The sequence below is a fragment of the Streptomyces sp. genome (assembly GCF_031181555.1).
Lineage (GTDB): Bacteria > Actinomycetota > Actinomycetes > Streptomycetales > Streptomycetaceae > Streptomyces > Streptomyces fimbriatus.
Map to the genome: position 1 here is coordinate 5,822 of NZ_JAPSKQ010000002.1, position 54,269 is coordinate 60,090.

The window sequence follows — 54,269 nt, forward strand, 5'->3', positions numbered from 1 at the left end:
CGTGAGCATCAGCGAGCATCCGCGCGAGTCGCAGCGCGGTGAGCCGCGGCTCGAACCCGTCCGTCCCGCGCTCGCCGACGCGCCGGTGCCGTCCGGGGCCGTCTCCGTCCCCTCCCCCGCGGACGTCTCCGTCCCCTCCCCCGCGGACGTCCCACCGGCCGGACCCGCCGGGGTGTCCGCCGAGTCGCCCGTGGGCCGGCTCGCGGCCACCGTGGACCGGCTCAGCCGCGAGGTGCGCGCCGCGCAGGCCGAGGCCGAGGGGCGCGCTCTGATCGAACTCGCCAAGGGCATCCTCGTCGAACGCCTGGGGTGCGGTCCCGCGCAGGCCGCCCGTCAGCTCGCCGAGCTGACCGAGCAGGCCGGGACGACCCCGCTGGAGTTCGCGGTCGAGGTCATCAACCAGGCCGCCCGGGACCGGATGTCCGAGGTGACGGACGCCTTCCTGGCCGCCACCCGGGCCGCCGACGACGCGCAGACCGAGGCGGCCGCCGTGCGGCTGCGCGCGGCCGAGAGCGGGGCGCTGGCGGCGGACGACACCCAGGCGGTCGCCGAGTCGCTGCTCGAGCAGGCGCTGCGCCCGCTCGGTGCGACGGCGGTGGCCATCTGGGCGGTGGGCACCGACGGGTCGCTCACGCTGGCGGGCAGCGCCGGGTTCTCCCCGGCCGAGGCGGCGCGCTGGTGCTACGTCCCGCCGGACGTGGCGACGGTCGCCCGCTGCGGGCTCATGGAGCGCGACGGCCTGTGGATCACGTCGCTGTCCGACACGGGACTGCCCAGCGTCGGCCGGCACCACCACCCGGACGGGGGCAGGGCCGCCCTGCCCGCGGGGACCGGGGGACGGGTGCACGGCGTGCTGGAGATCGTCTGGCCGTCGCCGCTGCCCGAGCAGCCGCCGCAGATCATCCGCCAGGTGGAGGCCCTGGCCGAGCTGTGCGCCCACACCCTGGAGACGTACACGCCGCCGAGCGGACCGCCGCACCAGCCGCGGATGCTGCCGGACGCCGCCGAGCTGATGGACCTGGCCGACGGGCTGCACGACCCGGCACTGGTCCTCCTGCCGCACCTGGACTCCTCCGGGAACCTGGTGGACTTCCGCATCCAGCACGTCAACGGCCGCTTCCTGGACCCGGCGGGCCGGCCGCGCGCCATGGTCAGCGGCGCCCTTCTCCTGGAGGCCTATCCGATGGCCGCCGGGCAGAGCGAGCTGTTCCAGCGGATCGAGCGGGTGTACGCCACGGGTGAGCCGTTCCGGGCCAAGCGCATGAACCTGACGGCGCTCGTCGGCCAGGTGCCGCTGTCGGCGGTCGCGGACATCAGCGTCAGCCGGCACGGCTCCGGCATCCTGTTCATCTGGCGCATCGAGGACGAGGCGGCCCGGCTGGCGAGCCTGCTCCAGCACGCCCAGCGGCTCGGCCGGATCGGCGGCTTCGAGGAGAACCTGCTCACCGGGGAGATCACCTGGAACGGGCAGCTGTTCGACCTGTACGGACGCCCGCAGTCGAGTCCGCCCGTGCCGCTGGAGGACCTGCCCGCGCACGCCCACCCGGACGACGCCGTCGCCATCGGCCGGTTCCTGCGCACGCTGCTGCACCACCGGCGCCCCGCCTCGGCGGCCTTCCGGCTGCAGCGGCCCGACGGGGTGACCCGGCACATCCGGGTCGTCGCCGAACCGGTCCTGGACACCGACGGCCGGCTGCTCACCGTCCGCGGCGCCTACCAGGACATCTCGGCCCAGCACTGGACGGAGGTGGCACTGGCGGCCACCCGCGACCAGCTGGCGCACACCGAGCAGCACGCCAGCGAACGCGACCGGCTGGCGCTCCAACTGCAGCGCGCCATCATGCCGCCCACCCAGGCGCCGCTGCAGGTGCCCGATCTCGACGTGGCCGTCCGCTACCGGCCCGCGGAGACCGAGCAGCTGGTGGGCGGCGACTGGTACGACGCCGTGGTGCTGCCGTCCCGGCTGGTGCTGCTGTGCGTCGGCGACGTCGCCGGTCACGGCATCGAGGCGGCGACCAGCATGGTCGTCCTGCGCAACGCGCTGCGCGGTCTCGCCGTCACCGGTGCGGGCCCCGGGCAACTGCTGTCGTGGCTGAACATCGTGGCGCACCATCTGACGGGCGCGGTCACCGCCACCGCGGTCTGCGGGCTGTACGACCCGGCCTCGCGCACGCTGAGGTGGGCCAGGGCCGGCCACCTGCCGCCCGTGCTGGTGCGGGGCGCCGAGGCCGCTCCGCTGCCGTTGGTCCGCGGGCTGCTGCTCGGTGCCGTGCCCGAGGCCTCGTACGAGGAGGCGGAGGTCCAACTGGCCCCGGAGGACAATCTGTTGATGTACACGGACGGTCTGATCGAGCGCCGGGACCGCTCCGTCGAGGAGTCCCTGGCCCATCTGCTCGCCACCGCCGCCACGGCCCCGGGGACGCTCGACCAGCGGCTGGACCGGCTGCTGACGTACAGCAGGTCGGACACCGACGACGACACCTGCATCGTGGGCATCCGGGTCGGATGAGACGGCAGGACGGGCACCGGCGGCGGCCGAGGCATGACATCGCGATTCGGGGGTACGCGCGGCTGCGCGGTGAGAGTCGACCGACAGGTGAGGGGGTGCCCGACAGGTGAGGGAGCGCGTGACCGGAATCGGTTGCGGGCTGCGCCGCCTCCCGTCACGGAGACGTCCTCGCAGGCCGGCACCCATGAGAGCGTGATCACCCCGCGCGCCCGGACCGGCGTGCGTCGACATCCCCGCAGGGGGAACCAGCCCTGGCCGTCATTTGTTGGAGGTACCCGTGCCCATTGCCCAGAACCCTCTGTCCGTCGAGGTCACTCTTCCCCGGGAGGACGTGGCCCTGCTCAGGGTGGAGGGGTACTTGGACGTCGACACCGCGACCGAGTTCCAGCACCACCTGGCGAACCAGCTCCATCACGGCCGGCGGCACTTCCTGCTCGACCTGTCCGCGGTCCCCTTCATGGACTCGTCCGGCATGAACATCATCCTCCGCGTCTACCAGGAGGCACGTGAGCTGCCGGGGAGCGTGCACATCATCTCCCCCACGCCCGCGGTGCGCCGCATCCTGGACCTGACCGGCGTGAGCATCACGGTCCCGGTCTCCGAGAGCGTCGACGAGGCCCTGGAGCGCGTCGACCGGCTGCCGCAGACCCCGGAGGAGCCCGAGAACTGAACGGCTTCCGCGAAAGATCACCACGTCCCCGCGTCGGGCCGGTGAGCAGCGCGGCCCCCGGCCGCCCGCCACCGGCCGTCGCGCTGTTCGCGCGGCCCCCGAGGAGGTCCGGTCGCGTGTGCGGGACGCGGTGTCGTACGAGGTCGGGGCGTCGTTAAAGTGGTCGCCCGGCAGGGTTCGATCGCCGGCTCGTCAACCCGAACGGGCTCGACACGCAACGATGATGAGGAGAACAGCAGGTGCCGGAGCACGAAGCGGGCGGAACGCTCGGAACGCCGACGCTCGAGGTCAGGGACTTCCTGCGCCGCCGACGTGAGCAGATCGCCCAGCGGTGGGCGGACGAGCCCCTGTTCCGTACGGTGTTCACCGTCTCCCGCGACGAGGCGGTGGAGGCGGGCAAGGTGGTCGTCGACGCGCTGGCCCAGGTCGCCGACTCGCAGCGGGTCGAGGATCCGGACGCCGCGGGCTTCACGGGTGTGCGCGAGCAGCTGGCGCGGATGGGAGCGGCCCGCTCCCGCGCCGGGCTGTCGGCCACGCAGATGTCGAGCGAGCTGGCCGCACTGTGGCCGCCGGTGGAGAACCTCCTGGTCGCCGATCTGGCCCAGGCGTCGCCCGAGGGGCTGCGGGAGTGCTCGACCACGCTCAGCGTGCTCATGGGCACGCTGCGGCTGGTGGCCATGCAGACGGCGCTCAGCGAGGGGCAGGCCCTCATCGACCGGCAGCGCCTGCAGCTGCTGGAGGTGGCCACGCCGGTGATCAAGCTCTGGGACGGCATCGTGGCGGTCCCGCTGATCGGGACGCTCGACAGCGCCCGCAGCCAGGTGGTGATGGAGACGCTGCTGAACGCGGTCGTCGACCAGCACGCCCGGTTCGCGATCCTCGACATCACCGGTGTGCCGACCGTCGACTCCCTGGTGGCGCAGCACCTGATGAAGACGGTCGCCGCGGCCCGGCTGATGGGTGCGGAGTGCGTCGTGTCCGGTATCCGTCCGGCGATCGCGCAGACCATCGTGCACCTGGGTCTGGACCTCGGCACGGTGAAGACCCGCGCGAGCCTCGCCGACGCGCTCGGATACTGCCTGCACGAGCTGGGGGCGAACATCGTGAACGCGACGCCCGACGATGCGGGCCGCCGGTGAGCGAGGAGTTCTCCCGCCCGGTCGCGGGACATGTGCCGGTCCTCAGGCTCGGCGACGTTCTGCTGGTCACCCTCCAGGGGGACCTGCACGACAGCACGGCGCAGCAGCTCCAGCAGGACCTGTCCGAGACCATCGCCCGCAGCAGGGTCACGGGTGTGGTCATCGACATCTCCGGGGTGGAGATCGTCGACTCCTTCCTCGGGCGTGTGCTGGCCGAGATCGCGGCCCAGACCGAACTGCTGGCCGCGCGGACCGTGGTGGCCGGCATGCGGCCCGCGGTCGCCATCACCCTGGTGGAGCTGGGTCTGACACTGCCGGGGCTGCGGACCGCGCTCACCACCGAGGCGGCGATGGAGCTCCTCGCGCAGCCCATCGTGCTGTCCCGCTCCGACGGCCTGCGCCAGGAGAGTCCGTGATGCACACTGCCGCGGGCGTCGAGGCCTGCCTGCCCATCCGGTCGGACATGGACCTGGTGTGGGTGCGCCAGCACGTGCGGCAGGCCGCCGCCCAGCTCGGCTTCGGCCTGGTGGACCAGACGAAGCTGCTGACCGCCGCCAGCGAGCTGGCGCGCAACACCCTGGTGCACGGCGGGGGCGGTCAGGTGGAGGTGGCGCACGTCACCGCCGACGGCGCCAGCGGGCTGCGGCTGACCTTCAGTGACTCGGGACCGGGCATTCCGGACCTGGAGCGCGCGCTCAGCGACGGCTACACCTCGGGCGACGGGCTGGGCATGGGGCTCGGCGGTGCGCGGCGCCTGGTGCACGACTTCGAGGTCGAGAGCGCTCCCGGGGAGGGGACCACGGTACGGGTGACGTCCTGGGTGGGCCGGCCACCGCGTCCGCGCGAGGAGGTGTGATGCCCCGCGTCTGGGACGTGCCGGTGCAGGACTCGACCCGGGTGCGCGACGTCCGGGTCGCGGCGGAGGGGGCGGCGGCCCTGGCCGGGCTCGACGAGCGGCGCACCGCCGTCGTGTCGCTGGTGGCGACCGAGCTGGCCACCAATCTCCTCAAGCACGCGCAGGCCGGTGAGGTCCTCGTCGACGTCGTGGACCCGCCCGCCCTGCGGGAGGGCCGGGCGGGACGGGCCGTGCAGATCACCGCGATCGACCACGGACCGGGGATCGCCGATGTGGCCGGTGCGCTGCGGGACGGGTTCACCACGACGCGCTCGCTCGGCGCGGGCCTCGGCACCTGCCGGCGTCTCGCCGACGACTTCCACCTGCACAGCGCGCCCGGCCGGGGCACGGTGGCGGTGGCCCGCGTGGGTGCCGACGCGCCGCACGGCGGCGATTCCCCGGAGGCACCCGGCGTGCGGGCCGGCGGCGTCAACATACCGTTCGCCGGCGCGGACTTCTCGGGGGACGCCTGGGCCTGGGTCCGGTCCGGCGACCGTCTGACGCTGATGCTGGCGGACGGCCTCGGCCACGGCGGCGAGGCCGCCCGGGCCTCGACCGCCGCGGCCGAGGCCCTGCGCGGCCGGCCCCACCTGCCGCCCGCCGAGGCGCTGGAGGCAATCCACGGAGCACTGGCCGGTACTCGGGGCGCGGCCGTCGCCGTGGCCCAGCTGGACACCTGGGCCGGCCGGCTGCGGTTCGCGGGGATCGGCAATGTGGGGGCCCGGCTGCGTGAGGGCGACCGATGGCGGTCGCTGCTGTCCCGGCCCGGCATCGTCGGCGTGCACCGGCCCCGTTCCCTGCGCGAGGACGACGTCGCCTGGACCGAGGAGAGCCTGCTGATCCTGCACACCGACGGCCTGCCCAGCCGCTGGATCCCGTCCCCGGACACCGGGGTGCCGCCGGCCGATCCGGCCGTGACGGCCGCCGTGACGATACGGGACGCCGGAAGTTCCGCGCGCCCGGTGCGGGACGACACCGCCGTGGCCGTGCTGGCCCCCACCCCGGCGGGCCGCCCATGACGCGAATGTGGCAGATCGGCACCGTCACCGACGCGGCACGCGCCCGTATCGCCGTCGCGCGGCTGGCCGCGGAGTGCGGGGTGCCCACCGTCGAGCGGGCCCGGCTGGCCGCGGCGCTCAGCGGCCGGCTGCGGCAGTGCCTCACCAAGGGCGGCACCTGGGTGCTCACCCTGGACACACCCGCCTCCCCGGCCGGGGAGGGGGCGCTGCACGCCGTGCTGACGCCCTCGCCCGGCGCGGGGGCCGCCGACCGCACGCCGTGGGCGGTGACCGTCCCCTGCCCCGAGCCGGGCCGGGCGTGCGACGGCGGCACGGTGACGGAGGATCCGGCCGACCTGGCCGAGGCGCTGCTGGGCGCCGACGAGGACACCGCCGCCGTGCTGGACAAGCTCGCCGAGCAGGAGGAGCTGGTCGCCTTCCACCGGGAGGAGCTGCACCAGACCAACCAGGGCGTGCTGGCGTTGCACGCCGAACTGGACGCGGCGGGACGCGCGCAGCGGGAGGCGTTCGCCGCCGAGCGGCGGGCGCGCAACGAGGCGGAGGACGCCCGCCGCAGGCTGACGTTCCTGGCGGACGCGAGCCCGGTGCTGAACGCCTCGCTGAACCACGGCGAGATCATGCGCCGGCTGCCGGAGCTGCTGGTGCCCCGGTACGCCCGCAGCGTCGACGTGTGGCTGTTCGACGACGAGGACGACCGGCACCGGCCCGTGCCCCGCCCGGCCGCGGCGGTGCGCGCGGCCCGCACCGGGCGGCCGCAGTACGCCGCCGACCACCCCGGCGGGCTGCCCGGTGTCGACGACCAGCCGCCGTCGGCCCTGGATCCCCACCGGCCCCTGCTCTGCATCCCGCTGCTGACACGCCGTGCGCCGCTGGGCGTGCTGACCCTGTCGCCGCCCGGTGAGCGCTGGGACCCGGACGACGCCGTGATGCTGATCGAGCTCGCCCGGCGGGCCGGCATCGCCATCGACAACGCCCGCCGCTTCGAGCACAACCAGGACATCGCCGAGACGCTGCAACGCGCCCTGCTCACGGACCTTCCGGACACGCCGGGACTGAGCCTGGCCGCGCGCTATCTGCCGGCCACGCACGGGCTGAACATCGGCGGCGACTGGTACGACGCGTTCCGTCAGCGGGACGGCAGCCTGATCACCGTGATCGGCGACGTGACCGGGCACGGGCTGCACGCGGCGGTGATGATGAGCCAGCTGCGCACCGCGCTGCGCGCCTACGCGGTCGACGGCGGCAGCCCCGGCCTGCTGCTGACCCGGCTGCACGGGTTCCTGCACCATCTGCAGCCCGATCTGTACGCCACCGCCGTCATCGCCCGGTTCCACCCGGACGAGCCCACGCTGACGTGGGCCGCCGCGGGTCATCCGCCGCCGGTGCTGCGGCTGCCCGACGGCCGGGTGCGCACGCTGGACGCCAAGCCGGGCGCGATGCTCGGCATACCGCTGAAGCAGGAGATCGCCGACCACACCGAGCGGCTGACGCCGGGGTCGACGCTCGCGCTCTACACGGACGGACTGGTCGAGCGGCGGGACCGGGGCATCGACCCGGGCATCGAGCGGCTCGCGGCGGCCCTCGGTTCGTTCGGCTCCGCGGAGCTGGACGCGGACCTGGAGGGCTCGGCGGACCGGATCCTCCACCCCCTGCTGAGCGACTCCGAGCGCGACGACGACGTCTGCCTGCTGCTGTGCCATCTGCACGGCTGAATCCAAAGCGTCGGCCCGGAGCACGGTGACGGCCGGGCGCCCGGCGAGCACGGCCGGTGGCGACGCCGCTCCCCCGCCCGCCCCGGCCCGTGCCGGGCGGACGCGGCCCCGTACACCGCCGGGCCGCCGCACACCCCCGCCCTCCGCTTCCCGGTGCGGTCCGCCGCGTGTGCGGGCATCGTGGTGCTGAAGAGGGGCACGCGAGAGGTGCGGGCGTTCGAGGCAGATCGTCTGGAGCCGCAGGAAGGGATGAACACCGTGACACGACCCAGGATCCTGGTGGTGGGCGCAGGCTTCGCCGGTGTGGAGTGCGTGCGCCGGCTGGAGCGCAGGCTCGCCCCCGACGAGGCCGACCTCACGCTGGTGACGCCGCTCTCCTACCAGCTCTACCTGCCGTTGCTCCCCCAGGTCGCCTCCGGGGTGCTGACCCCGCAGTCGGTCGCCCTCTCCCTGCGCCGCAGCGAGAAGTACCGCACCCGGATCATCCCGGGCGGGGCCATCGGTGTGGACCTGCGGTCCAAGGTCTGCGTCGTCCGCACCATCACCGACGAGATCGTCAACCAGCCCTACGACTACATCGTGCTGGCCCCCGGCAGCATCACCCGCACCTTCGACATCCCGGGGCTGACCGACCACGCGTTCGGGATGAAGACGCTGGCCGAGGCCGCCTACCTCCGCGACCACGTCATCTCCCAGCTCGACCTCGCCGACGCCAGCCACGATCCGGCCGAGCGGGCCTCGCGGCTGCAGTTCGTGGTGGTCGGCGGCGGCTACGCGGGCACCGAGACCGCGGCCTGCCTGCAGCGGCTGACGCACGCCGCCGTCAAGCGCTATCCGCGGCTGGACCCCGGTCTGATCAAGTGGCATCTGATCGACATCGCCCCGAAGCTCATGCCCGAACTGGGCGAGAAGCTCGGCCGCAGCGCACAGGAGGTCCTGACGCGCCGCGGCATCGAGATCTCCCTGGGCGTGTCCATCGCGAAGGCGGGCCCCGAGGAGGTCACCTTCACCGACGGCCGGGTGGTCCCCACCCGCACCCTGATCTGGACCGCCGGGGTCGTCGCCAGCCCGCTCATCGCCACGCTCGGCGCGGAGACCGTCAAGGGCCGGCTCGCGGTCAACGCGGACATGTGCCTGCCGGGCCACGACGGGGTGTTCGCGCTCGGCGACGCCGCGGCGGTGCCCGACGAGGCCAAGGGCGGCGGCGCCGTGTGCCCGCCGACCGCGCAGCACGCCCTGCGGCAGGGCAGGCAGGTGGCCGACAACGTCATCGCGGCGCTGCGCAACCAGCCGATGCGGCCCTACCGCCACAAGGACCTCGGGCTCGTGGTGGACCTCGGCGGCACCGACGCGGTCTCCAAGCCGCTCGGCCTGGAGCTGCGCGGCCTGCCCGCCCAGGCGGTGGCCCGCGGCTACCACTTCGCGGCGCTGCGCACCAACGTCGCCAAGGCCCGGGTGGCGACCAACTGGCTGCTGAACGCGGTCGCCGGCGACGACTTCGTCCGTACCGGCTTCCAGGCGCGCAGGCCGGCCAAACTGCACGACTTCGAGTACACGAACGCGTATCTGACACCGGAGCAGGTCCGGGCGCACGTCGAGGAGGCGGGCCGGGCGGTGCGGTGACGCGGCCCGTGAGCGGCCGCTCGCGCCCTGCGAGGCCGGTATCCACATCGACGTCCGCGACGGGGGAGAGTGCGGCGGCGTGAAAGCGGCGGGACGCTCGGTGCGGGCACGGCTGCGGGACCGCCTCGCGGCGTCCGACCCCGGGCTGCTGCGGCTGACCGCCGGGCTGCGCACGGTGGCCGCCATCGCGCTGGCCCTGGCCGTGCTCGCCTCGCTGGGCTTCGGGATCACCCGCCTGGTGGCGGGGGCCATGGCGGCGATGGTCGCCACCTTCTCCGTCCGGGAGAAGCAGCGCGCCGCCCAGGCCGTCACGCTCGCCCTCGGACTGCCGGTGGCGCTCGTGTCCGTGTCGCTGGGCGCGGTGCTCAGCGAGTGGGTCGTCGTCGGTGACGCCTTCTTCGTCCTCCTCATCTTCTGCGCGGCCTACGGCCGCCGGTTCGGCGACCGCGGGACCGCGCTCGGCCTGATCGGCTTCCAGTTCTACTTCGTCTCCCTGTTCGTCGGTGCCTCCGCCGCGGAACTGCCCGGGCTGTGGGCCGCCCTGGCCGTCGCGTTCGCGTGCAGTGCCGTGGTGCGGTTCGCCGTCGTCCCCGTGACGCCGACCGGTCTGCTCGCGCGGCTGCGCCAGGCCTTCCGGGCCCGGCTGGCCCAGCTCGTCTCCGCGCAGCTGGCGCTGCTCGACGCCGGTCCGGACGAGCCGAACAAGGTGGACAAGGCGCTGGAGGACGTACGCACGGGCACCGCCCGGCTGCACGAGACGGCTCTGATGATCCAGACGCGGCTGGAGGAGGGCACCCCGGACGAGTCGACGGCGCGGCTGGTGCAGCGCCGGATCGCGGACGCCGAGATCGCCGCCGAGCGGCTCGGCCTGCTGCTGCTGTCCGCCCGCAGCGCCGAACGGGCGGACACCCTCACCCTGCACCTGCCCGGCGCGCCCGCCCCGGAGGTCGGCCGGCTGCCCGGGCCGGAGGAGGCCACCGCCGTGCTGCGCCGGGACCTGCTCGCGCTGCGCGCGCTCGTTCTGCGCACCGGGGCGTCCGGGGCGGCCGTGGCCCAGATGCGCAACCGGCTGCTCGGCTACCGGGACGAGGAGAACCTGCCGGCCGCGACACCGGCCGTACGGGACGTGTTCCGGGCCGTCGGCGAGGCCGCCCGTGCCGTCATGGGGCTGCGCGTCGCCCTGGAGGGGCCGCAGGACGAGTCGGACGACACCCCGGCGACGGCCCGCTCCCGGGAGGAGCTGGACGCCGAGGACGCCGCCATCGACGCGGGTGAGAAGGACGAGCGGGCCGAGCAGCCGAAAGGGCTGCGACGGCCCACCACGCGCGCCGCCGTGCAGGTCACCGTGGGCTCGACGCTGGCCATCGTCGGCGGTGAGCTGCTGTCCGCGGACCGCTGGTACTGGGCGGTGCTGGCCTGCTGGATCGTGTTCATCAACACCGCCTCGACGGGCGAGATCCTGGTCAAGGGCTACCGGCGGCTGCTGGGCACGGTGTTCGGCGTCGCCGCCGGCATCGTGCTCGCCGGCCTGGTGGGCGGGCACACCGTGACGGCGTTCGCCCTGGTGCTGGTGCTGATCTTCGCGATGTTCTACACGGCACCGCTGTCCTACACGCTGATGTCGTTCTTCGTGACCGCGATGCTCGGACTGCTCTACACCCTGCTGCACACCTACAGCTGGGAGGTGCTGGTCCTGCGTCTGGAGGAGACGGCGCTGGGTGCGGCCTGCGGGGTGGTCGCGGCGGCACTGGTCCTGCCGGTGAACACCGACCGGCGGACGAACGAGCTGCTGGTCACCGTGCTGGAGCGGCTCGCCGGGGTCACCGAGGCCGCCGTCGGGCAGCTCAGCGGCGGAGCCGCGGACGACCTGCTGGACAAGGCGCGGGAGCTGGACCAGGCGCTGGGCGATCTGCGGGCCGCGACCCAGCCGCTGACCCACCCGGTCACCCCGCTGCGGGCCCGGCGCACCACCGCCCGGTACGTCGTGGCGCTGCTGGAGACCTGCGCGTACCACGCGCGTTCGCTGGCGGCGACGGCCGAGCTGCTGCCGGCCCACCCCTCGATCGCGGCGGATCCCCGGCTGCGGGGAGCGGCGGGGCGCACCGTGCGCAACATCGGGACGATCGCGGCCCGCGTCGCGGGCGAGGAGGCCGACGGTGCGGTCGAGACGGGGCCGAGCATCGCCTCGCTGCTGGGCGGTTCCGACGACGAGGGCGCCGCACGCTACGGCCGGATCACCGGCCGGGTGCTGCGGCACCTGGAGCGGCTGGACGAGGCCGTGGTGGGCCTCGCCCGGCCGCTGGGCGTGCCGGTGGCGGCGCCGGAGCGGTGACGGACGGCGGCCGCTGGCGGCCGCCGTCGGTCAGAAGTCGGTGGGCAGTCCGCTGACCTCTGCGATGCCGCGCAGTTCCTCGTTCTGCCGGTGCCGGTCCCTGATGTAGTCGGCGATCTCGCCGAGGCGGGACGGGTCGGCGGCGGTGGCCGCGTCGGTGACCACCCTGACCGGTCCGGTCTCGTCGACCTCCAGCTCGACCACCTCGTTGTCCAGGCGGCCGGTGACGGCGGTGGCGATGACGAGGGCGGCCTCGTCGCGGACCTCCTGGGGCAGTTCCTCGTCCCCGCCGTCCAGCGCGAGGTCCAGGCCGGACATGCGGTGTTCCTCGATCGCCTGGAGGACCGGCTCCACCACACGGAGCAGAAGCCGGTAGTCCTCGGTGTCCATCCGGACGCGCAGGAGGTCGAGGTAGACGTCCACGGGCCGGCCTTCCGGGGGGATCTCGGATTCGCTCATCCCCTGCGTGTTCCCCGCATACGGCCGGTCATACGGTGGTCCTGGGATGTCCGTCCGCCGGTCAGACCCGCCGCCAGCGGGCCAGGGCGAAGGAGAACACCCCGAACAGCACCAGTCCGACGGAGACGCAGACCAGCAGCCACGGGCCGAGCGGGGTGCCGGCGAAGCTGCGGAGGGTGTCGTCCAGGCCCTTGGCCCGGTCGGGCTCGTAGGCGATCGCGGCGCGGACGGCGAAGGCGCCGGCCGCGGCGAACACCAGGCCGCGGGCCACACCGCCGCCCACGCCGGTCACGTCGACCAGCCGTCGGGCGCCGGCGCTCAGCTCGCCGAGCTTCAGCTTGTCGCGGTAGGAGCGGCGGACCGCCTGTACGCCGATCCACACACCGATGCCGACGACGACGGCTCCGGCCAGGCCCACCAGCCACTGCCCGGCGGGTGCCTCCATGGCGCGGGCGGTGAGGTCCCGGGACTGCCGGTCGCTCGATCCGCTCCCCCGGTCACGGTTCGCGGCGAAGACCAGCACCGAGGAGGCGACGAACGCGTAGAAGACGCAGCGCGCGACCGCGAGCAGCCGCTTGCGCGCGCTGCGGCCGTCCCGGCCGGCCGAGCCGAAGAGCGCCTCGGTGAGCCGCCACAGGGCCATGCCGACGAGTCCGGTGCCCAGCGCCCACAGCAGGGCCGCGCCGAACGGCTTGTCGGCGAGCTCGGCCAGGGCGCCGCCGCGGTCCGCCTGCCGTTGTCCGTCGCCGAAGGCGATCCGCAGGGCCAGCACGCCGACCAGCAGATAGATCACACCCCGGGCGGTGAGTCCCGCCCTCGCGGCGCCCTCCCTGACCGAGCCGTTCGCCGCCCGTCGGACACCGGCCCGTCCCCTCCATGCCATCACACGCGTGTTCATTCGACCTCCCGGACTCCGCATGCCCCGGCTCCGTCCGCGCACACGCGGTGACGGGGCGGCCGGGACACGACTGCGCCGGCCTTCCTCATCCCTGCGGATGAGGAAGGCCGGCGCAGTCGTGCCGTCGTGCCTACGCGTGGGCCGGGGCGCCCGCCGCCGCGCCGGTGTCCCACCGGTGTCGCCCGGGCGTCGGCACGAGTGGGTCCGGCCCGGAATGCGGGGCGGGAACCGGTGCCGGGGCGGCCGCCGCCAGCCATCGGTGCGCGGTCCTCAGGGCGTCCTCCACGTCGCGGGTGCCGGTCGACACGCACAGGGTGTACGCCAGGTCGTCCAGGCGCGGGTCGCCGGTGCCCGGTCCGGACACGGCCGGGAGCAGGGCCTCGTACTCCTCGACGAGCCGGCGCAGCACGGTGGGGTGGGGCTTCAGCATGTGTCTCGCTCTCTGTCCGGGGCGGGCGCGGTCACGCCGTCGCCGAGTGTCCGCCGGTGCCGCAGCGGCCCGTGCGCTGTCCCATCACCTCGGCGCGCACCCGGGCGCAGCTGCGGCTGATGAGACGGGAGACGTGCATCTGGGAGATGCCCAGCCGGTCGGCGATGCGGCTCTGGGTCATGTCCTCGAAGAAACGCATGTAGAGAATGGCGCGCTCGCGTTCCGGCAGGCGGCGCAGGCCTTCCTTGGCGGACTCGCGGTCGACCACGACGTCGTAGGACGCGTCGGAGGCGCCGAGGGTGTCGGCGAGGCTGTAGCCGTCGTCGTCGGCCGACAGTTCGGCGTCCAGCGACAGGGTGCTGAAGCTCTCCAGCGCCTCCATCCCGGCGGCGACCTCCTCCTCGGTCAGTCCGGTGTGGGCCGCGATGTCCGCCACGGAGGGCTCCGGACTGCCCGGGTTCTGGGTGAGCTCGCGCCGGGCCACCCGCACCTTGTTGCGCAGTTCCTGCACGCGGCGCGGTACGCGCAGGGCCCACATCCGGTCCCGGAAGTGCCGCTTGACCTCTCCGGTGATGGTGGGGACGGCGTAGCTCTCGAAGGCTCCGCGGCCCGGGTCGAACCGGTCGATGGCCTTCACCAGTCCCAGGGCGGCCACCTGGCGCAGGTCCTCGATGGACTCGCCCCGGTCGCGGAAACGGCCGGCGATGCGGTGGGCCATGGGCAGCCACGCGGTGACGAGCTCGTCACGCACGGCGTCCCGCTCGGGGCCGTCCTCCAGGGACGCCAGCCGGGCGAAGAGAGCGGCGGTGTCGGGGGCGTCGTCGTGCCGCCGACGGGGCGCGGCGGTCGTCGTGCGGGGGGTGGGCGTGTCAATGAGCATACGGTTTCGCTCCCGAACGGTGGTTTCAGGGATCTACCGCGGGGACGGTGGCCGCCGGGACACCCGGAGGGTCCGCAGCAGCCACACCGCTCCCGCTGGCGCGCCTCCGGTCCGAAGCACGCACTCCGATTGCCCTGCCGCCGGTGGAACAAACTCCGCTTCTTCGCGCAATCCGCGAGGAGTCTCGGCGGGCGCTCGGGACGGCCTCGGGACATCAGCGCTCGGGCCGGTCCCGGAACAGCCGGTCTCAGAACAGGGGCACCACGGCGGTGATGCACTTTCCGCCCGCGGGGAGATCGGACACCCGGACGTCGCAGGACAGCCGGCAGACGATGGGCCAGCCGTGGCCGCCGGGCCGGCGGCGTCCCTGCGGGTCGGTCACCGGCGGGGAGACGGGCAGCTCGTCGCTGCGGTCGCTCACCGACAGACGCACTCCGGGGCCGCTGACGTCGACCTGGAAGTCGGTGACGCCGCCCCCGTGCAGGATCGCGTTGGTGGTGAGTTCGGAGGCGACGAGCAGGGCGTCCGCCAGCGCGTGGGTGTCGCAGGGGGTACGGGTGGCGCGACAGCGTTCGGACACGGCCCGCTCGACGGCCTCGCGCACCTCGGCGGGCCGGCGCGGGCAGGACGGTCCGGCCCGGCGCGCGCCGGGCGGCTCGACAACGGGTTCGGTCATGTGCTCCTCACACATCCTGCGGCTCCCTGGTCGGTGACGAAACTCGGTGAGGAAGGGGGCGGCCCCTGGCCGGCGGACGCGACGGCCGGATCGGAGGCCCGGCCTCTGGCGGGCGTGCGGGTGGTCCCGTGCCCCGTCCGCGGTCGCGGGGGCGGTCCCCGTCCTCGAACGCCGCGGGTCTCCTGTTTCGGCTCACCTGTCCCGGTACGGGCAAACCTCCCGGTTGTTTCCCGGATGTCTGCCATCCGAATGGCGCACGGGGGTACGCGGAGTACATGACCGATGTGGTGGACTCCGACGAACTGATGCGGCGCATCCAGCGGGCACGGGCCTACGCGGTGCGGGAGGAGCGGGCCTGGCGGGCCAGGGGTGACGAGGCCGGACCGACGGATCCGGGCACGGCGCGCGACGCCGACGTGCGCAGGACGGCCTACGAGGTCGTGCTGCGGGTGCTGGACGAGATCCTGACGCCGGGCAGGCACCCGGCACAGGACTGACCGGGCGGCCGCGCGGGGGGCGCCGGGGCCGGGCCGATTGGCGCGGGCGGCGCCGGGCACCCGGGACGCATGATTGTCGATCACAGCCGGGCGCCGGTTCTGGAAGCTCTGGAGGACTATCACCGCAAGGGGCGGCTGGGATTCTCGCCGCCGGGGCACAAGCAGGCCCGCGGCGCCGATCCCGCGGTGCGCGCGGTGCTCGGGGACGCCGTGTTCCTGGGGGACGTGCTGGCCTCGGGCGGTCTGGACGACCGGCTCACCCGGGGCCAGGTGCTGGAGCGGGCCCAGGAGCTGATGGCCGACGCGGTGCACGCGGACCACACCTTCTTCAGCACCTGCGGCAGTTCGCTGTCGGTCAAGGCGGCGATGCTCTCGGTCGCGGGTCCGCACGAGAAGCTGCTGATCGGGCGGGACGCCCACAAGTCGGTGGTGGCGGGGCTGATCCTGTCCGGGATCGAGCCCGTGTGGGTGGAACCGCGCTGGGACGCGGAGCGGCACCTCGCACATCCGCCGTCGGCCGAGGAGTTCGACCGGGCCTTCGACGCCCACCCGGAGGCGCGCGGCGCGCTGGTCACCAGTCCGACACCGTACGGTGCCTGCGCGGATCTGCGGGCGATCGCCGAGGTGTGCCACCGGCGGTCGCGTCCGCTGATCGTGGACGAGGCGTGGGGCGCGCACCTGCCCTTCCACCCCGATCTGCCGTCCTGGGCGATGGACGCGGGTGCCGACATCTGCGTGACCAGCATCCACAAGATGGGCAGCGGTCTGGAGCAGGGTTCCGTCTTCCACCTGCGGGGCGACCTGGTGACGCCGGCGCTGCTGGGGATGCGTGCGGACCTGCTGGACACCACCAGCCCGTCGGTGCTGATCCACGCGGGGCTGGACGGCTGGCGGCGGCAGATGGCGCTGCACGGCAAGGAACTGCTGGGCGCCACGCTCGATCTCGCGGCCGACGTCCGGGCCGCCGTCGAGGAGATCGACGGAATGCACGTCGACGACCGCGACGACTTCTGCGGCCCCGGCCTCGCGGACGACTTCGACCCGCTGCCCGGCGTCATCGAGCTCGACGGCCTCGGGATCACGGGGTACCAGGCGGCGGACTGGCTGCGCGAGCACCGGGGCGTCGACGCGCATCTCGTCGACCACCGCCGCATCGGGACGCAGATCACCCTCGGCGACGACCGGGAGACGACCGGCGAACTGCTCTCGGCGCTGCGGGACCTCGCGCGTGCCGCGCGGGATCTGCCCGAGGCGCCGCGGGTGGAGGTGCCGTCCCCCGACGGGCTGCGGATGGAGCAGGCCCTGCTGCCGCGGGACGCGTTCTTCGGTCCGGCCGAGGACGTGCCGGTGAGCGAGGCCGCCGGGCGGGTCGCGGCGGAGATGATCACACCGTACCCGCCCGGGATCCCGGCCGTCTGCCGGGCGAGCGGCTCACCGAACCGGTGCTGCGCTATCTGCGCACCGGGCTGGCCGGCGGGATGAACCTGCCGGACCCGACGGACCCCGGACTGGAGACGATCCGGGTCGTCGACGAGCGCGCGGAGTGACACCGGAAGGACGCCGGAGTGAAACGGCTCACCCGGGCCGGTCCCGGTTCCGTGGCACCCCCGGAGATGGTTTATCGTTCATCCATACGTGGTGACGGAGTCGACGTCCGGTCCTCCGTGCGCCACCGCTTACGGCCCTGGCTGGTTTCCCCCGTCCAGCCAGGGCTTTTTCATGCCCCGGCTCCGGTACGCGCGCGGGCCGGAGGCCTGCGGGACGGCCGGTCCGGGCCCGGCGGCGGAACTTTCGTCCGCCGAGGTGCCCCGTGCGGCGCCAGCGGCTGAAATGGGCGTAGGGAAAGCACCGGAACCGACGCCCGGCGAGGAGCCCCGCCCCATGACCAAAGCGATCAAACTCCTGACCGTCCTCCCTCCCCCGCAGCGGCAGCGCCTGATGACGCTCGCCCGGGAGGTGTCGTTCCCCGAGGACGCCCGGATCTTCGAGGCGGGAGGCACCGCCGACCGCTTCTGGGTCATCCGCTCCGGCGCGGTCTCCCTGGACCAGCAGGTGAACGTCCTGCACCGGATGACGGTGGCCGGCCTCGGCGCGGGCGACCTGCTGGGCTGGTCCTGGCTGTTCCCGCCCCACCAGTGGGACTTCGGCGCCGTGGCCTTCAGCCCGGTGCGCTCCTACGAGTTCGACGCGGCGGCCGTGCTCCGGCTGTGCGAGGAGGATCCGCGGCTCGGGCTGACGCTGGTGCGCGGGGTCGCCGAGATCCTCGCCCACCGGCTGGAGATGACCCGGGGTCAGCTGATGGAGCAGTACACGATGCACCGGCGGAGCGCGCTGTAGACCGGCCTCGCACCCGGTGGCGGCGCGGCACCGGCACCGCGGCGGCCGGGGCCGGCATCACGACGACGGCCAGGACCCCGCCGCCGGCCGCGGCCGTCCGGGATTCGGTGTCGCAGCGCCGGGTGTTCCCGGTTTCCCCGTCCCCGGGGTCCGGGCCGGCTCAGCTCCCGGCGACGAGGGTGACACCGAGGACGATCATGGTGGTGGCGACCAGGGCGTCCAGGACGCGCCAGGCGGCCGGCCGGGCCAGGAAGCGGCTCAGCAGGCGGGCGCCGAACCCGAGCGCGGCGAACCAGCAGACGCTGGCCAGCGCCGCGCCGAGGCCGAAGGTCCAGCGCAGCGGGCCGTGGTCGGCGGCGACCGAGCCCAGCAGGAACACCGTGTCGAGGTAGACGTGCGGATTGAGCCAGGTCAGCGCGAGGCAGGTGAGCACGGCCCGGCGGCGCGACCGCGCGGACTCGCCCTCCGTCTCCAGTCCGGTCCCGCCCGGCCGGACGGCCCGGCGGGCGGCCAGGGCGCCGTAGCCGAGCAGGAACGCGCCGCCGATCCAGCCGACCGCCGTCAGCGCACCGGGCCACGCCACGACCACCGCGCCGATCCCGCCGACGCCCAGGGCGATGAGCGCCGCGTCGGACAGCGCGCAGATGCCGACGACGGCGAGCACGGCGTCGCGGCGGATGCCCTGGCGCAGGACGAAGGCGTTCTGGGCTCCGATGGCGACGATGAGGGAGAGGCCGGTGCCGAAACCGGCGGCGGCGGTGGTCAGGGTGCTGGTCATGACGAGGACGCTACGGGCGGCACCACCGTGCAGTACAGCTAAGGATTCTTACGTACCCTTAGCCTTCGTGATGACGGATCTTCCCCTGGACCAGGTGCGGACCCTGCTCGCGGTGGTGGACGAGGGGACGTTCGACGCGGCGGCCGCCGCGCTCCACGTGACGCCCTCGGCGGTGAGTCAGCGGGTGAAGGCGCTGGAGCAGCGCACGGGACGGGTGCTGCTGCTGCGCACCAGACCGGTGCGGCCGACCGAGTCGGGCGAGGTGCTGGTGCGGCTGGCCCGCCAGGTGGCCCGGCTGGAGCGGGACGCGTACGCCGAGCTGGGGCTGAGCGGGGCCGGGGAGCCGACCCGGGTGTCGGTGGCGGTGAACGCGGACTCCCTGGCGACCTGGTTCCTCGGGGCCCTGACCCGCGTGCCGCCCGAGGCGCGGCTCTGCTTCGAACTGCGCCGGGAGGACGAGGCCCACACGGCGGCCCTGCTGCGGGAGGGGACGGTGATGGCCGCGGTGACCTCGTCGCCGGACGCGGTGCCGGGCTGCTCCGTGCGGCACCTGGGGCGGATGCGCTACCTCCCCGTGGCGAACCCGGAGTTCGCCGCACGGCATCTCGCCGGTCCGCTGCGGGACGTGCTGCCGCAGGCGCCCGTGGTGGTCTTCGACCGGCGGGACGACTTCCAGGACGGCTTCGTCCGCCGGCTCACCCGCCGACGCGCCGAGGCGAGCCCGCGGCGCCACTACGTCCCGACGTCGGAGGGCTTCGCCGAGTCCGTCGCCGCGGGCCTGGGCTGGGGCATGGTTCCCGAGGCCCAGGCCGGCCCGCTCCTGCGCGCCGGCCGCCTCACGGTCTTCGCCCCGGACCGCGAGGTCGACGTCCCCCTGTACTGGCAGCAGTGGAAGCTCGACTCCCCCGCCCTGGCGACGGTGGCCGACGCGGTCACGGCAGCGGCTGCCCGGGCCCTGCGGGGTTAGGCCCTCTCGTTCGGGTCAGGCCGGACCGGCCGGACCCTTCGGCGAGCCGGAGGTCTCCGGCCTCTTCGGGGCGTGCGCGAACGGTGACGCGTCGCACCCGTTCCGCTGTTTCACCGCGTATCGACAGGTGACCCGAAGAAGAGCAAGGCATCCAAAGGGTGCGTATCCACTCCGATCGCAGGTGACTTTCGATGGACAACTGGCGAAACCGTGCGGCCTGCAGGACCGAGGACCCGGACCTCTTCTTCCCGATCGGCACCTCCGGACCGGCCCTGCTGCAGACGGAGCAGGCCAAGGCGGTGTGCCGACGCTGCCCCGTCCGGGAGCAGTGCCTCCAGTGGGCGCTGGACACGGGGCAGTCCATCGGAGTGTGGGGCGGCACGAGCGAGACGGAACGGCACGCGCTCAAGCGGCGCACCGCCGCGCGGCGTGCTTCCGGCTGACCCCGCCTCCGGCTCTCCCGGCCCGTCGGGATCCTCCGTGGCCGGCCGCGGACGCTTTCCCTCAGCCGCCGGTCCGGCGCAGTGGCCCCCAGGGATTCTCCTGGCGGGCCACTTCCGTCTTCGCCTCGTCGATCACGGCGGGGTCGATCCAGCCCAGCGGGCGGACGTCCGCGACCAGGGGCTCGTTGTCGGGGCCGCGGCCGTTCTCCCGGCCCTTGAGCACCCAGGGGCGCACGCCGGGGCCCTTGTCCCGCGGCAGATGCGCGTAGTCGTGCAGCCTGCGGGCCACCCACAGTTCGACCGGCCGGTCCCGCCACCACCGCTCCACGTCGAGCGGGTTCGCGGACAGGCCCGGCATGGCCACGCCGGTGAGGTCGTCGGTGCTCGTCACGGCGGGCAGATCGGTCCGTGGACCGCGGGACCAGCGGACGTACAGCCCGCGGTCCCGCTCGACCAGGGCGGTGAGTTCGGCGAGGGTCCTGACGACCGGCAGATCGTCCGCTGTGCTCATGGTGATCTCCCTCCAGGGCCTCAGGCGGACGTAGTACCCGCCCGGCGGGAACGAAATCAGCCCTCCGGCCGTGGACGTCCGGCCGCGCACCGCCGGGTACGCCGCAGTACGCTCGCACGGCACCACCGGAAGGGGCCGATCATGAGCGTGCGCCTACGCCGTGTCCACGAACCGCCCGAGCCGGACGACGGGGTCCGCGTCCTGGTCGACCGGCTGTGGCCGCGCGGTCTGACGAAGGACGCGGCGCGGGTGGACGAGTGGCCCAAGGGACTGACCCCGTCGACCGGGCTGCGCCGCTGGTACCACGCGGGCGAGGGATCGTACGAGGAGTTCCGCGAGCGCTACGAGGCGGAGCTGGCCGCTCCCGAGGCCGCCGAACTGCTGGACCGGGTGCGCGAGCTCGCCGGGAAGGGCCCCGTGACGCTGCTGACCGCGTCCAGGACACCGGAGCGCAGCCACGCCGAGGTGCTGGCCCGCCTCCTGGACGGCTGAGCCCGAGTCGCCGGCCGGCCCGGTCGGCGGACGGCCGGCGGTCCCCGTCCACCCCGCCGGCCGTGCCGTGCGCCGCGGCGTCCGCCCTACGCCGTCTGCCCGGCCGCCGCCCGCCCCGCCGCGCGGCCCGAGAAGAGGCAGCCGCCGAGGAAGGTGCCCTCGAGTGCGTTGTAGCCGTGGACGCCGCCACCGCCGAAGCCCGCGGCCTCGCCGGCCGCGTACAGCCCCTCGACCGGCCGGCCGTCGGCACCGAGCGCGCGGGAGTCGAGGTCGGTCTGGATGCCGCCGAGGGTCTTGCGGGTGAGGATGTGCAGCTTGACCCCGATCAGCGGGCCGGCCGCCGGGTCGAGGAGGCGGTGCGGCGTGGCGACGCGGCCGAGGCGGTCGCCGAGGTAGCGGCGGGCGTTGCGGATGCCCTGCACCTGGGCGTCCTTGCTGTACGCGTTGCTCATCTGGAGGTCCCGGGCCTCGATCTGGCGCCGGACGGCGGCCGCGTCGAGCAGGGGCTCGTCGGTGAGCGCGTTCATCTTCTCGACCAGCTGTTCCAGGGTGGGGGCGGTCACGAAGTCCGCACCGTTGCGCAGGAACGCGTCCACCGGTCCGGGGGCGCCCTTGCCCAGGACCCGTTCGCGCAGGAACCCGGCCCGGTCCTTGGCGGTGATGTCGGGGTTCTGCTCGGAGCCCGACAGCGCGAACTCCTTCTCGATGATCCTCTGGGTGAGGATGAACCAGGAGTGGTCGTACCCGGCGATGTCCTCGGTGGTGCGCAGGTGCCTCAGCGTGCCGAGGGTGTCGTAGCCGGGCAGGCAGGGCTCGGGCAGGCGGCGGCCGAGGGCGTCGAACCACATCGAGGACGGTCCCGGCAGGATGCGGATGCCGTGCCCGGGCCAGATCGGGTCCCAGTTGCGCAGGCCCTCGGTGTAGTGCCACATGCGGTCCCGGTTGACCAGCCGCACACCCGCGCGGGCGCTGATGTCGAGCATCCGCCCGTCCACGTAGGCCGGGACGCCCGTGACCATCTCGCGGGGCGGGGTGCCGAGCCGCTCGGGCCAGTGGCGGCGGACGGTGTCGTGGTCGGCGCCGATGCCGCCGCTGGCGACGATCACGGCTTGGGCGGTGAGCTCGAACGCGCCGACCGCCTCGCGGCCGGAGGCGACGCCGCGCGGTGCGTCGTCCTCGGCCAGCACGGTGCCGCGCACCCCGCGGACGGCGCCGTCCTCGACGACCAGGTCGTCGACCCGGTGGCGGTGGTGGAAGGTGAGCAGTCCGTCGCGCGCGGCCTGCCGGGCGTACCGGACGAAGGGTTCGACGACGCCGGTTCCGGTGCCCCAGGCGATGTGGAAGCGGGGCACGGTGTTGCCGTGCCCGTCCGCGCGGAGATCGCCGCGCTCGGCCCAGCCGACCGTGGGCAGGAACCTGATGCCGTGCCCGTCCAGCCAGGACCGCTTCTCCCCCGCCGCCCACTCGACGTAGGCCCGCGCCCAGCGCACCCCCCAGCTGTCCTCGTCGTCCAGCCGGTCGAAGCCCGCGCTGCCGCGCCAGTCGCTCCAGGCCAGGTCGAAGGAGTCCTTGATGCCCAGGCGCCGCTGCTCCGGGGAGCCGACGAGGAACAGCCCGCCGAAGGACCAGAAGGCCTGGCCGCCGAGGTTGGCGGCGTTCTCCTGGTCGACCAGGGCGACCCTGCGGCCCCTGCTGGTCAGTTCGTGAGCCGCGACCAGGCCCGCGAGGCCCGCTCCGACGACGATGACGTCGGCATCCATGGTGAGAGGTCCCTTCCTCATCCGCGCCCGCGCGCGGCCGGCTCGGCACCGCCGTCGGTGAGCAGCGCGGTCAGCAGTTGTTTCAGCCAGGCGCGGGCGCGTACGACGTCCCGGTCCAGCAGCAGTTGGGTGGTGACACCGTCGTACGCGGCGACCACGGCGTGCGCGGCGCCGTCCACGTCGCCCAGGACGGCGGGCAGTTCGGTGTGGCCGCGGGCCCGGGCCAGCCGGTCCGCGATGGTCCGCCGCAGCCGCGCCCGGTGCTCCAGCAGCCCGCGTGCCACGTCCGGGTCACGGGCGGCGTGCACCAGGAAGTCCGTCTTGACCAGCAGCCAGTCACGGTCGAGCAGCAGCACCTCGGTGACCCGGTCCACGGCGGCGGGCACGTCGAGGTCGGGTCCGTCCAGGGCCAGGGCACCGGAGACCTGTTCCGCGATCAGCTCGGCACGCTCCGCGTACAGGGCGAAGAACAGCTCGTCCAGGCCGGCGAAGTTGGAGTAGAAGGCGCCCCGGGTGTAGCCGGCGGCCTCGCAGACCTCCTCGATCGAGACGTGCCCGAAGCCCTTGGCCGCGAACACGGAGAACGCCGCCCGGAGCAGGTTCGCGCGCGTGCGGGCACGGCGCCTGGTCACGCGTCCGGTCGTGCCGTCCACCGCCATGTCCGCCCCTTCGTTCGATACGGGAACGTATCCGATGCGCCGGTGCATCCAAAGACCTCGGAGCGACGGAACTCGTCACACCGTCCGCGCGGCGCGGACCGGTCTGCTGCCCGCCGCCCGCCGGCCCGGTCTCCCACCGTGCCGGAAGCCTGTCCTCCCCCGTCCCGCTCCCCCACACTGGGCCGCACCTTCGGGAGGGGAGGAACGATGAGCGCGGACACGCAGCGGCCGGCGGGTACCGGCCGGCGCGGGGAGCTGGACGCGTTGCGCGCCCTCGTCGTCCTCGGGCTGGTGTTCTTCCACTCCGCCCTGGTGTTCTCCCCCGACGACGACTTCTACGTCAAGAACCCGCGGACCACGGACGCGGTCACCGTTCTCGCCGGGTTCGGCGTGGTGTGGGCGATGCCCGTGCTCTTCCTGGTCGCCGGCCTGGGCGCCCGGCACTCGATCCGCCGCCGCGGGGCCCGGGGGTTCGCCCGGGGACGCCTGCCGCGCCTGGGCGTACCTGCTGTTCTTCCTCCACGGCTTCGCCCTCGCCGACGACGAGCGGATCCGGGAGGTGACGCGCCGCGCGGCCGTCCCGGTCGGCGTGCTCGGGCTGGTGCTGTTCGCCGGGACCGCGCCCGGATGCGTCGCGGGGGGCGACCCGTTCACGGCCCGGACCCCCTCGGCGCTGGGCACCCAGGCGCTGTTCGGGGCGGCCGGGTGGTGCTGGACGGTCGCGGTCCTCGGCCTGCTGGACCGGCCCGGGCGCGCGCGGGCGGAGCGGGGCGGCGGGGTCACGGCCCTGCGGTATCTGGCGCTCGCCGCACTGCCGTTGTACGTCCTGCACCAGCCGGTGGTGGTCGCCTTCGCGTACGGGGTGGTCGGATGGCCGGCGCCGATCGCCGTCAAGTACACGGTGATCGTGACCGCCTCGCTGGCGGTGATCCTCCTCGTGTACGAGTACGGGGTGCGCAGGAACCCGGTGACGCGCTTCCTGTCCGGAATGCGGCCCGGGCTCCGCTCCCGGCCCGCCCGGGAGCCGTCGAGGCCGGTCCCGCCGCTCCCGCCGTCCTCCTGACCTGCTTTCCTGGTGCCGGACGACCGGGACGACGAGAGCGCGGGACCACCATGCGGGCGGATGTGCGGCACGTGGCGGACGGCATCTATCTGGTGCACGGCACCCACACCAACTGGGTGATCCTCACGGAGGGGGACGCCGTCACGCTGGTCGACACCGGCTACCCCGGCGACCGCGAACGGCTTCTCGACTCGCTGACGCAGGTGGGAAGTTCACCGGAGGCGGTGGCCGCCGTGCTGATCACCCACGCCCACAACGACCACCTGGGCTCCGCCGAACACCTGCGGGCCGCGTACGGCACGCCCGTGTACGCCCACGAGGCCGAAGTCCCGCACGTCCGGCGGGACTTCCTCCACCAGGTGACCGTCGGACAGGTCCTGCTGGGCGCCTGGCGCCCGGGCGTGCTGCCCTGGGCGCTGCGCGCGCTGCGCTCCGGCGGGACGGCCGACGTGGCGGTCACCGCGCCCGAGCCGTTCCCGCGGCCGGGCCCGCTCGATCTGCCCGGCCGGCCCGTTCCCGTGCCCACGCCCGGCCACACCGACGGGCACTGCGCCTTCCACCTTCCCGGCCGCGGGGTGGTGGTGTCGGGCGACGCCCTGGTGAGCGGTCACCCCATCTCGCGGATCAGGGGGCCGCAGCTGCTGCCGGACATGTTCCACCACGAGCGCGCCGCCGCCGTGGCCTCGCTGGACGCCCTGGCGGCGCTGGACGGCGACCTGCTGCTGCCCGGGCACGGCCCGGCGCACGAGGGGTCCGTCCGGGACGCCGCCCGCCTGGCCCGCGAGCGGGCGCAATAGAGTGAGGTGACGATCACCCGGGAGACGAGGACACTCGAGGCATGGCCCTGCAGATCAACGCGACCAACCCGGAGCACCCCGCGCTCCTGTTGGCACTGCCGTGGCACCTGCCCCTGGAGGAGTGGCCGGAGGAGTACCTGGTGCCGCTGCCGCGCGGCATCTCCCGGCACGTGGTGCGCTACGCCCGCGCCGGCGACGAGGTGATCGCGGTCAAGGAGCTCGCCCAGCGGCCCGCGCTGCGCGAGTACGAGCTGCTGCGCGACCTGGACCGGATCGGCATCCCCGCGGTGGACCCGCTCGCCGTGGTCACCGGCCGCACCGACCGCACCGGGGAGCCGCTGGAGAGCGTCCTGGTCACCCGGCACCTCGGCGGTTCGATGCCGTACCGGTCGATGTTCGAGACGACGCTGCGGCCGGCGACCATGCACCGCCTGATGGACGCGCTCGCGGTGCTGCTGGTGCGGCTGCACCTCGCCGGGTTCGCCTGGGGCGACTGCTCGCTGTCCAACACGCTGTTCCGGCGCGACGCGGGTGCCTACGCCGCCTATCTCGTGGACGCCGAGACCGGCGATCTGCACCCGGAACTGAGCGTCGGCCAGCGCCAGTACGACCTCGAGCTGGCCCGCGTGAACATCAGCGGCGAGCTGCTGGACCTGGAGGCCTCCGGGGCGCTGCACCCGTCGGTCGACCCGATCGACTTCGGCGCCGAGATCTGCGCCCGCTACCAGGGCCTGTGGGAGGAACTGACCCGCACCTCGGTCTACCCGGCGGGCAAGTACCACTACATCGAGCGCCGCATCCGCCGCCTGAACGCCCTCGGTTTCGACGTGGCCGAGATGCAGATCGAGCACGCCTCCAACGGCGACACGGTGACCTTCGTGCCCAAGGTCGTCGACGCCGGGCACCACCAGCGGCAGCTGCTGCGCCTGACCGGGCTCGACGCCGAGGAGAACCAGGCCCGGCGGCTGCTGAACGACCTGGAGAGCTGGATGGCCACCCAGTCCGACTACGCCCCCGGCGATCCCCTCGGAGCGCGTCCGGAAGTCCTCGCCCACCGCTGGGTGCGGGAGGTGTTCCGCCCCACCGTGCGTGCCGTCCCGCCGGAGCTGCGCGGCGCGATGGACCCGGCGGAGATCTACCACGAGCTCCTGGAGCACCGCTGGTACCTCTCCGAGCGGGCCCAGCACGACATCGGTCTGGACACGGCGGTCGAGGACTACATCAGGAACGTCCTGCCGAGGGCCCGGGAGACGCTGCAGCCCGCGACCGACTGAGGCGGGGCCGGGTCAGGCCTGCGGCACCACGGCCACCGGGCAGTCCGCGTGGTGCAGCACCCCGTGGGCCACCGAGCCGATCCGGGCGCCGACGGCCGTGCGGCGGTCGCGGCGGCCGACGACCATCAGCTGGGCCGTGCCGGCCACCGACAGCAGCACCTGGCCGGCGCTGCCCATCTCCACGTGCTCGACCACGCGCACGTCCGGGTAGCGCTCCCGCCACGGCGCGAGCGCCGCCGCGAGGGCCTTCTGCTCGTACGGCTCCAGTCCCCCGGCCTCGTCGAGGAGCTTGAGCGAGGCGGGGCTGTAGGCGAACATCGGCGGCAGGGTCCAGGCGCGGACGGCCCGGACGGTGGCTCCGCGCCGGGCGGCGGTCTCGAAGGCGAAGCCGAGCGCGGCGGCGCTGTCCTCCGGGTCGCCGTGCTGGCCGACGACGATCTCGTGCCCGGCGACCTCGCTCGACGGCTGGTCCCCGGCCCGGACGAACACCACCGGCCGCCGGGTCTCGACGATCACCTGCTGGCCGACCGAGCCGACCAGGAAGCCCACGAGCCGCCCGTGCCCGCGCGAGCCGAGCACCAGCATCTCGGCGTCCGCCGCGACACCGACCAGGGTCTCGACGGGGTCGCCCTCGAGGGCGTCCGTCGTCACGGCCAGCTCCGGGTGCCGCTCGGCGACGGTGCGGGCCGCCTCGTCGACCGACTCGCGCACCCACCGCTCCTGCGTGGCGGCGTCCCCCGTGTCCACCGCGTCGTGCGCCTGGAACCGCCAGGCGTGCACCACCCGCAGCGGCAGCCCGCGGCGCACCGCCTCCCGCGCCGCCCAGGCCAGCGCGGCGAGGCTCTCCTCGGTTCCGTCGATCCCTGCGGTGATCGGGCGCGTCATGCGGTTCCTCCCGGTGTCGTGTCCCTTGCGCGCGGTCCAGTCTTCCCCACGCCGCCGCCATGACTCCCGCGTGGGAGCGGGTGGTGGTCGACGCGGCCGGCGCGGCCCCGTCGCCCTCGCCCGCGCCTCCGGCAGCGCCCGGGTGAGGGGCACCATGCTGCGCACACCGGACTCGGCGGGAACCACCGCACCCGGCTGATCGTTGTCCGGACACCCCCACCGGTCCGGTACGGCGACAACAGGGCGGTGCGATGAACGAGTTGGTCCCCGGCGGCAACCTGGCCCTGCCGGGCGGTGCCGTGACCGTCCGGGTGCCCGGGCCCTTCGACGTGTCCGCGCTGATCACCGACGACGGCGGCACGGTCGGGGGTGACGGCGACTTCGTGTTCTACAACCAGCCGTCAGCCCCGGGCGCCCGCCTCAGCGGCGACACGCTCACCGTGGACCCGCGGGCGCTGCGCCCCGGCGCCACCCGGGTCACGGTGGCCGTCAGCGCCGCCGAGCCCGGCACCGTGCTGAGCGACCTGCCCTCCCCCGCGCTCCGGGTCAGCGACTCCGGCGGGCGCCTGCTCGCCCGGTTCTCCCCGCCCCGTCCCGGGCAGGAGGCGGTCCTGCTCCTCGCGGAGATCTACCGGCGCGGCGAGGGCTGGAAACTGCGCGCCCTGGGCCAGGGGTACGCCGACGGACTGGCCGGTCTCGCCCGGGACTTCGGGGTGGACGTGGAGGACGGCGGGCCGGTCGCCGCGAGCCCGGCACCCACCGGTCCCCCGGCGCCGGGGAACGCTCACGGACCCGTCGCCCCGCCGCGCCCCGCGGCCCCACCGCCCCCGGCCGCCGTGCCGCCCGCTCCGTCCGGATTCCTCGATCTGGTGAACTCGGCCCGGGCCGCCGCCGGTTCGCCCCCGGTCACGCACGACGCACGGCTGGCCGACGCGGCGCGGGAACACGCCGACGTGATGTCGAGGGCCGGGCGCCTCGGCGTCGAGGGCGTGGACGGCGTCTCCGTCCACCAGCGGGTCGTCGCCGCCGGGTACGCGTATCTCGCCGTCGGCGAGCACCTGGTCTCCGGCCCCCGCGCCGTCGCCGGGTTCGTCGACCACTGCCTGCGCCACGACGCGGCCCGGCGCACCGTGTGCGACCCGGCCTTCACCCACGCCGCCCTGGGATCTGCCTGCGACGGCGGGTCCGGTGACGTCTACTGGACGGCGCTGTGGGCCAGTCCGCTCACCCCGGACGGCCTGGACCGGACCGCCGCCGAGGTCATCGGCCTCACCAACCGGGAGCGCACCCGCGCCGGACTGCCGCCCCTGTCCCGCGATCCCCTGCTGGCGGCGGCCGCGCAGGCGCACAGCGCCGACATGGTGGCCCGCGACTTCTACTCCCACACCGCGCCCGACGGCAGCAGACCCTGGGACCGGGCCGCGGCGGCGGGCTCCGCGCGACGGACGATCGGCGAGAACATAGCCTGCGGCCAGCGTTCGGCCGCCGAGGTCGTGCGGGGGTGGATGAACAGCCCCGGTCACCGCGCCAACATCCTCAAACCGGACTTCACCCATGTCGGGGTGGGCTTCGCGGGCGGTGGCCGGGCGGGCACGTACTGGACCCAGCTCTTCGGTGCCTGACGCCGGGTCGTCCGGTGCCGTCCGCACCCGGTGGTGGCGCGGGGACGGAGTCCGGGCGAGGATGCCCCCATGAAGGGTGACCTGTTTTCCAGTCGGCACATGGTGCAGCCCGCCACGGCTCCGGGCATGACGGTCCAGAACGCCAAGTGCCTCAGGTACGCGGTGAACGGCGAGATGCTCGCCCGGCAGGGCGCGATGGTCGCCTACCGCGGCAATCTCCAGTTCGAGCGCAAGGGCCAGGGCGTGGGCGGCATGCTCAAGCGAGCGGTGACCGGCGAGGGCCTGCCGTTGATGGCGGTGCGCGGACAGGGCGAGGCCTGGTTCGCGCACGAGGCGCAGAACTGCTTCATCGTCGAGGTCGACCCCGGCGACGAGTTCACCGTCAACGGCCGCAACGTCCTGTGCTTCGACTCCACGCTGTCGTACCGCATCGCGACCGTGAAGGGGGCCGGCATCACCGGCGGCGGCCTGTTCAACAGCGTCTTCACCGGGCACGGCCGACTGGGACTGGTCTGTGAGGGCGATCCGCTGGTCATCCCGGTCTCGCCGCAGTACCCCGTGTACGTGGACACGGACGCGGTCGTCGGCTGGACCGCGGGCCTGGCGACCTCGCTGCACCGTTCGCAGTCGCTCGGCTCGATGCTGCGCGGCGGGTCGGGGGAGGCCGTGCAGCTGGTGCTGCAGGGCGAGGGTCATGTCGTCGTGCGCCCCAGCGAGGTGACACCGCAGAAGGCACAGCAGCACTGAGCGGCCTCCCGGACTCACGGCTTCGCCCGGACCGGCGGTCCCGCAGTGATCTGCGTCTCACGGGCAACCCGGCCGTCCCCGCCGACATCTTGACCGGCAGCAGGTGATGCCCCGGCCTCCGGGCCGGGGCATCTTTCCGATTCCCTATACACGCCATGTATAGACACCGTATATACACATGTTTTATACGCGCAGTGCATACATGGGCGTGCGTCCGGACCGAAAGGCTTCGATGTACGGCAAGGCATTCGCCCCGGAATACCAGGGCGCCCTCACCACCCTGTCGGTGAACTCCTCCCTGACCGATGTACTGGCCGCGGGTACCGAGCAGTTGAGAGCGGCCGAGCGCGAGGGCCGGCCCGGTGAGGCGGCGCGCTCCGGGCTCGCGGTGGCCGAGGCGCACCGCCGGCTGGGGCGCGTCGAGGAGGCCGACCGGGCGTGGAAGGCGAGTTACCGCGCGGCCCGTGCGGCCGGGGACGTGGCGGCGATGGCCTGGGCGCTGTGGAGCGGCGGTACCCTCGCCCGGCAGCGCGGCGCGTTCCCCCTGGCCCGCCGCCTGCTCGGCCTCGCGGCCGAACTCGGTGAGCGCGGCGGGGACGTCGTCGTACGGGGCTACTCCCTCGCCGGACTGGCGGAGACCGGCCGGATCCAGGGCGACTACGAGGCGGTCGGCCGGCTGCACGAGCAGCTCCTGGCCGAGGCCCGGCGGCGCGGCGAGGCCCGGCACACCGTCTGGGCGCTGGAGGGCATCGCGCAGATGCACCGCAACACCGGTGCCCACGACACCGCGTACGCCCTGTTCGAGGAGGCGGCTCGGATCGCCGCCCGGGCCGAGGACCGGCGCGGTCACGCCTGGGCGCTGCGCGGACTCGCCGACGTGGTGTCCGTGCGGGACAAGGACACCGAGCGCGCGCTCGCTCTGCTCTCCGAGGCGGAGGCGACGTGCCGCGCCATGAAGCTCTCCGGCGCCCTGGCCTACAACCACAAGATGCGCGGCAACGTCCTGTACCGCGCCGGGCGTTACGCCGAGGCCCGCACGTGGTACGAGCGGGCGCTCGAGGAGTTCCGCACCATGAGCGAGCCGCGCGGGGAGGCGCTCTCCCGGCTGGGCCTGGCCAAGTCGCTGGCCCGCCTGGGCCGCGACCCCCGCGAGACGGCCGCCGAACTGGCCGGTCTGGCGCGGACACTGGACAGGATCGGCCTCAGGCACGCCCGGGACATGGTCGCGCGGGCCCAGGAGGAGTTCGGCGTGGGCACCGACGCGGTGACGGAGGCCGCCCGGTGACGGCGCTCGGCTCCGCCGCACCGGTCCTCGCTCCCCAGGTCCTCGACCGCTGCCGGGCGTTGGTGCAGCCCGCGCTGGCGGAGGCCGTGGGGCGGCTGCATCCCTGGGTCGGCGAGATGGCGGCGTACGCGTTCGGCTGGTGCGAGGTCGGCGGCGCCCCGGCCGCGGCCCCCGGCGGCAAGGGCGTACGGCAGGCGCTGGCCGTGCTCGGTGCCGAGGCGGCCGGCGCGCCCGGCCGGGCCGGGGTGGCCGCCGCGGTCGCCGTGGAGCTGGTGCACACCTTCTCCCTGCTGCACGACGACATCATGGACGGCGATGCGGCCAGGCGCCGCCGCCCGGCCGTGTGGAAGGCCTACGGCACCGGGCCCGCGGTCCTGGCGGGCGACGCCCTGTTCGCGCTGGCCGTCGAGACGCTCGCCGCCCGGCCGGGCGGCCCCGCGGCCGTCCGGACCCTGTCGGCCGCACTGGGTGATCTGGTGCGCGGGCAGGCGGAGGACCTGCTGTTCGCCGCCCGGCCCTGGACGGGGCCGGAGCGGGTGCGGCCGGACGAGTACCGCGTCATGGCCGAGCGCAAGACGGGGGCGCTGCTGGGGTGCGCGGCGGCACTGGGCTCCGTGCTCGGCGGTGCCGCCGCGGAGACGTCCGCGGCGCTCGACCGTGCGGGACGGCACCTCGGGGTCGCCTTCCAGATCGTCGACGACGTCCTGGGCGTCTGGGGCGACCCGGCGGTCACGGGCAAGCCCGTGCACGGCGATCTGCGCGAGCGGAAGAAGACGTTCCCGGTGCTGGTCGCGCTTCGGACGCCGGCGGCCCCGCGCCTCGCCGCGCTCCTGGAGTCGGGCGCGGATCCGCAAGAGGCGGCCGCGCTGATCGAGCAGGCGGGCGGCCGCTCGGCGGCGCGCACCGAGGCACGCCGTCACCTCGCGGCCGTCGAGGCCGCGCTCACCGCCGTACCGCTGGAGGAGGGGGCGGTCGCCGACCTGCGGTCGCTGCTCGGCTTCCTGGTCCGGCGGGACCTGTGATCCGGCCGCTCCCGCGGCGGCCCGGCGAACGGTGTTGACCTCGGCCGTCCTCCCGGGTGAGGGTTCGTCACGGCACGGATCACGTCCCCCGTGCCGGAGAGGCGGCAGCCGTGATCGGGATCCTCGACATCGAGGCCGCGGCCGAGCGGATCGCCGGGCACGTGGTGCGGACCCCGACCGTGCCGAGCCCCGGGCTGTCGGCGCTGCTCGGCGTCCCGGTCACCGCGAAGCTGGAACTGCTGCAGCGCACCGGTTCGTTCAAGGCGCGGGGTGCGGCGGCGAAGCTGCTGTCGCTGAGCGAGGCCGAGCGGGCGGCCGGGGTCGTGGCGGTGAGCGGCGGCAACCACGGGATCGCCCTCGCGGTCATGGCCTCGGCCCTCGACGTGAAGGCCACGGTGGTGATGCCGCGTTCGGCGCCCGCCCGGTCCGTGGAGATCGTGGAGTCCTCCGGCGCGTCGGTGCGGCTGACCGACGACATGGACGGCGCGTTCGCGCTCATGCCACGGCTCCAGCGGGAGGGGCTGACCCCGGTCCATCCCTTCGACGACCCCGTGGTGATCGCCGGGCAGGGCACCGTGGGGACGGAGTTCGCCGCGGACGCCGGTGACCTCACCGACGTGCTGGTGAGCATCGGGGGCGGCGGACTGGTCGCCGGCGTGGCGACGGCGCTGCGGGCGCTGCGGCCCGGGGTGCGGGTCTGGGGCGTGGAGACCGAGGGCGCGCAGGCGATGTCCGAGGCGCTGGCGGCGGGCGGCCCGGTGCCGGTCGCGCTGTCCTCGATCGTCTCCACGCTCAGCGCTCCGGCCGTGTCGCGGCTGACGTACGAGCATGTCTCGGAGCTGGTCACCGAGGTGCTGGTGGTGCCGGACCGGGAGGCGGTGCGGGGCTCGCTCGACCTCGCGGACCACGCCAAGGTGTGGGCGGAGCCGGCCGCGGGCTGTCTGCTGCCCGCCGCGCGGCGGGTGCTGGAGCGGGTCGGCGAGGGGGCCCGGCTCGGGCTGGTGGTGTGCGGGGGCAACGTCACCACCGGAGACATGATCGCCTGGGCGGACCGCTTCGGGCTGCGCTGAGCGTCCTCGCCCGCGCGGACGGGTGCACACGGTGGCGCCGCCCCGCGCCCCTCCTCTCCCTTACCACCGGTTACCGGCATTTTCCCGGGCCCTCCCTTGAACGGACCCCGCCCGGTCCCCCGTACCTCCGGGAAAGGGGGAACCAGCGGTTTCGAAGAGGGATGGCCATGGGCAGGGCGCACGTCTCCACGCACCGGTCGGTCGGCGGACGGTACCGGCTGGTCGAGATCACTCATCGCGAGACCAACAGCGTCTGCTGGTACGCCGACGACCTGCAGACGGGCCGTCCGTGCCTGGTCACGCGGACCGGGCTGCCGGAGGATCCGGGCGGCGCCGCGCGCCGTGTCCCTTCCCGCGTCCTGCGGACGACCGAGAGCGTGTCGCGGCTGTGCCCCGGCCGGATCGCCACCGTCGTCGACGCCGTCGGCGAGGACGGCTCGCTGTGGACCGTCACCGCCTGGATCGACGGCACACCGCTCGGCGAGGTCATCGCCGAGCAGGGCACCCTCAACCACGTACGGACCGCCCGCATCGCGCTGGAGCTGCTCGACGTGCTGGACGCCGCGCACGCCGAGGGCATCACGCACGGGGAACTCAGCCCCGGCCAGGTGTTCGTGCGGGAGGGCGGCCCCGTGGTCGTCACCGGGTACGGTCTGGCCGGCTCGACGTCCGTGCCCCGGCTCACGGCACCGTCGTACGCCGCTCCGGAGCAGGCCCGCGACGAGCGGACCGGTCCGGCGGCGGACCTGTGGGCGCTGGGCGCGATCCTCTACACGATGCTCGAGGGGCGGCCGCCGTTCCGTGACCGGGGCCGGCCCGCGTCCACGCTGAAGGGGGTGGACCGGCTGCCGCTGCGCACACCGGTGCGGGCCGGTCCGCTCACCCGGGTCGTCCAGGGGCTGTTGCGCAAGGACCCGCGCGAGCGGCTGACCCGGCAGGTGGTCCGCGAGGTGCTCACCCGCGTGCTCAGCGAGGACCCCGGGGCCGCCCCGGGGGCCGTGCCGGGCCCCCGGCTGCGCGGCGGGTACACCACCCCGCGGTACGCCGGCCGGGAGTGGAGCGGACGGACGATGGTCCTCGGCACCACCCTGGCCGTCGTCACCGTGGCGGTGGCCGTGCTCGCCGCGACGCAAGGGCTGCCCGGCACCGGCTCCGCAGCCCCCGCGCCGACGGCCCCGACGGCCTCCGCGCCGGGCGGTCCGCGGGCGCCCGGCGACCGGGGGACCGCCCGGCCGCCGGCCGCGCCCGCGCCCGCCCCCACCCCGCCCCCCTCGGGCACGGCGGCTCTCCCGCCCGGCTACCGGACCTACCGTGCGCCGGAGGGCTTCTCCGTCGCGCTGCCCGAGGGCTGGGAACGGCTGGGCACCTCGCGCGCCGCCGGCCTGGCCTACCGTGTCACCTTCGGCGCGGACGGGGATCCACGCACGCTCGCCGTCACCTACAGCGAGCGCGTGGGGCCGGACGCCGTGGCCGTGTGGCGGGACGATGTGGAACCGCGCCTGGAGCGGTCCGGCGGCTACGAGCGGATCGGCTCGATCCGCGCGACGACGTACCAGGGGCGCGAGGCCGCCGACATGGAGTGGTACGCCGAGGCCGACGGCAGCCGGCTGCGCACCTTCGGCCGTGGACTCCTCCTGGGCGGCGGGCGCGGCTTCTCGCTGCGCTGGACGACGCCGGCCGCCGACTGGGGCGACGCCGCGAGCCGGGAGGCGCTGCGGGCCTTCCTGCGGACGTTCCGCCCGGCCTCAGGCTGAGCCGCGCGACGGGGGTCCCCCCTGTCCGGGCGGAGCCGGGGGCCTGGGGGAGCGCAGCATGCGCAGGGGCGCCCGGTGCAGCGGGCGGGTGTGCCAGCGGGCCGTGAAGGTCCGGTCCGCGAGGGAGCACGTGACCGTCAGCCGGTGCGGGGTGTCCAGGAACACCACGTCCACGGCGAGGGTGCCGTCCCCGGTCCAGCCGCCGCTGACGGCGGTGGGCAAGGGCTCCTCGGCGGTCGTCCACCCCGGCCCGCCGAGCCGCGTCCCGAACCGGTGGCCGTCGTCGGTGAGGCACAGCGTCCAGCCGCCGTCGGCGTCCTCCGTGACCTCGGCCGCGGTCAGGGTCGGCTGGTCGGCGCAGGACCCGCCGTACGGGGTGAACAGGGCGGCGGACCAGTCCCGCGCCCGCTCCGGCGGTACGGGGCTCCCCTTGGCCGGCGGCAGGGCGAGCCGTTCGAGGCGCTCGCGCAGGGCGCTGTCCGCGGCCTCCCGGCCGAAGAGCGGCCCGGGACGGAAGGCGGGCAGGAGATGCCGCCAGACCAGGTTCAGGTACTCCTGCATCCGCTCGGTCGCCGTCGTGGCGGCGATCACCGCGTCGTGCTCGGGCAGGACCAGGCAGAACTGCCCGTACGCCCCGTCGCCGCGGTACCCGTGCCGGGACATCCAGAACTGGTGGCCGTAGCCCCGGTCCCAGTCCTGCCGGTCCTGCTCCCCCATGGCCCCGGCGGTCGGCATGTGCGGGCGTGCGGCGCGGGCGACCCATCCCTCGGGCAGCAGCCGTTCGCCCTGCCAGACCCCGTCGTTCAGATACAGCAGGCCGAGCCGGGCGACGGCGTCGGTGGTGGCGTGCAGTCCGCTGAAGCCGATCTCGCGGCCGGTGCCGTCCCGCAGCCACAGCGCCTCGCCGATGCCCAGCGGGTCCAGCAGCCGCGGCCGCAGATAGGCGGTGAGGGACTGTCCGGTGACGCGCTGCACGATCGCGCCGAGCGTGTAGGTGTTGGGCTGGTTGTAGGCGAAGACCGTGCCCGGATCGCGGTCCGGGGGCAGCAGCAGGAACCCGCGCACGGGTTCGGCGGGGTCGGCGCCGTACGCCTCGTCGACGGTCTCGCCCTCGTGGCCGCTGGCCATGGACGCCACGTGCCGCACCCGTATCGCCCGGCTGCGCGGGTGGGTGACGTCGGCCTCGAACTCCGGGAAGTACGACAGCACCGGGGCGTCGAAGTCGATCAGCCCCTCGGCCTCGGCGAGGGCGGCCGCGGTGACCGTGAAGCTCTTGCTGAGCGAGTAGAGCAGATGCGGGCGTGAGGCGGTGTACGGGGCCCACCACCCGGAGGCCACGAGGTGGCCGTGGCGCAGGATCATCAGACTGTGCGGCTCGATGTCCGGGGCGGCTTCGAGGGCGTCGAGGAAGGCGTGGACGCCGGACGCGTCCACGCCCTGGACGGCCGGGGCGGCGGCGGGGAGCGGGCGGGCACTCATGCAGGGATCCTGCCCGGCCACCGACGGGTGATCCACCGTTTTCCCGTTCCGCGACCGGGGACCCGGGCATCATGGTGCGAATCGGATACACGATGATGACCGAGCAGGCCGGACCCCGTGAGCTGGTCGGTCATGTGGTGCGGGCCGAGGAGGCGGGCTTCGACTTCTCGGTGACCTCGGACCACTACTTCCCCTGGCTGCGCTCACAGGGTCACTCGCCGTACGCGTGGAGCGTGCTGGGCGCCGCCGCACAGGCCACCTCGCGCATTCCGCTGATGACGTACGTGACGTGCCCGACGTTCCGCTACCACCCGGCGGTGGTGGCGCAGAAGGCGGCGACGATGCAGTTGCTGTCCGAGGGCCGGTTCCGGCTGGGGCTCGGCTCGGGCGAGAACCTCAACGAGCACGTGGTGGGTGGTGGCTGGCCGTCCGTGGACGTGCGGCACGAGATGCTCGAGGAGGCGGTGGAGATCATCCGTGCCCTCTTCGAGGGCGGTCACGTCACTCGTCACGGCACCCACTTCGACGTCGAGTCGGCCCGGTTGTGGGACCTGCCGGACCAGCCGCCGCCGATCGGCATCGCGGTCTCGGGGAAGCGGTCCTGCGCCCTCGCGGGCCGGCTCGCCGATCTGGTGATCGCCACGGAGCCCAAGGCGGAGCTGCTCGACGCCTTCGACCGGCACGGCGGGGAGGGCAAGCCGCGGGTGGGGCAGCTGCCGGTGTGCTACGACCCCGACCGGGACGCGGCCGTCGAGCGCGCCCACGCCCAGTTCCGCTGGTTCGGCAACGGCTGGAAGGTCAACTCCGAGCTGCCGCACCCGGACTCCTTCGAGTCGGCGACGCAGTTCGTCACGCCGGACGACGTCTCCGGGTCGATCCCGTGCGGCAGCGACCCGGAGGACTTCGTCGAGGCCGTCCGCCCCTACGCGGAGGCCGGTTTCACCGAGATCGCCCTGGTGCAGGTCGGCGGCGAGTCGCAGCCGCGGTTCCTGGACTGGTCGGAGAAGACGCTGCTGCCGGCGCTGCGGGACGCCTTCGGCTGACACCGGAGCGCACGCGGGCCCCTTCCCTTCCCGGGTCGTGGGAAGGGAAGGGGCGGAGGATTCACCCGGAGGGCTGAGCATGGTGCGCGAACTCGGGGTACTAGAGGGCTCTACGTCGGTACTTCCCGGAGGCCCTCTCGTGAACTCGTTCGTGCACAAGACCCTGGTGGTGGAGCTCCAGGCGGGCGTCGCGGATCGTTTTCCCGTGCTCGCCCACCTCGGTTACGACCCCTCCGACCCGTTCGCCGTCACCATCGTCTTCAGCCACGACGGCCGGGTCCTCGCGCGCTGGCAGCTGGACCGGGAAATGGTCGCCGAGGGTCTCACCCGCCCGGTGGGGACCGGGGACGTGCGGCTGCGCCCGGAGTCCCGGGGTGTGGGGCGGGAGCTGCGGATGGAGTTCCTCGGTGAGGCCCACGCCGACGGCGGCCGGCACCACGCGGTGGTGTTCGCCTGGGCCCAGACGATCGGCGACTTCCTGCACGAGACGCACCGGCTGGTCCCGCCGGGGCACGAGGAGGTCCGCGTCGACGACTTCCTCGCGGACGTGCTCACGGGGAACTGAGCCGCGGGCGGGCGCGGCGCTCATCGCGCCGTATGACGGTGCCGGGTCCACATCGGGAGGCCGAACCAGCACAGCAGGTACCAGCAGACCACCCCGGCGACCAGGTACGGGACGGAGTCGTCGTGGGTCGCCACGCGCAGGATCAGCAGCAGCGAGGCGCTGGTGGTGGCGAGCAGCAGCAGGAGGCCGAGCAGGGTCAGCCGGGAGGCCCACTGCACCGCCTGGGGTTTGATGCGCCGTCCGGAGACGAGGCGGTGCAGCGACACCGGGCCGATGAGCGCGCCGGTGGCGCACGCGCCCAGGACGACGGTCACGATGTAGATCGCCTGGTCCGTGTCGGACAGGTCCGCGTACTTCGGGGTGAACACGACGGTCAGCAGGAAGCCGAAGAGGATCTGCACACCCATCTGGGCGACGCGGACCTCCTGGATCAGCTCCTGCCACATCCGGTCCGCCCTCTCCTCCTCGGTCTCGTTGCGCCCTCTGCGCCTGCTCCGGCCCTGCTCCGCGTCCGTCACGGTGCGCCTCCCTGGGTGAACGACATCGCCCTCCTGTGTTCCCGAGAGTTCCCCGTCCACCGCCCTTCTCCCGGGTCGGATCGCGGTTTGGGGGTGCGGCGCGCGGTTACACGGACCGCGATGCCGCCGAGGCGACGACAGCGAGGCCAGGAGGTCGTGGCACACATGTCCGATACCCAGCTCACCGTGACGCTCAGCGGCGGGGACGCCGACGACGCACGCACGGTCGTCCGGACCCTGGAGGGGGCGTTCGGGGCGCCGGACCAGTCGCCCTCCGACGAGAGGGCCACGGTCCGCGTGGCGACGTTCACCGGAGAGGGACGGGGCACGGCCCCGCACGCGGACGCCGGTCGTCTGTCGGCGCCGGTGACCGTCACCGTGCAGGGCACCCCGGAGGCGGTGCAGCGGGCGAGTGACACGCTCACGCGGGCCTTCGCGGCACGCGACGAGGGCACCGTCTCCGGCGACCAGGAGCAGGAGAGGCAACTGCTCCTGGAGCCGTGATTCCCCCGTGGTTCCCCCCCCCGGCCCGCCTCACCAGCGGGATTCGACCTGGTCCTTGATCCTCCGCTCGTAGAGGTCACGGATCGCCGCGAGCGTCGCCTCGGGCAGCTCCGGCAGCCGGGCGGCGGCCGTGTTGGCGCGGGCCTGCTCGGGTGAGCGGGCGCCGGGGATGACGGTGGTGACGCCGGGCTGCTGGACGATCCAGCGCAGCGCCAGCTGGGCCGGCGTGTATCCCTCCGGGGCGAGCGCCGCGAACTCGGCGGCGGCCTCGACACCGGTCGCGTAGTCGACGCCGGAGAAGGTCTCCCCCTGGTCGAAGGACTCGCCGTGCCGGTTGAAGGTGCGGTGGTCGTTCTCGGGGAAGACCGTGTCCTTCGTGTACTTGCCCGACAGCAGCCCGGAGGCCAGCGGGACGCGGGCGATGATGCCGACGCCCGCCGCACGGGCCGCGGGAAGCACCTCGCGCAGCGGCTTCATGCGGAACGGGTTGAGAATGATCTGCACGCTCGCCACGTTCGGCCGGGCGATCGCGGTCAGTGCCTCGGCGCAGGTCTCCACGCTGACCCCGTAGGCGGCGATGCGCTCCTCCGCCACCAGCGTGTCGAGGGCGTCGAAGACCTCGTCGGTGGAGTAGACGGGGGTCGGCGGGCAGTGCAGCTGCACCAGGTCGATGCGGTCGACGCCGAGGTTGCGCCGCGAGCGGTCGTTCCAGGCGCGGAAGTTGTCCAGGACGTAGTTCTCGGGGATCTGCTCGACCCGGCGGCCCATCTTGGTGGCGACCAGCACGTGCAGATCGGGCCGGCCGCTCAGGAACGACGCGATGGTCCGCTCGCTGCGCCCGTCGCCGTACACGTCGGCGGTGTCGAAGAAGGTGACTCCCGACTCGGCCGCGGCCTCCAGTACCGCCAGGGCTTCCCTGTCGTCGACGTCCCCCCAGTCCGCTCCGAGTTGCCATGTGCCGAGACCGATCACGGAGGCGTGCTGACCCGACCTGTCGAATGTGCGCTCGTCCATGGCGTCAGTCTGTCATCCGCCGCGGCGAGCGGCAGACGCGCCGATCCGATGGTGTCCCCCGGGCACGCTCCCCGTCGGATCGCGCCAATCTCACGGCGTGACGCGGACCACGTGGTGTGCGCCACCGGCGAAAGATCACCCGGCGGGGTGTCCCGCGCGGGGCGGAATTTTCCGTTCCGCCGCCTCGTGCCCAGCACGTACAGCAAGATCATCTTTGTTCAAGTCCGTACGGCATGACAGGAATTGCCCGGATCGCGGCCAACCGCTCCGAGGGCGTTTCTCCCGTTACCGGCACGGACGGTAAGCATGCGGGGTCCTGACCCGGAACCGACCCCAGGAGATCCGTATGCCGGAACTCAGCCGTCGCCGCGCGCTCACCGCGGCGGCCGCTCTCACCGCCGCCGCGGGGGCCCAGCCGGCCCTCGCCCCGTCCGCCCGGGCCGCCCACGGCTCCCCCGCGGGCTTCGACGAGGTCTACAAGGGCCGCCGGATACAGGGCCGGCCGGCCGCCGGCGGTCATCACCACCACGGGTCCGGTTACGCCGTGTTCGTCGACGGCGTGGAACTGCACGTGATGCGGAACGCCGACGGCAGCTGGATCAGCGTCGTCAGTCACTACGACCCGGTACCCACCCCGCGCGCCGCCGCCCGTGCCGCGGTGGACGAGCTGCAGGGTGTCCCGCTCCTGCCCTTCCCCGCCAACTGATCATCGCCGTAAGCACGTTGGGAGCACCCCGCACATGACCGTCCGCAAGAACCAGGCGAGCCTGACCGCCGAGGAGAAGCGCCGTTTCGTCGCCGCGCTGCTGGAGCTCAAGCGCAGCGGCCGTTACGACGAGTTCGTCACCACCCACAACGCCTTCATCGTGTCCGACACCGACCACGGCGAGCGGACGGGACACCGCTCGCCGTCCTTCCTGCCCTGGCACCGCAGGTTCCTCCTGGAGTTCGAGCGGGCGCTGCAGTCGGTGGACGCGTCGGTGGCCCTGCCGTACTGGGACTGGAGCACCGACGACTCGGTGCGCTCCTCGCTGTGGGCGCCCGACTTCCTCGGCGGCAGCGGGCGCAGCCGGGACGGCCGGGTGATGGACGGGCCGTTCGCCGCGTCCACCGGGAACTGGCCGGTCACCGTGCGGGTGGACGGCCGCACCTATCTCAGACGCTCGCTCGGTGCCGGCGGACGCACCCTGCCGACGCGGGCGGAGGTCGAGTCCGTGCTGTCGATGCCCACGTACGACATGCCGCCCTGGAACAGCGGCTCGGACGGCTTCCGCAACCACCTGGAGGGCTGGCGCGGGGTCAATCTGCACAACCGGGTCCATGTGTGGGTCGGCGGGCAGATGGCCACCGGGGTGTCCCCCAACGACCCGGTGTTCTGGCTGCACCACGCCTACATCGACAAGCTGTGGGCCGAGTGGCAGCGCCGCCACCCCGGTTCCGGCTATCTGCCGGCCGGCGGCACACCGGACGTCGTCGACCTGGACGAGACCCTGCGGCCGTGGCACGACACGACCCCGGCGGACCTGCTGGACCACACGCCGCACTACACCTTCGACGCCTGATCAGGTGCTCACGGCGGTCCGGCACTCGGGGTGGCCCCAGCCCTTGTCGTTCTTGGCGATGGGTTCACCGGCGGCGTAGGAGCGGCCGCACGGGCAGCGGCCGGGGAACTTCGCCTTGATCGTGCGGGACGACGAGCCGCCGCCGCGCGGCCGGGACGCCTTGGTCGCGCCGGACCTGCGCCTGGCGGCGCCGGCCGGCGGGGCGTCCGGGGACGGCGGCGGCTCGGGCGAGCCCAGCTCGCTGCCGGCGTCCTGCTGGAGGGTGGCCGCCTGGCTGGCGGCGCGGTCGGCGAAGTCGTTGAGCCGGTCGCCGTCGACCTGGTGGGCGGGGACGTAGCGGAACTCCACCGAGCGGTCCTGCAGGAGTGCGTCGATGCGGACGACGAGCTCCTGGTTGGCGACCGGTTTGCCGGCCGCCGTGCGCCAGCCGTTGCGCTTCCAGCCGGGCAGCCAGGTGGTGACGGCCTTCATGGCGTACTGCGAGTCCATCCGGACCTCCAGCGGCACGGCCGGGTCGGTCGCCGCCAGCAGCCGCTCCAGCGCGGTGAGTTCGGCGACGTTGTTGGTGGCTCTGCCGAGTGCCCCCGCCTCCCAGCGGACCGGGGTCTCGAAGGCGTCGGCCACCACCCAGGCCCAGCCGGCGGGCCCGGGGTTTCCCTTGCAAGCCCCGTCGCACGCGGCCACAACACGTTCACGCATGCGCCCGATCATGCCATGGACGGGCGGCGTGCCCGTCCCGGCCGGGGCAGCCCCTCAGATCACCTCGGTCGTCCTCGGCACCTCGCCCACCGTGGTCGTGAGGTCGATCACCGAGAAGTTCGCGCCCTGCGGGTCGCCGAGCGCCGCGTACCGGCCGAAGGGGCTGTCCACCGGCCCGGACCGCAGGACGCCGCCCCGCTCGGTGGCCCTGGTCACGGCCTCGTCGCAGTCCGCGACGGTGAAGTAGACGTCGATGTACGGGGGCGCCTCGGGCGGGAAGTCGTCCGTCATCCGCGTCCGGCCGAGCACGCTGCGCTCGCCGAGGTCGTAGATCCGGTAGTCCGGCTCGCCCGCCAGCCGCTTCGACCGGTAGGAGAAGACGGCGGGGAAGAAGGCGTCGGACTTCTCGGGCTCCCGGGTGAAGACCTCCGCCCAGCAGTACGCGCCCGGTACGGCCGCCACCTCGAAGCCCTCGTGGGTGCCGGCCTGCCAGAGCCCGAAGACGACCCCGCCGGGGTCGCGCGCCAGGCACATCGTGCCGAAGTCGCCGACCTGCATCGGCTCCATCAGCAGCTCACCGCCGCCGTCCCGGATCCGGGCGGCGGTGGCGGCGGCGTCCTCGGTCGCGAAGTACAGGCACCACTGGGACGGACCCTCCTGGCCGGGCATGGGCGGCACCACGGCGGCCACCGCCTTCCCGCCGGCGTAGACCTCGGTGTAGTCACCGAACTCCGTCGGCGCCTCGCTGAAGGTCCAGCCGAGGACGTCTCCGTAGAAGCGCTTGGCCCCCTCGACGTCGCTGAACATCGCGTCGGCCCAGCACGGGGTCCCCTCGGGCGGTGCGGCCATGACGTGGGCCCTCTCCGGAACGGGTGGTCGGTCCGTCTTCTCACGCTAGCCACCGCCGCCCCCACCCGCGCGCCGAGCGGCGCCGCACGGGCCGGGCCGGACCGGGATCCGGTGCGAGGGGTGCGAAGGAGGGGGGAAAGGGAGGCGATCCGTCCTGAAGCGTGTCTTCCCCCCTGGACCCGGTTGTGCTTGCCTGGGGAGCCGTTTCGCAGGCCGGGGCGGGAGTCGCCGTATGCGCAAGCCGTGGGTCGTGGGAGTGCTGCTGGCCGCCGTGCTGCTCGGCGCGTGCACGGACCCGTCGTCCGGGCCGGGGGCCGAGCCGCCGCCGCTCGCCTCGCCGAACTCGCCGAAGGCGTCGGCCACCACGCACCAGCGGCCCGTCGCCTCCCCGAGGGCCGCGCCCGGGGAACCGCCGACGGTGCTGTACCTCGGGGACTCGCTGGCGGTGGAGAACCAGAAGGTCCTCGGCGGGCGACTGCGCACGGATCTGCGCGCCCGCTACACGAGCGCGCCCCACTCGGGCACCACCCTGTGCGACTACCTGGAGGGCTCCGTCGAGCGGTCCCTCGTGCCCGCCCCGGACAAGGCGGCGGCGCTGGTGCGCTCGCTGCGGCCGGACTACGTGGTGCTGCAGTTCTGGGGCAACGCCTGGGGCTACACGCCGTGCATGGACGGGATCACCTACGACGCCTCGCGGGAGAAGTACCTCGAGCGGTACGCGGCCGACGCGCGGCGGCTCACCGAGCAGATCGCCGCCGCCGGGGGATCCCGGCGGCCCCGGATCGTCTGGGTGCTGCAGGGCCCCGACCCGATCACCCCCGACCGGGTCCGCCTGGTCAACGCGCTCTACGAGGAGCGGGCCGCCGCCTCCGGCGACCTCGTCGCGGACGCGGGACGGACGGTGAGTCCGCCGGGGGCGCGGTACGCCTGGACGCAGTACCTGCCGTGCGACGCCTACGAGCGGGCCCACCCCGGCCACTGCACCCAGCCCGGCCGCGACCGCACGGCCCTGCACCGGGACGACGACCACCTGCACTTCTGCCTGGCGCCCACGACGTCCAGGCCGAAGCCCTGCCCGGTCCGTTCGCCGGGGATCCTGCGCATGGCGCGGGAGATCACCCGGGTGATCGGGGAGCACGTCCGCACGAGCTGACCGGGCGGCGGCAAATCCGTTGGACGAAGGGCCTGTTCGCCGCTGGGATGGACCGCATGAGTGCCATGAGGATGCACCCCGGCGAAGTGGACCTCGACGCCGGACCGGTCGGCCGGCTGGTCGCCGGCCGGTTCCCCCGGTGGGCCGGGCTGCCGGTGGAGCGGCTGCGGTCCTCGGGGACCGAGAACGCCATGTTCCGCCTCGGCTCGGACCTGGTGGTGCGGCTTCCCCGTCACCCCGGTGCCGTCGAGGGCGTGGCGCACGAGCAGCGGTGGCTGCCCCGGCTCGGCCCGCTCCTGCCGTTCGCCGTGCCCGAACCGCTCGGGCGGGGCGGGCCCGGTGAGGGTTTCCCGTGGCCCTGGTCGGTGTACCGCTGGCTGGACGGCTCCAACCCGGTCGTGGGGGCGCTCGACGACCCCGAGTCGCTCGCCCGGGACCTGGCGGCGTTCGTCACCGCCCTGCGCGGGATCGACGCGGCGGGCGGGCCGGTGTGCCACCGGGGTGTCCCCCTGGCGAGCCGGGACGCCCCGACGCGCGAGGCGATCGCGCGGCTGGCGGGGCGGATCGACACCGCCGCGGTGACGGACCTGTGGGAGGAGGCGCTGGAGGTTCCGGAGTACGCCGGTGCGCCGGTGTGGGCGCACGGTGATCTGTCGCCGGGCAATGTGCTGGTCGACGGCGGACGGCTGACCGCGGTGATCGACTTCGGCAGCGCGGGGGTGGGTGACCCCGCCGTGGACCTGATCGTCGCCTGGAATCTGCTGCCCGCCGAGGTGCGCGGCACCTTCCGTGCGGCGGTGGGCGCCGACGAGGCGCAGTGGGCGCGCGGGCGGGGCTGGGCGCTGTCGGTCTCGCTCATCCAGCTGCCGTACTACTGGGACACCAACCCGCCGCTGGCGGCGAACTCACGGCATGTGATCAAGGAGATGCTGGCCGAACGCGGGTAGGGGCGGGGCCGTCCGCGCGCCGTCGGGTCCCGCCCCGCGCCGGCCGTCACCCGCCCGCGTACGCCCTCTCCAGGGCCGCGATGTCGAGCCTGCCCATCGACATCATGGCCTTCATCACGCGGCCCGCCTTCTCCGTGTCCGGGTCGCTGATCATCTCGGGCAGCCGGGTCGGGACGACCTGCCAGGACACGCCGAACCTGTCCTTGAGCCAGCCGCAGGGGCCGTGCTCACCGCCACCCTCGACGAGCTTGTCCCAGTAGTGGTCGACCTCGTCCTGGTCGGCGCAGCCGACCTGGAAGGAGATCGCCTCGTTGAACGTGAACTCGGGCCCGCCGTTCAGCGCGATGAACTTCTGGCCGTCGGCCGTGAACTCCACGGTGAGAACGGTGCCCGCGGGGCCGGGGCCGGCCTCGGTGTGCCGGACGATCCGGCCGACGCCCGAGTTCTTGAAGACGGAGACGTAGAAGTTCGCGGCCTCCTCGGCCTGCCCGTCGTACCAGAGACACGTGGTGAATCCGTCGGTGGTCATGAGTACCTCCTGGGCGCGGAACGCGGTCATCGGTGTTGACCCGTCCGCGCCGGGAAACTCATCGGTGGGCGGGAGGACAATGCGGACGGGCGCACCGGCCCGCGCGCCTAGCATCGCGGTCATGACGTCATCGCCCGCCGAGACCATCCGGCCCTTCCGCATCGCCGTCCCCCAGCGCGACCTCGACGATCTGCACGACCGGCTCGACCGCACCCGCTGGCCGGACCCGCTCGCCGGTACGGGCTGGGCCTACGGGGTGCCGCAGGAGTACCTGCGCGAGCTCGTGCGGTACTGGCGGCACACCTACGACTGGCGGGCCGCCGAGGCGCGGCTGAACGAGTGGCCCCAGTTCACCACCACCATCGACGGCGCCACCGTGCACTTCGCCCATGTCCGCTCCCCCGAGCCGGACGCCACCCCGCTGGTCATCACGCACGGCTGGCCGGGGTCGATCGTGGAGTTCCTGGACGTGGTCGGCCCGTTGACCGATCCGGCCGCTCACGGGGGCGATCCCGCCGACGCGTTCCACGTCGTGGTGCCGAGCATCCCGGGGTTCGGGCTGTCCGGGCCCGCGCCGGGCACCGGCTGGGAGGCGGGCCGGGTCGCCGACGCCTGGGCCGAGCTGATGCGGAGGCTCGGCTACGAGCGGTTCGGCGCGCAGGGCGGCGACTGGGGCGCCGCCGTCTCCCGCGAGCTGGGCCGGGCGCACCCGGAGCGGGTCATCGGCGTGCACCTCAATCTGCTGCCGGGCGCGCAGGCGGTCACGGAACCGACCGCGGAGGAACTGGAGGAGCTCGATCCCGAGGAGCGGGCGCGCACCCTGACCTCCTGGCGGCGGTGGAGCGAGTGGTCCCGGGAGGGCACCGGGTACGCCGTCCTGCACGCGACCCGGCCGCAGACCCTGGCGTACGCGCTGCACGACTCGCCGGTCGGCCAACTCGCCTGGATCGTGGAGAAGTTCCGGGAGTGGACCGACTCCGATGAGCTGCCGGAGGAGGCGGTGGACCGGGACCTGCTGCTGACCAATGTGATGCTGTACTGGCTGACCGGGACGGCGGGTTCGTCCGCCCGGATCTACTACGAGCGGGCGCACGCCACGGGCCGCGCCGCCCGTCCCGCCGAGCCGTCGACGGCGCCGACGGCGATCGCCCTGTTCCCGGCCGAGCTGCAGATCCCGCTGCGGCACAAGGCGGAGCGCACGGAGAACCTGGTGCGCTGGACGGAGTTCGACCGGGGCGGGCACTTCGCGGCGATGGAGGAGCCGGACCTGCTGGTGGGCGATGTGCGGGCCTTCTTCCGGGAGTTGAGGCGGAGGCAGGCCGGATGAGCGCTCTGCCCGCGGCGAATCTGCCGCGGGCAGAGAAAGGTCCGCCGGGCCCCGCCGCCGGTCAAGAGTGGAGACACGCGGCCGCACCGGCCGCGTTCCGACAAGCGACCACCAGGAGCGCCGATGTCTCCACTCACCGCCGGCCCGTGGCCGGTCCCGCTGCCCCGCGCCGAGGAGGGCGACACCCCGCCGACCCGGTTCGACGACCACCTCGCCGCCCAGCTGCTCGCCCAGCGGATCGTGCTGCTGGGCACCCAGGTCGACGAGGTGTCCGCGAACCGGGTGTGCGCGCAGTTGCTGATCCTGTCCGCGGAGGACCCGCGCACCGACATCAGTCTGTACATCAACAGCCCCGGCGGCTCCGTGCACGCGGGTCTGGCGATCTACGACACGATGCGGCTGATCCCGAACGACGTCTCGACCCTCGCCATGGGATTCGCCGCCAGCATGGGGCAGTTCCTGCTGAGCGTGGGCACGGCCGGCAAGCGGTACGCCCTGCCGAACGCGCGGATCATGATGCACCAGCCGTCGGCGGGGATCGGCGGCACCACCGCCGACATCGAGATCCAGGCGGAGAACCTGGAGTTCACCAAGCGGACCATCGAGCGGATCACCGCCGAGCACACCGGGCAGTCCCCGGAGACCATCTCCCGGGACGGCGACCGGGACCGCTGGTTCACGGCCGAGGAGGCCAGGGAGTACGGGATGGTGGACCGGGTGGTGGAGTCGCTCGCCGACGTCCGCCCGGCCGCGACGCGGCGCAGGATGGGACTGCAGTGATGGGGACGTACACGATTCCGAACGTCGTCGAGCGCACTCCGCAGGGCGAGCGGTCCTACGACGTGTTCAGCCGGCTGCTGTCCGAGCGGATCATCTTCCTCGGCACCGAGATCGACGACGGAGTGGCCAATGTGGTCATCGCGCAACTGCTCCATCTGGAGTCGGCGGCGCCGGAGAGCGAGATCTCGATCTACCTCAACTCCCCCGGCGGATCGTTCACCTCGCTCATGGCGATCTACGACACGATGACGTTCGTGCAGGCGCCGATCTCGACCTTCTGCGTCGGCCAGGCGGCGTCCACGGCGGCCGTACTGCTGGCCGGCGGGGATCCGGGGCGGCGGTTCGTGCTGGAGCACGCGCGGGTGCTGCTGGGCCAGCCGGCCACCGGCGGCGCGCGGGGCACGGTCTCCGACCTGTCGCTCCAGGCCAAGGAGATGGTGCGGATCCGCTCGCAGGTGGAGGAGGTGCTGTCCCGGCACACGCACCACGACGTGGCGACCCTGCGCGCGGACATGGACCGCGACAAGGTGTTCACGGCGCAGGAGGCCGTGGCGTACGGCCTGGCCGACGAGGTGCTGAGCCGGCGCCTCGTACGGGTGTGAGGCGCCGGACCACGCGGGACGTCAGGCCGCCAGGCACAGCCCGTCGTGCGAGGAGCCGGGCCTCCCCCGGCTCGCGCCGAGCTGCCGGCCGGTGACGCGGACGAGCTCCCCGTGGGCCCGCGCGAGCAGGTCGCCGAGGCCGAGCCCGAGGGCCTGGGCGGCGGCCGCGAGGACCTCCGAGGAGGCTTCCTTGCGGCCCCGCTCCACCTCGGACAGGTACGGCATCGAGATCCGGGCCGCTTCGGCGACGTCCTTCAGCGTCCGCTCCTGGGCGAGCCGCTCCCGGCGCAGCACGTCGCCCACGAGGTCGCGCCACAGTGGCTCCCTGCCGGCGGGGGCGGGAGCGGACGGTGCCGGGGCGGGGGCCGGGCCGGGCGGCGCGGCGGGGCGCGCGGGCCCCGGGCGCGCGGCCGTCGGTCGCAGGGGAATGACACGGGCGTGGTTCGGCGCTTGGCGATTCACCCCTCCAGCCTAGGAATCCCGGCCCCGAGGGGAAGGGAGCGGCATTCCGCCCTGAGTGAAGCAGGCCGGCGCGAGGTGTCCGGGCCCGGCCCGGGCTGCCGTGCGGGCTCCTCCCCCGTACCCTCGGACATACGGGTGACGAGCATCCTCACGACCTGGTGGCCCCGTGGTCCCCGCGGTGCGAGCTGCTCGGAACATCACAGGAATGTGTCCGCACGACCTGGGTACCCGCAAGCCCGGAAGGGCCCTGGCACAGGTCAGCCGTGACGTTCGTGGGGAGAGGCAATGGAGACCGCCGTGATCCGGTCGCAGGCACAGGTCGTCGACGAGCACACCGAAGCCGGGACGGGTGACGGAAGCCTGCCCGGAGTGGCGGACCCGCGAACCGTCGCCCCGCGCGACGCGAGAGAGCTGTCCCGTCAGTTCTTCCGCCGCCTGGCGGAGCTGGAAGAGGGCACGCACGAGTACCAGTACGCGCGCAACACCCTCATCGAGATGAACATGTCCCTCGTGCGGTTCGCCGCCGGACGGTTCCGCGGTCGCGGCGACGACATGGACGACATCGTGCAGACCGGCATGATCGGTCTGATCAAGGCCATCGACCGGTTCGAGCTGTCGCGCGAGGTGGAGTTCACCTCCTTCGCGCTGCCGTACATCGTCGGCGAGATCAAGCGTTTCTTCCGGGACACGACCTGGGCCGTGCACGTGCCGCGCCGGCTCCAGGAACTGCGCGTCGAGCTGGCCAAGGCCCGCGAGGAACTGGCCAGCCGGCTGGACCGGGAGCCCACGGTCGCCGAGCTCGCCACGCTGATGAACATCACCGAGGACCAGGTCATCGAGGGACAGATCGCCGCGAACGGGTACAACTCCTCGTCGCTGGACGCCGCCCTCACCGGTGACGGCCCGGAGAGCGGGGAGGCCGTCCTCGCCGACTTCATCGGCGTGGAGGAGGAGGGGCTGCGGCTCGTCGAGGACTTCCACGCGCTCGCGCCCCTCATGGCCGAGCTCAGCGAACGCGACCGGCAGATCATCCACATGCGGTTCGTGGAGGAGGCCACCCAGGCGGAGATCGGCGAACGTCTCGGCTGCTCGCAGATGCACGTGTCCCGCCTGATCAAGCGGATCATCACCCGGCTGCGCGAGGGCATGCTGGGCGAGCTCGGCTGCGCCTGACCCCGGGAGACGGTACGCGGGCGCGGCCGCCGTCCCGCGTCGCACGGAGGACGGCGGCCGCGCCCGCGTGCCGTCGGTCCCTGTGGAGGAACGGAAGGAAGCCGCTCCGGGGCGGCCGGTCCGAAGGAGGAGGGGTGATCCGGCGGTCGCTCAGTCGCCGTCGAGGGCGATCACCGCGCGCACCCGCTTGCCGACCGGCACCCGCTCCACGCTGATGTCCCGGGCCAGCGCCCGCACGATCTCCAGACCGTGCCGGCCGACGCGCTGGGGATCGCGGGGGAAGACGCGGGGCAGTGCGGCGCTGCTGTCGTAGACCGCCACCGTGAGCGAGGTGTCCGTGCCCTCCAGCTCCAGGATGTACGGCCCGTTGCTGTGCCGGTCGGCGTTGGTGACCAGCTCGCTCACCACCAGCAGGACCGCGCCGTCGGCCCGCTCGTCGATCGTGGCGCACCACTCGGTCCTCAGTTGCTCCAGGAAGAGCGCGGCGAAGGCCCGTGCCTCGGCGATGCATCCCGGCTCGCCGGTGAAGTGTGCCGCCCGCCGCAGCGGTTCCACGGGCACGTCGAAACCAGTCGGTATCACTGCCCCGTCCAGGTGGTAGGTCATGCGTTTCTCTCTGGGAAGCCGGGCCGGCCTGACGTTCTGCACCAGTCCTGGTACCCCGAGTCCGGCGGCACAGTCCCCCCGATCGGTGTTCGCCTTCGAGGGGCGGGGAACCCGGATCCCGCCGGGCCCGGCACGGGCGGGTCCGGGCCGGGGTCGCCGGGTACGGCGCCAGCCGACCCGGCGGGAAGGGCGTGCCATGAACGAGCTGATGGCGGTGCGCAGCCTGACGACCCTGCCCGTGGTGACGCTGGGCGGGGACGCCGTCGCCCACGTCAAGGACACCGTCTTCGACGCCTCGGCCGCGCGGATCACGGGCTTCACCCTCACCGGCCGGACCCTGCTGTCGGGACCGCTGCCGCAGGACCTGCCCTGGCCGGCGGTGTACTGCCTGGGCCACCACGCGGTCATGGTCCGCGGGCGGGAGGCGCTGTGCGACGTGCCCGTGTCGGTGGCGCGCCGGGACGCCCAGCGCGGGCGGCTGCTCGGGGCGCAGGTGGTGACCGACGCGGGCGACGTCGTCGGCACGGTGCTCGACGTCCTCGTCGAGGGGGGCACCAGCGGCCGGGTCGTCGCCTTCCGGCTCGCCGCGCCCCGGGAACCGGTGCACGGCTCCCGGCAGCGCCGGCACCGGGTGTACGTGCCGCGGGGCGAGGCGCTGAGCGCCTCCGGCCGGACGCTGGTGATCCCGGCGCACGCGACCACCTACGTCACCGACGACCTGCCCGGCTTCGTGGCCCGCGTCGGTGCCCACCGCGACCGCGGGAGGGACGTGCCGCCGTGATGCCGTTGCTGTTCTCCCGGGTGCGCGGGCTGCCCGTCCTGGCTCCGGGCGGCGCGGACCGTCTGGGTACCGTGCGGGCGCTGACGGTCGACGCGGCGTCAAGGACGGTCACGCACGTCCGGGTACGGCGCGGGTGGCTGCGCGGGGAGACCGTGTTCGCCCTGGGCGACGTGGCCGCCGTCCGCCCCGACGGGCTGATCGTGCGCCCGTCGGCCGGCCTGCCGAAGGCGCCGCCGCACCGCGACCTGCCGGGGAGCAGGGTGCTCACCGAGTGCGGTGAGGAGCGCGGCACCGTGCTCGACGCGGCGTTCGATCCGGCCGACGGCCGGATCGAGGCGGTGCTCACGACGTTCGGCGAGGTGCCGGCCGGCCGTCTGCTGGGGCTCGGCGACCACGCCCTGGTGATACGGGCCGGCCGTGCACACCACCTTCAGGACGTCGGGCCGAGGTCCGTCGGGCCGGGCTCCGGCCCCGACGGGGGCGGGGCGCCTGAGCCGGGCGGGGGCGGCACCGGGGAGCCGGGCGCCGGGGAGCCGGGCGCCGGGGAGCCGGGCGCCGGCGGTTCGCCGGACGTGGGTTCCTCGGCGGTGGATTCGTCGCCCGGCGGCTGCGGACTCGGCTGCCCGGTGTCCGGCGGGGGCGGGGCGGGCGGCGTGGCGGGCGGGGCGGGCGGCCGCGAGTCGGACGCCCGCGGGGACGGCACGGTGACGTCGGCCGACGGGGTCGGCTCGTCCGGCGGGGGCACGGTGCGGTCCTTCCCGCCCGTGTCGCCCGGCTGCCGCTCGAACCAGCCCCCGGTGTCGGGGTCGTGGACGACGAACTCCTCGACGGGCCGCGGTGCGGGTTCGACCACGACGACGTTCGAGGGGCTGAAGCCCGGCCAGGGCTCACCCCTGTGGCGCGGCGCGGACTGCTCGACCGGCTCGGTCAGCGGGTTGCCGCAGGCGCACCGTACGCGCGGCACTCCGCGGTCGTCGACGAGTACGGCCGTGCCCGCCTGGAGGACCGCCTGGTAGCTGGTGGCGGCGCCGTCGCGGTAGCCGTGGTTGGTGACCCGGGTGTCCATGCGCAGCTGCAGCGGGGTGAGCGAGCGCAGGTGGGAGGGAACCTCCGAGGGCCTGACGCCGGCCACCGAGGCGAACGCCTCGTTCTTGTCCGGCACCTCCCGCAGGAACTCGATCTGCCGCTCCACGTCACAGCTGGAGACGTCGCGGGTGCCGCCGTAGAGGCCGGGTCGCCCGCCCTGGACGCCGCGCAGCGCGTTCGCCGGACCGGACTCGGCGGCCGGGGAGGGGGTGACCGGCGGGGGTGAGCCGTCCTCGGCCGTCGAGCCGGTGAACGGATCGGGGCCGGTCGCGTTCGCGGCCTGCAGGAAGATCTCCCCGCCGCCGGCTTCGGCGCCGCCGTCGGAGCGGGTGAACACCACCGCGAGGAGCACGGCGGCGGCCACGGCCGCGGCGAGCACGGCCAGAGTGGGTACGGACTTCCACCACGGGCGCCGCTCCGGCCCGGGCGGGCCCGCGTCGCCGCCCCCGCCGGGCGGCTGCGAGGGCGGTCCGGAAGGCGGCGGCCGGGACCCTCCGGACAGCGGCCCGGAGGGGGGCCCGGTGGGCCGGCCGGCGGAGGGCGGTTCGACGCTCACGAGCTCTTCTTCCCGCGCGGATGGTCCCGCGGCACTCACACATCGCACCGGTTTCGGCGGATGCGTGCCATTTACCCCCTATGGGTTCATTGTGCGCTCCGGTCCGGCACCGCCCGCAAGCCGACGCGGACGGACCTCCCGGCGGGCGGCGTCCGCCGCCCCTGCTTAGCGTGACAACGTGAGCTCACGCATCCTCTCCGACCAGGCGTTCTCCCGGCACGGCTGGGCGCAGGCCCTCGTCGCGGTGCTCGGCGGGCTGATCGCCATGGGCGTGGTGGCCGCGCTCGGGCTGTGGGCGGCCGGTGCCACGGACCTGCCGGACGGTTCCTTCCCCCAGGTGATCGCGGCGACCGTGGTCACGGCCGTCGGAGGCACCGTGGAGCTCTCCGGGGACGCCGGCGCGCTGGCCGGCACGGAGGGCGGTCTGTCGGTCGTCCCGCTGTCCGTCACCCTCACCGGGGCGCTGGTCATCGGCTGGGGTTTCCTGCGCCCGCTGCGGCACCGGGCGGTCGCCGGGGCGCCCGAGCTGGCCGGGTGGGCCGCGAGGATCGCCGCCCTGTGGCTGCTCGCGCTGCTCGCCCTGGCGCTCACCGCGCGGCACACGTTCGAGATCTCCCTCGGGGACGAGACGCTGGGCGACCTCGGTGACCTGTTCGGCATCACGCCCGAGGTCGGTTTCTCCACCGACGTTCCGTCGACCGTCCTCATCGGCCTGGTCTGGCTGGCCGGGGTGCTGGTGCTGGCCCTGCTGGTGTCGCGTGGTGCCCCGCTGCCGGGCCGGCTGCTGCGCCTGCAGCCGTCGGTGCGGCCCGCGGCGCACGCGGTGGTG

At 74.1% G+C, this 54,269-nt stretch carries 56 protein-coding genes and 2 pseudogenes (1 of these 58 cut by a window edge); 38 read left to right on the forward strand and 20 right to left on the reverse strand.

Translation table 11 applies throughout. From position 1 onward, the window contains the following. The first annotated feature begins 1 nt into the window (after window position 1). From RIM90_RS00585 to RIM90_RS00625, 9 genes are all read left to right on the forward strand, one after another. The gene (locus tag RIM90_RS00585) at window positions 2–2,509 is read left to right on the forward strand and encodes a SpoIIE family protein phosphatase (protein WP_375165377.1); all 2,508 of its coding nucleotides are present in this window, start codon (window positions 2–4) and stop codon (window positions 2,507–2,509) included. 277 nt (window positions 2,510–2,786) lie between these two features. Next, complete coding sequence (locus RIM90_RS00590) at window positions 2,787–3,179, forward strand: STAS domain-containing protein (protein WP_309058479.1); 393 nt, start codon at window positions 2,787–2,789, stop codon at window positions 3,177–3,179. Between the two features lie 239 nt (window positions 3,180–3,418). Beyond that, on the forward strand, window positions 3,419–4,318 hold the full coding sequence (locus RIM90_RS00595; RefSeq protein ID WP_309058480.1) for an STAS domain-containing protein: 900 nt from the start codon (window positions 3,419–3,421) through the stop codon (window positions 4,316–4,318). After that, window positions 4,315–4,734: an STAS domain-containing protein gene (locus RIM90_RS00600; RefSeq protein ID WP_309058481.1), complete on the forward strand. Its 420-nt coding sequence runs from the start codon at window positions 4,315–4,317 to the stop codon at window positions 4,732–4,734. The genes RIM90_RS00595 and RIM90_RS00600 overlap by 4 nt, the downstream gene beginning before the upstream one ends. Beyond that, entirely contained in the window at window positions 4,734–5,174 is a 441-nt protein-coding gene (locus RIM90_RS00605; protein ID WP_309058482.1) for an anti-sigma regulatory factor, read from the forward strand. The genes RIM90_RS00600 and RIM90_RS00605 overlap by 1 nt, the downstream gene beginning before the upstream one ends. Further along, window positions 5,174–6,232, forward strand: a complete 1,059-nt coding sequence (locus tag RIM90_RS00610) for an ATP-binding protein/SpoIIE family protein phosphatase (protein WP_309058483.1) — start codon at window positions 5,174–5,176, stop codon at window positions 6,230–6,232. The genes RIM90_RS00605 and RIM90_RS00610 overlap by 1 nt, the downstream gene beginning before the upstream one ends. Further along, a complete protein-coding gene (locus RIM90_RS00615) occupies window positions 6,229–7,944 on the forward strand; it encodes a SpoIIE family protein phosphatase (protein WP_309058484.1) in 1,716 nt (571 codons plus the stop codon). The genes RIM90_RS00610 and RIM90_RS00615 overlap by 4 nt, the downstream gene beginning before the upstream one ends. 249 nt (window positions 7,945–8,193) lie before the next feature. After that, window positions 8,194–9,567, forward strand: a complete 1,374-nt coding sequence (locus RIM90_RS00620; protein ID WP_309058485.1) for an NAD(P)/FAD-dependent oxidoreductase — start codon at window positions 8,194–8,196, stop codon at window positions 9,565–9,567. A 79-nt stretch (window positions 9,568–9,646) separates the two neighbouring features. Then, the gene (locus tag RIM90_RS00625; RefSeq protein WP_309058486.1) at window positions 9,647–11,899 is read left to right on the forward strand and encodes an FUSC family protein; all 2,253 of its coding nucleotides are present in this window, start codon (window positions 9,647–9,649) and stop codon (window positions 11,897–11,899) included. Window positions 11,900–11,929: 30 nt separating this feature from the next. Here the strand turns inward: RIM90_RS00625 and RIM90_RS00630 are convergent, their stop codons facing one another. The 5 genes from RIM90_RS00630 to RIM90_RS00650 all read right to left on the reverse strand — a co-directional run bounded on the left by RIM90_RS00630 (window position 11,930) and on the right by RIM90_RS00650 (window position 15,257). After that, the gene (locus tag RIM90_RS00630; protein WP_309058487.1) at window positions 11,930–12,358 is read right to left on the reverse strand and encodes a hypothetical protein; all 429 of its coding nucleotides are present in this window, start codon (window positions 12,356–12,358) and stop codon (window positions 11,930–11,932) included. Between the two features lie 61 nt (window positions 12,359–12,419). Next, the gene (locus tag RIM90_RS00635) at window positions 12,420–13,256 is read right to left on the reverse strand and encodes a DUF1206 domain-containing protein (RefSeq protein WP_309058488.1); all 837 of its coding nucleotides are present in this window, start codon (window positions 13,254–13,256) and stop codon (window positions 12,420–12,422) included. A 130-nt stretch (window positions 13,257–13,386) separates the two neighbouring features. Next, window positions 13,387–13,686, reverse strand: a complete 300-nt coding sequence (locus tag RIM90_RS00640; protein WP_309058489.1) for a DUF5133 domain-containing protein — start codon at window positions 13,684–13,686, stop codon at window positions 13,387–13,389. A gap of 31 nt (window positions 13,687–13,717) precedes the next feature. Continuing rightward, window positions 13,718–14,566 (reverse strand): SigB/SigF/SigG family RNA polymerase sigma factor, encoded by an 849-nt coding sequence (locus RIM90_RS00645; RefSeq protein WP_309058490.1) that lies wholly within the window; start codon window positions 14,564–14,566, stop codon window positions 13,718–13,720. Window positions 14,567–14,813: 247 nt separating this feature from the next. After that, window positions 14,814–15,257: an ATP-binding protein gene (locus RIM90_RS00650; protein ID WP_309058491.1), complete on the reverse strand. Its 444-nt coding sequence runs from the start codon at window positions 15,255–15,257 to the stop codon at window positions 14,814–14,816. Between the two features lie 260 nt (window positions 15,258–15,517). On the opposite strand from RIM90_RS00650, the gene RIM90_RS00655 reads away from it, so the two are divergent. From RIM90_RS00655 to RIM90_RS00665, 3 genes and pseudogenes are all read left to right on the forward strand, one after another. After that, window positions 15,518–15,739, forward strand: a complete 222-nt coding sequence (locus tag RIM90_RS00655; RefSeq protein ID WP_309058492.1) for a hypothetical protein — start codon at window positions 15,518–15,520, stop codon at window positions 15,737–15,739. A 69-nt stretch (window positions 15,740–15,808) separates the two neighbouring features. After that, window positions 15,809–17,286 (forward strand): annotated as a pseudogene (locus RIM90_RS00660) (aminotransferase class I/II-fold pyridoxal phosphate-dependent enzyme). 334 nt (window positions 17,287–17,620) lie between these two features. After that, window positions 17,621–18,076, forward strand: a complete 456-nt coding sequence (locus RIM90_RS00665; RefSeq protein WP_309058493.1) for a cyclic nucleotide-binding domain-containing protein — start codon at window positions 17,621–17,623, stop codon at window positions 18,074–18,076. Between the two features lie 160 nt (window positions 18,077–18,236). Here RIM90_RS00665 and RIM90_RS00670 read toward each other — a convergent pair whose 3' ends face one another. Then, window positions 18,237–18,854 carry a LysE/ArgO family amino acid transporter gene (locus RIM90_RS00670; RefSeq protein WP_309058494.1) on the reverse strand — a complete coding sequence of 206 codons (618 nt, stop codon included), beginning with the start codon at window positions 18,852–18,854 and terminating at the stop codon, window positions 18,237–18,239. A 70-nt stretch (window positions 18,855–18,924) separates the two neighbouring features. On the opposite strand from RIM90_RS00670, the gene RIM90_RS00675 reads away from it, so the two are divergent. Further along, window positions 18,925–19,821, forward strand: a complete 897-nt coding sequence (locus RIM90_RS00675) for a LysR family transcriptional regulator ArgP (protein WP_309058495.1) — start codon at window positions 18,925–18,927, stop codon at window positions 19,819–19,821. Between the two features lie 191 nt (window positions 19,822–20,012). Next, complete coding sequence (locus tag RIM90_RS00680) at window positions 20,013–20,264, forward strand: WhiB family transcriptional regulator (RefSeq protein ID WP_309058496.1); 252 nt, start codon at window positions 20,013–20,015, stop codon at window positions 20,262–20,264. 61 nt (window positions 20,265–20,325) lie between these two features. Here RIM90_RS00680 and RIM90_RS00685 read toward each other — a convergent pair whose 3' ends face one another. Then, on the reverse strand, window positions 20,326–20,775 hold the full coding sequence (locus RIM90_RS00685) for a DUF6098 family protein (RefSeq protein ID WP_309058497.1): 450 nt from the start codon (window positions 20,773–20,775) through the stop codon (window positions 20,326–20,328). Window positions 20,776–20,916: 141 nt separating this feature from the next. Between RIM90_RS00685 and RIM90_RS00690 the strand changes: the two genes are divergently transcribed. Next, entirely contained in the window at window positions 20,917–21,267 is a 351-nt protein-coding gene (locus RIM90_RS00690; RefSeq protein ID WP_309058498.1) for a DUF488 family protein, read from the forward strand. 86 nt (window positions 21,268–21,353) lie between these two features. On the opposite strand, the gene RIM90_RS00695 is transcribed toward RIM90_RS00690, so the two are convergent. Beyond that, window positions 21,354–23,027: an FAD-binding dehydrogenase gene (locus RIM90_RS00695; RefSeq protein ID WP_309058499.1), complete on the reverse strand. Its 1,674-nt coding sequence runs from the start codon at window positions 23,025–23,027 to the stop codon at window positions 21,354–21,356. Between the two features lie 17 nt (window positions 23,028–23,044). Next, window positions 23,045–23,686 carry a TetR/AcrR family transcriptional regulator gene (locus RIM90_RS00700; RefSeq protein WP_309058500.1) on the reverse strand — a complete coding sequence of 214 codons (642 nt, stop codon included), beginning with the start codon at window positions 23,684–23,686 and terminating at the stop codon, window positions 23,045–23,047. A gap of 207 nt (window positions 23,687–23,893) precedes the next feature. On the opposite strand from RIM90_RS00700, the pseudogene RIM90_RS00705 reads away from it, so the two are divergent. From RIM90_RS00705 to RIM90_RS00720, 4 genes and pseudogenes are all read left to right on the forward strand, one after another. Further along, window positions 23,894–24,170, forward strand: a pseudogene (locus tag RIM90_RS00705) (acyltransferase); the annotation flags it as partial. A gap of 66 nt (window positions 24,171–24,236) precedes the next feature. After that, the gene (locus RIM90_RS00710) at window positions 24,237–24,749 is read left to right on the forward strand and encodes an acyltransferase family protein (protein WP_309058591.1); all 513 of its coding nucleotides are present in this window, start codon (window positions 24,237–24,239) and stop codon (window positions 24,747–24,749) included. Window positions 24,750–24,799: 50 nt separating this feature from the next. Next, window positions 24,800–25,546, forward strand: a complete 747-nt coding sequence (locus tag RIM90_RS00715; RefSeq protein ID WP_309058592.1) for an MBL fold metallo-hydrolase — start codon at window positions 24,800–24,802, stop codon at window positions 25,544–25,546. A 41-nt stretch (window positions 25,547–25,587) separates the two neighbouring features. Next, window positions 25,588–26,820, forward strand: coding sequence for a DUF4032 domain-containing protein (locus tag RIM90_RS00720; protein ID WP_309058501.1), 1,233 nt, complete (start codon window positions 25,588–25,590; stop codon window positions 26,818–26,820). 12 nt (window positions 26,821–26,832) lie between these two features. On the opposite strand, the gene RIM90_RS00725 is transcribed toward RIM90_RS00720, so the two are convergent. Continuing rightward, a complete protein-coding gene (locus RIM90_RS00725; protein WP_309058502.1) occupies window positions 26,833–27,705 on the reverse strand; it encodes a universal stress protein in 873 nt (290 codons plus the stop codon). Between the two features lie 251 nt (window positions 27,706–27,956). Between RIM90_RS00725 and RIM90_RS00730 the strand changes: the two genes are divergently transcribed. From RIM90_RS00730 to RIM90_RS00755, 6 genes are all read left to right on the forward strand, one after another. Continuing rightward, complete coding sequence (locus RIM90_RS00730) at window positions 27,957–29,327, forward strand: CAP domain-containing protein (RefSeq protein ID WP_309058503.1); 1,371 nt, start codon at window positions 27,957–27,959, stop codon at window positions 29,325–29,327. Window positions 29,328–29,396: 69 nt separating this feature from the next. Continuing rightward, a complete protein-coding gene (locus RIM90_RS00735; protein ID WP_309058504.1) occupies window positions 29,397–30,074 on the forward strand; it encodes an AIM24 family protein in 678 nt (225 codons plus the stop codon). A 232-nt stretch (window positions 30,075–30,306) separates the two neighbouring features. Then, on the forward strand, window positions 30,307–31,359 hold the full coding sequence (locus RIM90_RS00740) for a tetratricopeptide repeat protein (RefSeq protein ID WP_309058505.1): 1,053 nt from the start codon (window positions 30,307–30,309) through the stop codon (window positions 31,357–31,359). After that, a complete protein-coding gene (locus RIM90_RS00745) occupies window positions 31,356–32,381 on the forward strand; it encodes a polyprenyl synthetase family protein (protein WP_309058506.1) in 1,026 nt (341 codons plus the stop codon). The genes RIM90_RS00740 and RIM90_RS00745 overlap by 4 nt, the downstream gene beginning before the upstream one ends. A 110-nt stretch (window positions 32,382–32,491) precedes the next feature. Beyond that, window positions 32,492–33,451, forward strand: a complete 960-nt coding sequence (locus tag RIM90_RS00750; protein ID WP_309058507.1) for a threonine/serine dehydratase — start codon at window positions 32,492–32,494, stop codon at window positions 33,449–33,451. Between the two features lie 167 nt (window positions 33,452–33,618). Beyond that, window positions 33,619–35,205: a serine/threonine-protein kinase gene (locus RIM90_RS00755; protein ID WP_309058508.1), complete on the forward strand. Its 1,587-nt coding sequence runs from the start codon at window positions 33,619–33,621 to the stop codon at window positions 35,203–35,205. Here the strand turns inward: RIM90_RS00755 and RIM90_RS00760 are convergent. Beyond that, complete coding sequence (locus RIM90_RS00760; protein ID WP_309058509.1) at window positions 35,197–36,684, reverse strand: serine hydrolase domain-containing protein; 1,488 nt, start codon at window positions 36,682–36,684, stop codon at window positions 35,197–35,199. The two genes, RIM90_RS00755 and RIM90_RS00760, sit on opposite strands and share 9 nt — an antisense overlap. Window positions 36,685–36,755: 71 nt before the next feature. Here RIM90_RS00760 and RIM90_RS00765 point away from each other — a divergent pair, with 71 nt between their 5' ends. Both RIM90_RS00765 and RIM90_RS00770 read left to right on the forward strand, forming a co-directional pair. Beyond that, the gene (locus RIM90_RS00765; RefSeq protein WP_309058510.1) at window positions 36,756–37,727 is read left to right on the forward strand and encodes an LLM class F420-dependent oxidoreductase; all 972 of its coding nucleotides are present in this window, start codon (window positions 36,756–36,758) and stop codon (window positions 37,725–37,727) included. A gap of 139 nt (window positions 37,728–37,866) precedes the next feature. Then, a complete protein-coding gene (locus RIM90_RS00770; RefSeq protein WP_309058511.1) occupies window positions 37,867–38,292 on the forward strand; it encodes an SsgA family sporulation/cell division regulator in 426 nt (141 codons plus the stop codon). Window positions 38,293–38,312: 20 nt separating this feature from the next. On the opposite strand, the gene RIM90_RS00775 is transcribed toward RIM90_RS00770, so the two are convergent. Beyond that, on the reverse strand, window positions 38,313–38,810 hold the full coding sequence (locus RIM90_RS00775) for a DUF6328 family protein (RefSeq protein ID WP_309058512.1): 498 nt from the start codon (window positions 38,808–38,810) through the stop codon (window positions 38,313–38,315). A 165-nt stretch (window positions 38,811–38,975) separates the two neighbouring features. Here RIM90_RS00775 and RIM90_RS00780 point away from each other — a divergent pair, with 165 nt between their 5' ends. After that, on the forward strand, window positions 38,976–39,314 hold the full coding sequence (locus tag RIM90_RS00780) for a hypothetical protein (protein WP_309058513.1): 339 nt from the start codon (window positions 38,976–38,978) through the stop codon (window positions 39,312–39,314). A gap of 30 nt (window positions 39,315–39,344) precedes the next feature. On the opposite strand, the gene RIM90_RS00785 is transcribed toward RIM90_RS00780, so the two are convergent. Continuing rightward, complete coding sequence (locus tag RIM90_RS00785; RefSeq protein WP_309058514.1) at window positions 39,345–40,328, reverse strand: aldo/keto reductase; 984 nt, start codon at window positions 40,326–40,328, stop codon at window positions 39,345–39,347. A 346-nt stretch (window positions 40,329–40,674) separates the two neighbouring features. Here RIM90_RS00785 and RIM90_RS00790 point away from each other — a divergent pair, with 346 nt between their 5' ends. Next, window positions 40,675–41,034: a tyrosinase cofactor gene (locus RIM90_RS00790; RefSeq protein ID WP_309058515.1), complete on the forward strand. Its 360-nt coding sequence runs from the start codon at window positions 40,675–40,677 to the stop codon at window positions 41,032–41,034. A 34-nt stretch (window positions 41,035–41,068) separates the two neighbouring features. After that, window positions 41,069–41,890, forward strand: coding sequence for a tyrosinase family protein (locus tag RIM90_RS00795; RefSeq protein ID WP_309058516.1), 822 nt, complete (start codon window positions 41,069–41,071; stop codon window positions 41,888–41,890). On the opposite strand, the gene RIM90_RS00800 is transcribed toward RIM90_RS00795, so the two are convergent. Further along, on the reverse strand, window positions 41,891–42,601 hold the full coding sequence (locus RIM90_RS00800; RefSeq protein WP_309058517.1) for a ribonuclease H: 711 nt from the start codon (window positions 42,599–42,601) through the stop codon (window positions 41,891–41,893). Between the two features lie 42 nt (window positions 42,602–42,643). Continuing rightward, the gene (locus RIM90_RS00805; RefSeq protein WP_309058518.1) at window positions 42,644–43,438 is read right to left on the reverse strand and encodes a VOC family protein; all 795 of its coding nucleotides are present in this window, start codon (window positions 43,436–43,438) and stop codon (window positions 42,644–42,646) included. A gap of 232 nt (window positions 43,439–43,670) precedes the next feature. Between RIM90_RS00805 and RIM90_RS00810 the strand changes: the two genes are divergently transcribed. Both RIM90_RS00810 and RIM90_RS00815 read left to right on the forward strand, forming a co-directional pair. Then, window positions 43,671–44,591, forward strand: a complete 921-nt coding sequence (locus RIM90_RS00810) for an SGNH/GDSL hydrolase family protein (RefSeq protein ID WP_309058519.1) — start codon at window positions 43,671–43,673, stop codon at window positions 44,589–44,591. A 56-nt stretch (window positions 44,592–44,647) separates the two neighbouring features. Beyond that, on the forward strand, window positions 44,648–45,538 hold the full coding sequence (locus RIM90_RS00815) for an aminoglycoside phosphotransferase family protein (RefSeq protein WP_375165382.1): 891 nt from the start codon (window positions 44,648–44,650) through the stop codon (window positions 45,536–45,538). A 46-nt stretch (window positions 45,539–45,584) separates the two neighbouring features. Here RIM90_RS00815 and RIM90_RS00820 read toward each other — a convergent pair whose 3' ends face one another. After that, window positions 45,585–46,067 carry a VOC family protein gene (locus RIM90_RS00820; protein WP_309058521.1) on the reverse strand — a complete coding sequence of 161 codons (483 nt, stop codon included), beginning with the start codon at window positions 46,065–46,067 and terminating at the stop codon, window positions 45,585–45,587. 121 nt (window positions 46,068–46,188) lie between these two features. Here RIM90_RS00820 and RIM90_RS00825 point away from each other — a divergent pair, with 121 nt between their 5' ends. The 3 genes from RIM90_RS00825 to RIM90_RS00835 all read left to right on the forward strand — a co-directional run bounded on the left by RIM90_RS00825 (window position 46,189) and on the right by RIM90_RS00835 (window position 48,776). Beyond that, window positions 46,189–47,394, forward strand: a complete 1,206-nt coding sequence (locus RIM90_RS00825) for an epoxide hydrolase (RefSeq protein ID WP_309058522.1) — start codon at window positions 46,189–46,191, stop codon at window positions 47,392–47,394. A gap of 123 nt (window positions 47,395–47,517) precedes the next feature. Next, complete coding sequence (locus RIM90_RS00830; RefSeq protein WP_309058523.1) at window positions 47,518–48,174, forward strand: ATP-dependent Clp protease proteolytic subunit; 657 nt, start codon at window positions 47,518–47,520, stop codon at window positions 48,172–48,174. Then, window positions 48,174–48,776, forward strand: coding sequence for an ATP-dependent Clp protease proteolytic subunit (locus tag RIM90_RS00835; protein WP_309058524.1), 603 nt, complete (start codon window positions 48,174–48,176; stop codon window positions 48,774–48,776). Before RIM90_RS00830 ends, RIM90_RS00835 begins: the two co-directional genes overlap by 1 nt. Before the next feature lie 21 nt (window positions 48,777–48,797). Here the strand turns inward: RIM90_RS00835 and RIM90_RS00840 are convergent, their stop codons facing one another. Next, window positions 48,798–49,238, reverse strand: coding sequence for a helix-turn-helix transcriptional regulator (locus RIM90_RS00840; RefSeq protein ID WP_309058525.1), 441 nt, complete (start codon window positions 49,236–49,238; stop codon window positions 48,798–48,800). 285 nt (window positions 49,239–49,523) lie between these two features. Between RIM90_RS00840 and RIM90_RS00845 the strand changes: the two genes are divergently transcribed. After that, window positions 49,524–50,411, forward strand: coding sequence for an RNA polymerase sigma factor SigF (locus tag RIM90_RS00845; RefSeq protein WP_309058526.1), 888 nt, complete (start codon window positions 49,524–49,526; stop codon window positions 50,409–50,411). 150 nt (window positions 50,412–50,561) lie between these two features. Here the strand turns inward: RIM90_RS00845 and RIM90_RS00850 are convergent, their stop codons facing one another. Further along, on the reverse strand, window positions 50,562–51,017 hold the full coding sequence (locus RIM90_RS00850) for an ATP-binding protein (RefSeq protein ID WP_309058527.1): 456 nt from the start codon (window positions 51,015–51,017) through the stop codon (window positions 50,562–50,564). Between the two features lie 196 nt (window positions 51,018–51,213). Here RIM90_RS00850 and RIM90_RS00855 point away from each other — a divergent pair, with 196 nt between their 5' ends. Continuing rightward, complete coding sequence (locus RIM90_RS00855) at window positions 51,214–51,798, forward strand: PRC-barrel domain-containing protein (protein ID WP_309058528.1); 585 nt, start codon at window positions 51,214–51,216, stop codon at window positions 51,796–51,798. Window positions 51,799–51,896: 98 nt separating this feature from the next. On the opposite strand, the gene RIM90_RS00860 is transcribed toward RIM90_RS00855, so the two are convergent. Both RIM90_RS00860 and RIM90_RS00865 read right to left on the reverse strand, forming a co-directional pair. Beyond that, window positions 51,897–52,193: a hypothetical protein gene (locus tag RIM90_RS00860; RefSeq protein ID WP_309058529.1), complete on the reverse strand. Its 297-nt coding sequence runs from the start codon at window positions 52,191–52,193 to the stop codon at window positions 51,897–51,899. 35 nt (window positions 52,194–52,228) lie between these two features. After that, window positions 52,229–53,440: a DUF6777 domain-containing protein gene (locus RIM90_RS00865; protein ID WP_309058530.1), complete on the reverse strand. Its 1,212-nt coding sequence runs from the start codon at window positions 53,438–53,440 to the stop codon at window positions 52,229–52,231. Window positions 53,441–53,618: 178 nt separating this feature from the next. Between RIM90_RS00865 and RIM90_RS00870 the strand changes: the two genes are divergently transcribed. Continuing rightward, window positions 53,619–54,269 carry the 5' portion of a streptophobe family protein gene (locus RIM90_RS00870; RefSeq protein ID WP_309058531.1) on the forward strand. 615 nt of this gene lie beyond the right edge of the window, so the window shows 651 of its 1,266 coding nt (coding positions 1–651); it begins with the start codon at window positions 53,619–53,621; its stop codon lies beyond the right edge, outside the window.

What these genes read in the sequence shown, in the direction of transcription:
- RIM90_RS00605 (WP_309058482.1), top strand. Translation starts at nt 4,734, where the DNA reads ATGCACACTGCCGCGGGCGTCGAGGCCTGCCTGCCCATCCGGTCGGAC.
- RIM90_RS00610 (WP_309058483.1), top strand. Translation starts at nt 5,174, where the DNA reads ATGCCCCGCGTCTGGGACGTGCCGGTGCAGGACTCGACCCGGGTGCGC.
- RIM90_RS00615 (WP_309058484.1), top strand. Translation starts at nt 6,229, where the DNA reads ATGACGCGAATGTGGCAGATCGGCACCGTCACCGACGCGGCACGCGCC.
- RIM90_RS00620 (WP_309058485.1), top strand. Translation starts at nt 8,194, where the DNA reads ATGAACACCGTGACACGACCCAGGATCCTGGTGGTGGGCGCAGGCTTC.
- RIM90_RS00630 (WP_309058487.1), bottom strand. Translation starts at nt 12,358, where the DNA reads ATGAGCGAATCCGAGATCCCCCCGGAAGGCCGGCCCGTGGACGTCTAC.
- RIM90_RS00635 (WP_309058488.1), bottom strand. Translation starts at nt 13,256, where the DNA reads ATGAACACGCGTGTGATGGCATGGAGGGGACGGGCCGGTGTCCGACGG.
- RIM90_RS00640 (WP_309058489.1), bottom strand. Translation starts at nt 13,686, where the DNA reads ATGCTGAAGCCCCACCCCACCGTGCTGCGCCGGCTCGTCGAGGAGTAC.
- RIM90_RS00645 (WP_309058490.1), bottom strand. Translation starts at nt 14,566, where the DNA reads ATGCTCATTGACACGCCCACCCCCCGCACGACGACCGCCGCGCCCCGT.
- RIM90_RS00650 (WP_309058491.1), bottom strand. Translation starts at nt 15,257, where the DNA reads ATGTGTGAGGAGCACATGACCGAACCCGTTGTCGAGCCGCCCGGCGCG.
- RIM90_RS00655 (WP_309058492.1), top strand. Translation starts at nt 15,518, where the DNA reads ATGACCGATGTGGTGGACTCCGACGAACTGATGCGGCGCATCCAGCGG.
- RIM90_RS00665 (WP_309058493.1), top strand. Translation starts at nt 17,621, where the DNA reads ATGACCAAAGCGATCAAACTCCTGACCGTCCTCCCTCCCCCGCAGCGG.
- RIM90_RS00670 (WP_309058494.1), bottom strand. Translation starts at nt 18,854, where the DNA reads ATGACCAGCACCCTGACCACCGCCGCCGCCGGTTTCGGCACCGGCCTC.
- RIM90_RS00675 (WP_309058495.1), top strand. Translation starts at nt 18,925, where the DNA reads ATGACGGATCTTCCCCTGGACCAGGTGCGGACCCTGCTCGCGGTGGTG.
- RIM90_RS00680 (WP_309058496.1), top strand. Translation starts at nt 20,013, where the DNA reads ATGGACAACTGGCGAAACCGTGCGGCCTGCAGGACCGAGGACCCGGAC.
- RIM90_RS00685 (WP_309058497.1), bottom strand. Translation starts at nt 20,775, where the DNA reads ATGAGCACAGCGGACGATCTGCCGGTCGTCAGGACCCTCGCCGAACTC.
- RIM90_RS00690 (WP_309058498.1), top strand. Translation starts at nt 20,917, where the DNA reads ATGAGCGTGCGCCTACGCCGTGTCCACGAACCGCCCGAGCCGGACGAC.
- RIM90_RS00695 (WP_309058499.1), bottom strand. Translation starts at nt 23,027, where the DNA reads ATGGATGCCGACGTCATCGTCGTCGGAGCGGGCCTCGCGGGCCTGGTC.
- RIM90_RS00700 (WP_309058500.1), bottom strand. Translation starts at nt 23,686, where the DNA reads ATGGCGGTGGACGGCACGACCGGACGCGTGACCAGGCGCCGTGCCCGC.
- RIM90_RS00715 (WP_309058592.1), top strand. Translation starts at nt 24,800, where the DNA reads ATGCGGGCGGATGTGCGGCACGTGGCGGACGGCATCTATCTGGTGCAC.
- RIM90_RS00720 (WP_309058501.1), top strand. Translation starts at nt 25,588, where the DNA reads ATGGCCCTGCAGATCAACGCGACCAACCCGGAGCACCCCGCGCTCCTG.
- RIM90_RS00725 (WP_309058502.1), bottom strand. Translation starts at nt 27,705, where the DNA reads ATGACGCGCCCGATCACCGCAGGGATCGACGGAACCGAGGAGAGCCTC.
- RIM90_RS00730 (WP_309058503.1), top strand. Translation starts at nt 27,957, where the DNA reads ATGAACGAGTTGGTCCCCGGCGGCAACCTGGCCCTGCCGGGCGGTGCC.
- RIM90_RS00735 (WP_309058504.1), top strand. Translation starts at nt 29,397, where the DNA reads ATGAAGGGTGACCTGTTTTCCAGTCGGCACATGGTGCAGCCCGCCACG.
- RIM90_RS00740 (WP_309058505.1), top strand. Translation starts at nt 30,307, where the DNA reads ATGTACGGCAAGGCATTCGCCCCGGAATACCAGGGCGCCCTCACCACC.
- RIM90_RS00755 (WP_309058508.1), top strand. Translation starts at nt 33,619, where the DNA reads ATGGGCAGGGCGCACGTCTCCACGCACCGGTCGGTCGGCGGACGGTAC.
- RIM90_RS00760 (WP_309058509.1), bottom strand. Translation starts at nt 36,684, where the DNA reads ATGAGTGCCCGCCCGCTCCCCGCCGCCGCCCCGGCCGTCCAGGGCGTG.
- RIM90_RS00765 (WP_309058510.1), top strand. Translation starts at nt 36,756, where the DNA reads ATGGTGCGAATCGGATACACGATGATGACCGAGCAGGCCGGACCCCGT.
- RIM90_RS00780 (WP_309058513.1), top strand. Translation starts at nt 38,976, where the DNA reads ATGTCCGATACCCAGCTCACCGTGACGCTCAGCGGCGGGGACGCCGAC.
- RIM90_RS00785 (WP_309058514.1), bottom strand. Translation starts at nt 40,328, where the DNA reads ATGGACGAGCGCACATTCGACAGGTCGGGTCAGCACGCCTCCGTGATC.
- RIM90_RS00790 (WP_309058515.1), top strand. Translation starts at nt 40,675, where the DNA reads ATGCCGGAACTCAGCCGTCGCCGCGCGCTCACCGCGGCGGCCGCTCTC.
- RIM90_RS00795 (WP_309058516.1), top strand. Translation starts at nt 41,069, where the DNA reads ATGACCGTCCGCAAGAACCAGGCGAGCCTGACCGCCGAGGAGAAGCGC.
- RIM90_RS00800 (WP_309058517.1), bottom strand. Translation starts at nt 42,601, where the DNA reads ATGATCGGGCGCATGCGTGAACGTGTTGTGGCCGCGTGCGACGGGGCT.
- RIM90_RS00805 (WP_309058518.1), bottom strand. Translation starts at nt 43,438, where the DNA reads ATGGCCGCACCGCCCGAGGGGACCCCGTGCTGGGCCGACGCGATGTTC.
- RIM90_RS00810 (WP_309058519.1), top strand. Translation starts at nt 43,671, where the DNA reads ATGCGCAAGCCGTGGGTCGTGGGAGTGCTGCTGGCCGCCGTGCTGCTC.
- RIM90_RS00815 (WP_375165382.1), top strand. Translation starts at nt 44,648, where the DNA reads ATGAGTGCCATGAGGATGCACCCCGGCGAAGTGGACCTCGACGCCGGA.
- RIM90_RS00820 (WP_309058521.1), bottom strand. Translation starts at nt 46,067, where the DNA reads ATGACCACCGACGGATTCACCACGTGTCTCTGGTACGACGGGCAGGCC.
- RIM90_RS00825 (WP_309058522.1), top strand. Translation starts at nt 46,189, where the DNA reads ATGACGTCATCGCCCGCCGAGACCATCCGGCCCTTCCGCATCGCCGTC.
- RIM90_RS00830 (WP_309058523.1), top strand. Translation starts at nt 47,518, where the DNA reads ATGTCTCCACTCACCGCCGGCCCGTGGCCGGTCCCGCTGCCCCGCGCC.
- RIM90_RS00835 (WP_309058524.1), top strand. Translation starts at nt 48,174, where the DNA reads ATGGGGACGTACACGATTCCGAACGTCGTCGAGCGCACTCCGCAGGGC.
- RIM90_RS00845 (WP_309058526.1), top strand. Translation starts at nt 49,524, where the DNA reads ATGGAGACCGCCGTGATCCGGTCGCAGGCACAGGTCGTCGACGAGCAC.
- RIM90_RS00850 (WP_309058527.1), bottom strand. Translation starts at nt 51,017, where the DNA reads ATGACCTACCACCTGGACGGGGCAGTGATACCGACTGGTTTCGACGTG.
- RIM90_RS00855 (WP_309058528.1), top strand. Translation starts at nt 51,214, where the DNA reads ATGAACGAGCTGATGGCGGTGCGCAGCCTGACGACCCTGCCCGTGGTG.